General features: G+C 75.0%; 50 protein-coding genes (2 of these 50 running past the window's edge). 29 read left to right on the forward strand and 21 right to left on the reverse strand.

All coding sequences use genetic code 11. The features are described from left to right. Positions 1-185: the beginning of an acyl-CoA desaturase gene (locus tag RDI86_RS06920; RefSeq protein ID WP_034651111.1), read on the reverse strand. 925 nt of this gene lie to the left of the window's left edge; 185 of the gene's 1,110 nt are visible here — the first part of the coding sequence; its start codon is at positions 183-185; its stop codon lies off the left edge, out of view. Positions 186-338: 153 nt separating this feature from the next. After that, positions 339-1,292, reverse strand: coding sequence for a helix-turn-helix domain-containing protein (locus RDI86_RS06925; RefSeq protein ID WP_076405607.1), 954 nt, complete (start codon positions 1,290-1,292; stop codon positions 339-341). A 90-nt stretch (positions 1,293-1,382) separates the two neighbouring features. Between RDI86_RS06925 and RDI86_RS06930 the strand changes: the two genes are divergently transcribed. After that, complete coding sequence (locus RDI86_RS06930) at positions 1,383-1,805, forward strand: hypothetical protein (RefSeq protein ID WP_308821013.1); 423 nt, start codon at positions 1,383-1,385, stop codon at positions 1,803-1,805. Between the two features lie 122 nt (positions 1,806-1,927). Here RDI86_RS06930 and mqo read toward each other — a convergent pair whose 3' ends face one another. From mqo to RDI86_RS06950, 4 genes are all read right to left on the reverse strand, one after another. Then, positions 1,928-3,448: a malate dehydrogenase (quinone) gene (mqo, locus tag RDI86_RS06935; RefSeq protein WP_308821014.1), complete on the reverse strand. Its 1,521-nt coding sequence runs from the start codon at positions 3,446-3,448 to the stop codon at positions 1,928-1,930. A gap of 271 nt (positions 3,449-3,719) precedes the next feature. Next, positions 3,720-4,652, reverse strand: a complete 933-nt coding sequence (locus RDI86_RS06940) for a maleylpyruvate isomerase family mycothiol-dependent enzyme (protein WP_308821015.1) — start codon at positions 4,650-4,652, stop codon at positions 3,720-3,722. Continuing rightward, positions 4,643-5,317, reverse strand: coding sequence for a pyridoxal 5'-phosphate synthase (locus RDI86_RS06945; protein WP_251176145.1), 675 nt, complete (start codon positions 5,315-5,317; stop codon positions 4,643-4,645). The genes RDI86_RS06940 and RDI86_RS06945 overlap by 10 nt, the downstream gene beginning before the upstream one ends. Further along, positions 5,314-5,910, reverse strand: coding sequence for a TetR/AcrR family transcriptional regulator (locus RDI86_RS06950; RefSeq protein ID WP_308821016.1), 597 nt, complete (start codon positions 5,908-5,910; stop codon positions 5,314-5,316). Before RDI86_RS06950 ends, RDI86_RS06945 begins: the two co-directional genes overlap by 4 nt. A 216-nt stretch (positions 5,911-6,126) precedes the next feature. Between RDI86_RS06950 and bioB the strand changes: the two genes are divergently transcribed. Together bioB and RDI86_RS06960 are read left to right on the forward strand one after the other, a co-directional pair. Further along, positions 6,127-7,200 carry a biotin synthase BioB gene (gene bioB / locus RDI86_RS06955; protein WP_308821017.1) on the forward strand — a complete coding sequence of 358 codons (1,074 nt, stop codon included), beginning with the start codon at positions 6,127-6,129 and terminating at the stop codon, positions 7,198-7,200. 27 nt (positions 7,201-7,227) lie between these two features. Then, positions 7,228-8,640, forward strand: coding sequence for an MFS transporter (locus RDI86_RS06960; RefSeq protein ID WP_076405597.1), 1,413 nt, complete (start codon positions 7,228-7,230; stop codon positions 8,638-8,640). A 43-nt stretch (positions 8,641-8,683) separates the two neighbouring features. On the opposite strand, the gene RDI86_RS06965 is transcribed toward RDI86_RS06960, so the two are convergent. Next, positions 8,684-9,862: an aminopeptidase P family protein gene (locus RDI86_RS06965; RefSeq protein ID WP_308821018.1), complete on the reverse strand. Its 1,179-nt coding sequence runs from the start codon at positions 9,860-9,862 to the stop codon at positions 8,684-8,686. A 145-nt stretch (positions 9,863-10,007) separates the two neighbouring features. Between RDI86_RS06965 and RDI86_RS06970 the strand changes: the two genes are divergently transcribed. Beyond that, positions 10,008-10,400, forward strand: a complete 393-nt coding sequence (locus RDI86_RS06970; RefSeq protein ID WP_034654712.1) for a cupin domain-containing protein — start codon at positions 10,008-10,010, stop codon at positions 10,398-10,400. 80 nt (positions 10,401-10,480) lie between these two features. On the opposite strand, the gene RDI86_RS06975 is transcribed toward RDI86_RS06970, so the two are convergent. After that, positions 10,481-11,416: an NADP-dependent oxidoreductase gene (locus RDI86_RS06975; RefSeq protein WP_076405593.1), complete on the reverse strand. Its 936-nt coding sequence runs from the start codon at positions 11,414-11,416 to the stop codon at positions 10,481-10,483. Between the two features lie 45 nt (positions 11,417-11,461). Then, on the reverse strand, positions 11,462-11,869 hold the full coding sequence (locus RDI86_RS06980) for a VOC family protein (protein WP_034654698.1): 408 nt from the start codon (positions 11,867-11,869) through the stop codon (positions 11,462-11,464). 243 nt (positions 11,870-12,112) lie between these two features. Here RDI86_RS06980 and RDI86_RS06985 point away from each other — a divergent pair, with 243 nt between their 5' ends. Further along, on the forward strand, positions 12,113-12,994 hold the full coding sequence (locus RDI86_RS06985; RefSeq protein WP_308821020.1) for an alpha/beta fold hydrolase: 882 nt from the start codon (positions 12,113-12,115) through the stop codon (positions 12,992-12,994). Between the two features lie 19 nt (positions 12,995-13,013). Here the strand turns inward: RDI86_RS06985 and RDI86_RS06990 are convergent, their stop codons facing one another. From RDI86_RS06990 to RDI86_RS07000, 3 genes are all read right to left on the reverse strand, one after another. Then, entirely contained in the window at positions 13,014-14,231 is a 1,218-nt protein-coding gene (locus tag RDI86_RS06990; RefSeq protein ID WP_308821021.1) for an amidohydrolase, read from the reverse strand. Further along, the gene (locus tag RDI86_RS06995) at positions 14,228-15,478 is read right to left on the reverse strand and encodes a YncE family protein (protein ID WP_206153650.1); all 1,251 of its coding nucleotides are present in this window, start codon (positions 15,476-15,478) and stop codon (positions 14,228-14,230) included. The genes RDI86_RS06990 and RDI86_RS06995 overlap by 4 nt, the downstream gene beginning before the upstream one ends. Positions 15,479-15,552: 74 nt before the next feature. Beyond that, positions 15,553-18,237 carry an ATP-dependent DNA ligase gene (locus tag RDI86_RS07000; protein ID WP_308821022.1) on the reverse strand — a complete coding sequence of 895 codons (2,685 nt, stop codon included), beginning with the start codon at positions 18,235-18,237 and terminating at the stop codon, positions 15,553-15,555. 215 nt (positions 18,238-18,452) lie between these two features. On the opposite strand from RDI86_RS07000, the gene RDI86_RS07005 reads away from it, so the two are divergent. Further along, on the forward strand, positions 18,453-19,151 hold the full coding sequence (locus tag RDI86_RS07005; RefSeq protein ID WP_074809919.1) for a GTP pyrophosphokinase family protein: 699 nt from the start codon (positions 18,453-18,455) through the stop codon (positions 19,149-19,151). Positions 19,152-19,192: 41 nt separating this feature from the next. Here the strand turns inward: RDI86_RS07005 and RDI86_RS07010 are convergent, their stop codons facing one another. Further along, positions 19,193-19,495 carry a DUF1905 domain-containing protein gene (locus RDI86_RS07010; protein WP_031315545.1) on the reverse strand — a complete coding sequence of 101 codons (303 nt, stop codon included), beginning with the start codon at positions 19,493-19,495 and terminating at the stop codon, positions 19,193-19,195. A gap of 91 nt (positions 19,496-19,586) precedes the next feature. Between RDI86_RS07010 and RDI86_RS07015 the strand changes: the two genes are divergently transcribed. After that, positions 19,587-20,645: a Ku protein gene (locus RDI86_RS07015; RefSeq protein WP_061266761.1), complete on the forward strand. Its 1,059-nt coding sequence runs from the start codon at positions 19,587-19,589 to the stop codon at positions 20,643-20,645. Between the two features lie 126 nt (positions 20,646-20,771). Next, positions 20,772-21,224 (forward strand): VOC family protein, encoded by a 453-nt coding sequence (locus RDI86_RS07020; protein ID WP_308821023.1) that lies wholly within the window; start codon positions 20,772-20,774, stop codon positions 21,222-21,224. Positions 21,225-21,602: 378 nt separating this feature from the next. On the opposite strand, the gene RDI86_RS07025 is transcribed toward RDI86_RS07020, so the two are convergent. After that, entirely contained in the window at positions 21,603-22,247 is a 645-nt protein-coding gene (locus tag RDI86_RS07025) for a helix-turn-helix domain-containing protein (protein ID WP_308821024.1), read from the reverse strand. Between the two features lie 225 nt (positions 22,248-22,472). Here RDI86_RS07025 and RDI86_RS07030 point away from each other — a divergent pair, with 225 nt between their 5' ends. The 6 genes from RDI86_RS07030 to RDI86_RS07055 all read left to right on the forward strand — a co-directional run bounded on the left by RDI86_RS07030 (position 22,473) and on the right by RDI86_RS07055 (position 29,756). Then, on the forward strand, positions 22,473-24,032 hold the full coding sequence (locus RDI86_RS07030; protein ID WP_241005732.1) for an MFS transporter: 1,560 nt from the start codon (positions 22,473-22,475) through the stop codon (positions 24,030-24,032). 97 nt (positions 24,033-24,129) lie between these two features. After that, positions 24,130-26,019: a metallophosphoesterase gene (locus RDI86_RS07035; RefSeq protein WP_308821025.1), complete on the forward strand. Its 1,890-nt coding sequence runs from the start codon at positions 24,130-24,132 to the stop codon at positions 26,017-26,019. 54 nt (positions 26,020-26,073) lie between these two features. Then, a complete protein-coding gene (locus tag RDI86_RS07040) occupies positions 26,074-26,778 on the forward strand; it encodes a YceI family protein (protein WP_076405581.1) in 705 nt (234 codons plus the stop codon). A gap of 34 nt (positions 26,779-26,812) precedes the next feature. Continuing rightward, on the forward strand, positions 26,813-27,541 hold the full coding sequence (locus tag RDI86_RS07045; RefSeq protein ID WP_061266759.1) for a metal-dependent transcriptional regulator: 729 nt from the start codon (positions 26,813-26,815) through the stop codon (positions 27,539-27,541). A 115-nt stretch (positions 27,542-27,656) separates the two neighbouring features. Next, positions 27,657-28,952 carry an MFS transporter gene (locus RDI86_RS07050; protein ID WP_137281064.1) on the forward strand — a complete coding sequence of 432 codons (1,296 nt, stop codon included), beginning with the start codon at positions 27,657-27,659 and terminating at the stop codon, positions 28,950-28,952. 147 nt (positions 28,953-29,099) lie between these two features. Continuing rightward, on the forward strand, positions 29,100-29,756 hold the full coding sequence (locus RDI86_RS07055; protein WP_240696681.1) for a vitamin K epoxide reductase family protein: 657 nt from the start codon (positions 29,100-29,102) through the stop codon (positions 29,754-29,756). 33 nt (positions 29,757-29,789) lie between these two features. On the opposite strand, the gene RDI86_RS07060 is transcribed toward RDI86_RS07055, so the two are convergent. Next, positions 29,790-30,236 (reverse strand): YbjQ family protein, encoded by a 447-nt coding sequence (locus RDI86_RS07060; RefSeq protein WP_051876945.1) that lies wholly within the window; start codon positions 30,234-30,236, stop codon positions 29,790-29,792. 67 nt (positions 30,237-30,303) lie between these two features. Here RDI86_RS07060 and leuS point away from each other — a divergent pair, with 67 nt between their 5' ends. Beyond that, on the forward strand, positions 30,304-33,303 hold the full coding sequence (gene leuS / locus RDI86_RS07065) for a leucine--tRNA ligase (protein ID WP_374990522.1): 3,000 nt from the start codon (positions 30,304-30,306) through the stop codon (positions 33,301-33,303). 67 nt (positions 33,304-33,370) lie between these two features. Here leuS and RDI86_RS07070 read toward each other — a convergent pair whose 3' ends face one another. Together RDI86_RS07070 and RDI86_RS07075 are read right to left on the reverse strand one after the other, a co-directional pair. After that, on the reverse strand, positions 33,371-34,276 hold the full coding sequence (locus RDI86_RS07070) for a hypothetical protein (RefSeq protein WP_076405577.1): 906 nt from the start codon (positions 34,274-34,276) through the stop codon (positions 33,371-33,373). Positions 34,277-34,420: 144 nt separating this feature from the next. Next, complete coding sequence (locus RDI86_RS07075) at positions 34,421-36,301, reverse strand: helicase HerA-like domain-containing protein (protein ID WP_308821026.1); 1,881 nt, start codon at positions 36,299-36,301, stop codon at positions 34,421-34,423. An 84-nt stretch (positions 36,302-36,385) separates the two neighbouring features. On the opposite strand from RDI86_RS07075, the gene RDI86_RS07080 reads away from it, so the two are divergent. The 4 genes from RDI86_RS07080 (at position 36,386) to holA (ending at position 42,637) form a co-directional block, all read left to right on the forward strand. Further along, on the forward strand, positions 36,386-37,267 hold the full coding sequence (locus RDI86_RS07080; protein ID WP_308821027.1) for a DegV family protein: 882 nt from the start codon (positions 36,386-36,388) through the stop codon (positions 37,265-37,267). Positions 37,268-37,899: 632 nt separating this feature from the next. Beyond that, positions 37,900-38,715, forward strand: coding sequence for a helix-hairpin-helix domain-containing protein (locus RDI86_RS07085; RefSeq protein ID WP_308821028.1), 816 nt, complete (start codon positions 37,900-37,902; stop codon positions 38,713-38,715). After that, a complete protein-coding gene (locus RDI86_RS07090; RefSeq protein ID WP_308821029.1) occupies positions 38,712-41,429 on the forward strand; it encodes a ComEC/Rec2 family competence protein in 2,718 nt (905 codons plus the stop codon). The genes RDI86_RS07085 and RDI86_RS07090 overlap by 4 nt, the downstream gene beginning before the upstream one ends. Before the next feature lie 197 nt (positions 41,430-41,626). Further along, the gene (holA, locus tag RDI86_RS07095; protein ID WP_308821030.1) at positions 41,627-42,637 is read left to right on the forward strand and encodes a DNA polymerase III subunit delta; all 1,011 of its coding nucleotides are present in this window, start codon (positions 41,627-41,629) and stop codon (positions 42,635-42,637) included. Between the two features lie 231 nt (positions 42,638-42,868). Here the strand turns inward: holA and rpsT are convergent, their stop codons facing one another. The 3 genes from rpsT to RDI86_RS07110 form a co-directional block, all read right to left on the reverse strand. After that, positions 42,869-43,129, reverse strand: coding sequence for a 30S ribosomal protein S20 (rpsT, locus tag RDI86_RS07100; protein WP_021482133.1), 261 nt, complete (start codon positions 43,127-43,129; stop codon positions 42,869-42,871). Positions 43,130-43,368: 239 nt separating this feature from the next. Further along, on the reverse strand, positions 43,369-44,058 hold the full coding sequence (locus RDI86_RS07105; protein WP_308821031.1) for a type II toxin-antitoxin system PemK/MazF family toxin: 690 nt from the start codon (positions 44,056-44,058) through the stop codon (positions 43,369-43,371). A gap of 54 nt (positions 44,059-44,112) precedes the next feature. Continuing rightward, positions 44,113-44,691 (reverse strand): type 1 glutamine amidotransferase domain-containing protein, encoded by a 579-nt coding sequence (locus RDI86_RS07110; RefSeq protein ID WP_061266751.1) that lies wholly within the window; start codon positions 44,689-44,691, stop codon positions 44,113-44,115. A 205-nt stretch (positions 44,692-44,896) separates the two neighbouring features. Between RDI86_RS07110 and lepA the strand changes: the two genes are divergently transcribed. From lepA to RDI86_RS07125, 3 genes are all read left to right on the forward strand, one after another. Then, positions 44,897-46,789, forward strand: coding sequence for a translation elongation factor 4 (gene lepA / locus RDI86_RS07115; protein ID WP_021479819.1), 1,893 nt, complete (start codon positions 44,897-44,899; stop codon positions 46,787-46,789). Continuing rightward, positions 46,786-48,078 carry a radical SAM family heme chaperone HemW gene (gene hemW, locus RDI86_RS07120; protein ID WP_308821032.1) on the forward strand — a complete coding sequence of 431 codons (1,293 nt, stop codon included), beginning with the start codon at positions 46,786-46,788 and terminating at the stop codon, positions 48,076-48,078. Before lepA ends, hemW begins: the two co-directional genes overlap by 4 nt. A gap of 192 nt (positions 48,079-48,270) precedes the next feature. Beyond that, positions 48,271-49,377 (forward strand): hypothetical protein, encoded by a 1,107-nt coding sequence (locus RDI86_RS07125; protein ID WP_308821033.1) that lies wholly within the window; start codon positions 48,271-48,273, stop codon positions 49,375-49,377. Positions 49,378-49,489: 112 nt separating this feature from the next. On the opposite strand, the gene RDI86_RS07130 is transcribed toward RDI86_RS07125, so the two are convergent. Further along, positions 49,490-50,353, reverse strand: a complete 864-nt coding sequence (locus RDI86_RS07130; RefSeq protein ID WP_009864812.1) for a DUF3097 domain-containing protein — start codon at positions 50,351-50,353, stop codon at positions 49,490-49,492. A 155-nt stretch (positions 50,354-50,508) separates the two neighbouring features. Between RDI86_RS07130 and RDI86_RS07135 the strand changes: the two genes are divergently transcribed. The 7 genes from RDI86_RS07135 to ybeY form a co-directional block, all read left to right on the forward strand. Continuing rightward, positions 50,509-51,972, forward strand: a complete 1,464-nt coding sequence (locus tag RDI86_RS07135; RefSeq protein ID WP_251176161.1) for an MFS transporter — start codon at positions 50,509-50,511, stop codon at positions 51,970-51,972. Positions 51,973-52,051: 79 nt separating this feature from the next. Next, positions 52,052-53,068 (forward strand): heat-inducible transcriptional repressor HrcA, encoded by a 1,017-nt coding sequence (hrcA, locus tag RDI86_RS07140; RefSeq protein WP_021482687.1) that lies wholly within the window; start codon positions 52,052-52,054, stop codon positions 53,066-53,068. Positions 53,069-53,174: 106 nt separating this feature from the next. Continuing rightward, positions 53,175-54,299 (forward strand): molecular chaperone DnaJ, encoded by a 1,125-nt coding sequence (gene dnaJ / locus RDI86_RS07145; RefSeq protein ID WP_043651775.1) that lies wholly within the window; start codon positions 53,175-53,177, stop codon positions 54,297-54,299. Positions 54,300-54,312: 13 nt separating this feature from the next. Next, positions 54,313-55,125 carry a 16S rRNA (uracil(1498)-N(3))-methyltransferase gene (locus RDI86_RS07150; RefSeq protein WP_308821034.1) on the forward strand — a complete coding sequence of 271 codons (813 nt, stop codon included), beginning with the start codon at positions 54,313-54,315 and terminating at the stop codon, positions 55,123-55,125. Next, positions 55,122-55,484: an HIT domain-containing protein gene (locus RDI86_RS07155; RefSeq protein ID WP_021482946.1), complete on the forward strand. Its 363-nt coding sequence runs from the start codon at positions 55,122-55,124 to the stop codon at positions 55,482-55,484. Before RDI86_RS07150 ends, RDI86_RS07155 begins: the two co-directional genes overlap by 4 nt. Before the next feature lie 121 nt (positions 55,485-55,605). Next, on the forward strand, positions 55,606-56,694 hold the full coding sequence (locus tag RDI86_RS07160; protein ID WP_021482947.1) for a PhoH family protein: 1,089 nt from the start codon (positions 55,606-55,608) through the stop codon (positions 56,692-56,694). Next, positions 56,691-56,869 carry the 5' end (the start) of an rRNA maturation RNase YbeY gene (gene ybeY, locus RDI86_RS07165; protein WP_021482948.1) on the forward strand. Its footprint extends 274 nt past the window's final position, so 179 of the gene's 453 nt are visible here — the first part of the coding sequence; its start codon is at positions 56,691-56,693; its stop codon lies beyond the right edge, outside the window. The genes RDI86_RS07160 and ybeY overlap by 4 nt, the downstream gene beginning before the upstream one ends.

The raw sequence follows: 56,869 nt of genomic DNA on the forward strand, positions 1-56,869 counted from the left end.
ACAGCGCCGCCGAGCGCGAGCGTGAGGACCCCGAGGGTCCACAGGTAGTAGGCGTGCGTGCGGTGGAGCAGGCCCGCGTCGCGCACCGTGCGCGACAGTGCGCTGTAGGTGCTGGTGACGGCACCGGGCTCGTCGGTCCGAGGGCGGGTGGCCCGGAAGCCCGGGCGCACTGCGGCAGAGGTCATGTGTCCTCGCAGGGGTGTCGGTGTCGACTTCCCAGCCGCGGAGGTGAGCAGGTGCTCGTCGTGCAGATGACCCCACCCTACGGGACCGTAGGTTGCGCGCGCGAGGGGGCCGGGTGAAGGAGTCGCGAAGGAGCGACACCTCCTCCGGAGGGGTCAGGCGGCGAACCGGAAGGTCTGGCGGTACTCCGTCGGCGTGATCCCGACCGCCCGCCGGAAGTGGTGGCGCAGGAGCGCGGCCGACCCGAAACCGCTGCGGCGCGCGACCTCCTCCAGGTCCAGCGAGGACTCCTCGAGCAGCGACTGCGCGTGCGCGACGCGTTGCGACGTCAGCCACGCGAGCGGGGTCGTGCCGGTCTGCGCGACGAACGCGCGCGCGAAGGTGCGCTCGGAGGTGTGGGCCCGGCGGGCGAGGTCGCGCACGGTGAGCGGCTCGTCGAGGTGGTCGGTCATCCACTCCAGCAGCTCCCCGAACGAGTCCTCCTCGCACTCGGGCACCGGGCGCTCGATGAACTGGCGCTGCCCGCCGTCGCGCTGGGGCGGCACGACCATGCGCCGGGCGATGGTGTTCGCCACCCGGGCCCCGAGCTCGCGGCGCACGAGGTGCAGGCACGCGTCGATGCCCGCCGCCGTTCCGGCGCTCGTGATGAGGTTGCCGTCGTCGACGAAGAGCACGTCGGGGTCGATGTCGAGGCTCGGGTAACGACGGCGCAGCTCGTCGGCGTGCATCCAGTGCGTCGTCACCCGCCGTCCCTCGATGACGCCCGCGGCCGCGAGCACGAACACGCCCGAGCACACGCTGAGCAGCAGGGCGCCGCGGTCGGACGCGCGGCGGACGGCGTCGAGCACCGCGGGCGGGTAGTCGGTCCCGATGCGGATCGCCGGCACGACGACCAGGTCCGCGTCGTCCGTCGCGGAGAGGTCGTGGTCGGGCACGACGTGCGCGCCCACCGACGTGCGGACGGCACGGCCCGCGACCGGGCCGCACACGCGGAAGTCGAACGACGGGACACCGTCGTCGCTGCGGTCGAGGCCGAAGACCTCGCACACGACGCCGAACTCGAACGGGGCCAGGCCGTCGCACACGACGGCCGCGACGGATCGCACCATGCTCGGCACGCTACGCCGCTGGCAGGATCTTGTCGAGAGGTGTCAGTGCTGCCACTCGTGGCGCGGGTCGTGCGCCGCGAGGGTGGAGCCATGGACATCTTCTGGGGTGTGGTGGCTCTTCTCCTCGTCGTCGGCCCGACGGTCGCGGCCCTCGCGGTCCGCCGCGAGGACCCGGCCCGTCCGTGGTTCCCCGCCGGGTCCGACGGCGCGTGGCCCGGCGGCGCCGCGTGGGACGCGCGCGGGGACCGGTCGGTGCACGGCGAGCGCTGGGACCGTGACGCGCAGCGGCTGGACGCCGACCTGCGCGCCGCGGCGTCGCGCCCGGCCGAGCCGGCCGCCGTCGTCGACCCGCACGAGGTCGCGGCCGAGCTCGTGCTGCGGCGCGTCGTGCCGAACCCGGCCGTGCGCGACGGCGTGCGCGCCGCTCCTGCCGTGCCGGGCGGGCGCCCCGGGGCGAACGTGCCCGCCGCGCCGCGGCGGCCGGGGACCCGGGGCACGCCGCTCGCGCGCTGAGCCCTCGCGTGCGGAACTGCCCGGCCACGCGCCGCTCGACCGCGTGCGGCGTCTCCGGACGCACGAACGGCCCGGACCTCGTGGAGGTCCGGGCCGTTCGCGGGGGAGCGGTGTCGCTCGGGTCAGGCGCGCGAGCCGACCGCGTCGACGTCCGCGTCGCCCGTGAGCTGGTCGAGGCCCTCGAGCTCGTGCGCCTCCCACGGGGCGTGGCCGAGGCTCGGGATCATCGTCGCGAGCTCCGGGCGCCACTTGGTGAAGCGGGCGGGGAAGCAGCGCTCGAGCAGGTCGATCATCGCGGGGACGGCCGTCGAGGCACCCGGCGAGGCGCCGAGCAGGCCGGCGATCGAGCCGTCGGACGCCGCGATGACCTCGGTGCCGAACTCGAGGACGCCCTTGCCGTCCTTGTCCTTCTTGATCACCTGGACGCGCTGGCCCGCGGTGATGGTCTCCCAGTGCTTGGGGTGCGCGGTGGGCATGAAGCCCTGGAGCGCGGTGAACTTGGTCTCCGGGCTCGCGAGGAGCTGGCCCACCAGGTACTGGGTGAGGTCGAGGTTCTTCAGGCCCGCGCCGACCATCGAGCCGAGGTTGTGCAGGCGCAGCGACGTGAGGAGCCCGAGGTACTTGCCCTTCTTGAGGTACTTGGGGCTGAACCCGGCGTAGGGGCCGAACATCAGGTACGTCTTGCCGTCGACGACGCGCGTGTCCAGGTGCGGGACCGACATGGGCGGCGAGCCGACGTCGGCCTTGCCGTAGACCTTCGCCTGGTGCTGGGCGACGAGCTCCGGGTCGTCCGTGCGGAGGAACTCACCGCTGATCGGGAAGCCGCCGTAGCCCTTCGCCTCCGGGATGCCGGCCGCCTGGAGCAGCGGCAGCGCGCCGCCGCCGGCGCCCACGAACACGAACCGGGCCTCGACGGTCGAGCGGCGCTTCGGGGCGTTCCACGAGCGGTCCTTGACCGTCAGGCGCCAGCGGCCGTCCTTCGTCTTCCTGAGGTTCTTCACCTCGTGCTCGAGGTAGAGCTGCGTGCCCTCCGAGACGAGGTAGTCGACGAGCTGCTCGGTGAGGGCGCCGAAGTCGACGTCCGTCCCGCTCGTCGCGCGCGTGGCCGCGACCGGCTCGTCGCCGTCGCGCTCGGCGACCAGGAGCGGGGCCCACTCGGCGATGACCGCCGGGTCGTCCGTGAACTCGAGCTCGCTGAACAGCGGGTGGCGGCGCAGCGTCTCGAAGCGGCGACGCAGGTAGTCGACGTTCTCCGCGCCGCGCACGAAGGTCATGTGGGGGGTGCGGGAGATGAAGCTCGCGGGCTGCGGCAGCGCGCCCGTCGTGAGCAGGTGGTGCCAGAACTCGCGCGACACCTCGAACTGCTCGTTGATCTTCACCGCCTTGGTGATGTCGATCGAGCCGTCCGGCTTCTCCGGCGTGTAGTTCAGCTCGCACAGGGCGGCGTGACCCGTCCCGGCGTTGTTCCACGGGTTCGACGACTCCTGCGCCACGGCGTCCAGGCGCTCGTAGATGCGCACCTTCCAGGTGGGCTCCAAGACCTTCAGGAGTGCCCCGAGCGTGGCGCTCATGATGCCACCGCCGATGAGGGCTACGTCGATCTGGTCTGCGCTGCTTGCGGGGTTGCTCGCTCGACTCGACACATGTCGATCCTACGCTTGTGAAAGAGTGCACTAACTGTGCGGTGCGTCACGGGCGTGCGTCACACTTTCGAGGGACCTCGGTCCCGAGCCGGGCAGGTCGGACGTCGCGTACCGCGCGATCCGGCCGGGTCCGAGCCGTCTTCCCGCGAGGTAGAGCCGTGGTCTCGCGAGGTAGAGCCGTGGTCTCGCGAGGTAGAGCCGTGGTCCGCGTGCGCCAGCCGACCACGCCTCTACCTGGCGGACCAGGGCTCTACCTCGGCCGACCGGGGCTCTACCTCGCGGGGGTGGGGTTCCCCTGCGGCGGGGAGTACGGGGACGGCCAGGGGCCGATCTCGGGGAGGCTCACGGGCTCGCCCGCGAGGCGGGCGGTGGGCTCGGCGCCGGGGGCGCGGCCCGCGAGCCAGGCGGCGACGTCGGTGAGGCGGCCGTGGACGACGACGGCGCCCCGGCCGGGCGCGGACGCGGGCGCAGGCGAGGCCGCGGCCCCGGACGTGGGCTCGGCTTCGGACGCGGGCTCAGGTCCGGCAGCGACGCGGAGCCCGCCCGGTCTGACGCGAAGGGCGCCCGGTCCGACGCGGAGAGCGCCCGGTCCGACGTGGACGCCGGCGGGACCCACGACGAGGTCTCCTGGTTTCCCGTCGAGCTCGACCACGACGTCGTCCGCGAGCCGGACTCCGAGGAAGTCGAGGAGGTGCAGCCCGAGCGCGGGAGGCCAGGAGTCGAGGCCGACGCCCGCGTCGAGGTCGACCGCGTGGATCCGCACCTCGCGCCACCAGGCCACGAGCGCGTCCGCGACCGTGCCGTCGCGGTACGTCACCGGCGCGGACCACGCGGGGGACCCGGCGGCGGGCCACGCGGCGTCGAGGCGGTCGGCCAGCGCATCGAGCGCCGCGACGTGCTGCGCGACGGAGCGCAGCGCGCCCGTCCGGATGCCGTCCTCGCGCCCGGCCGCGCCGCCGTCGTACACCTCGACGAGCTCGCCGCGCGCGGCGCGCTCGGCCTGCCGCGCCATGGCCTCGCCGATGGCGGTGACGTGCGCGAGCACGTGGCTGCGCGACCACCCGGGCAGGGCCGACGGCGCGTCGAGCCCGGCGGCGTCGAGCCCGCGCGCCGCGTCGGTCACCGCGTCGAGGGCGGCGCGCGCGTCGCGCCGGACCTCCTCGACGTCGGGCGGGGTGAGGGCGGGGGCGTCGGTCAGGGCCACAGCAGCTCCTTCGTCCAGGTGGTCGGCGCGCCGGACGCCGCGGTGTACCGCAGGCGGGTCTGGCCCGCGCCCGACGACGCCCAGAACTCCACGCTCGTCGGCTCGAGCGCGTACGCGGTCCAGGCGTCGAGGACGAGCCCGGGCTCCGCCCGCACGCGGTCGAGGGCGGCGTCCCATGCCTCGCGGTAGGCGGCGCGGGACGCGAGCGGGGCGCTCTGCGACCCGGCGAGGGCGGTCGCGCGGGAGAAGTCGGACCGGTCCAGGAAGTCGGCGGCGGACGTCTCGGCGTCCAGCGGCACGACGGGTCCTCGCACGCGGACCTGCCGACCGTGCTCGCGCCAGAAGAACGTCAGGGCGGCGTTCGGGTTCTGCGCGAGCGCGACGCCCTTTGGGGAGTCGGCGCGCGTCGCGAAGACCCACCCGTCGCCGTCGACGTCCTTGAGGATGAGGGTCCGGGCGTCCACGCGGCCGCTCGCGTCGGCGGTCGAGAGGGTGGCGGCGTGCGGTGCGGGCAGCCCGGCGTCGATCGCGTCGTCGAGCCAGCGGACGAAGAGCGTGCCCGGGTCGTCGGGTGCGGCGTCGACGTCGAGACCGGGGAGGTCGGGGCCGAGGACGGGCAGGGCGCGCAGGCGCTCGCGCAGGGTCGGGCGGTCGGCGTCGGTCATGCGTCCTCCGAGGTGGTCGGGAGCGGGTCGAGCAGGGCGACGAAGCCCCGCGCGGCGGCGGACATCGCGTCCGGGTCGTCGAGGGCGCGCGCGAGGACGTACCCGCCCTGCACGACGGCGACGGCGGCGTGCGCGCGGTCGCGCGCCGCGTCGTCGGGCAGCCCGCCCTCGACGAGGACGGCGGCGGCCAGGTCGACGAGCCCGCGGAAGTAGGCGCGCACCTCAGCGGCGAGCGCGGCGTCGTCCATGACGGCCTGGTCGCTCACGAGGCGCCCGACCTTGCAGCCGGCGAGCGCGGGCCGCGGGCGTTCGAGATAGCGGACGAGGCGCTCGACGGCGGAGCCCTGCGCGCCCAGGTCGCGGCGCGCGGCGTCGAGGCCCGCGGTCGTCGTGGCGTGCACGGCCGCGGCGGCGAGGTCGTGCTTCGTGGGGAAGTGGTGGTAGAGGCTGCCCTGCCCGACGCCGCTCGCGGCGAGGACCTGGCGCGGGCTCGTCGCGCCGACGCCCTGGGCCCAGAAGAGCTCCTGCGCGGCGGCGACGAGGCGGTCCCGGTTCGAGCCGGGCGCCTCCGCGCGTGGCGTGTCGGACGGCATGGTCCGAGCCTAGCGGGCGACCATACCTACCGCTAGGTATGTCGCGGACGAGTCTCGGGGCCGACGGGGTGCGACCTGCGCCTGGGGGAGAGCGACGGTCTCGCCCCACCGGTCTTGTGGACCGTCACCAACGCGTCGTCGGGCTCCCCGGTCGGCGGAACGCGACGCTGGAGAGACCGTGCACGCGCGCGCGGCGCGCGTCGCCACGATCGACCCATGGACCACGACCTCGCCGCGTTGCTCGACGACCTCGTCTCCGCCACGACGCGCGAGGAGGCGCCCTCCGCGGACAGCCTCCTCGCCGTCCTCGCGACCGACGACGACGACCTCCTGGACGTCGTCGCCGCGGCGGCCCGGGTCCGACGCCGGTGGTTCGGCCGGCGCGTGAAGCTCGCCTACCTCGTCAACCTCAAGTCCGGGCTGTGCCCCGAGGACTGCACCTACTGCTCCCAGCGGCTCGGGTCCGCGGCGGAGATCCTGCGGTACACGTGGCTCCGGGCGCCCGAGGCGCTCGGTGCGGCGCGCGCGGGCATCGACGCCGGGGCGTCGCGCGTGTGCCTCGTGGCGAGCGGGCGCGGCCCCACGGAGCGCGACGTGACCCGCGTCTGCGGGGTCGTCTCCCGGATCGTCGAGGAGCACCCTGGCGTCGAGGTCTGCGCGTGCCTCGGGCTGCTGTCCGACGGCCAGGCCGAGCGCCTGCGCGACGCGGGCGCCCACGCCTACAACCACAACCTCAACGCGTCGCAGGACGCCTACCCCGAGATCTGCACGACCCACGACCACGCGGACCGCGTCGCGACCGTCCGGCGCGTCCAGGGCGCCGGGCTGTCGGCCTGCTCGGGGCTCATCGCGGGGGCGGGGGAGACCCCCGAGCAGCTCGTCGACGTGCTCCTGGAGCTGCGGGCGCTCGACCCGGACTCCGTCCCGGTCAACTTCCTCGTGCCCTTCGAGGGGACCCCGCTCGCGGGCCGGCACGAGCTCACGCCGCAACGGTGCCTGCGGATCCTCGCCGCCGCGCGGTTCGCGCTGCCCCGGGCCGAGCTGCGCCTGGGCGCCGGGCGGGAGCTCCATCTGCGAGCACTTCAGCCGCTCGCCCTGCACGTGGCCAGCTCGCTCTTCCTCGGCGACTACCTCACGGCGGAGGGGCAGGACGCCGCCGCGGACCTCGCGATGATCGCCGATGCCGGCCTCGAGGTCGAGGAGGTGCCCGGACCCGCCGGGCGGACGGCGTCGTCGCGCGTCGTTCCGCGCCGCCGCGGGGCGGGGACGGACGTCGCTCCCAACGCCTGATCGCCGCGACCGTCGTAGCGTGAGGGCGTGAGGGTGCAGCAGCGGGTGCTGGTGGTCGCGGTCCTCGCGTCGTTCGTGTCGTTCCTGGACGGCTCGGTGGTCAACGTCGCGCTGCCCGCGATCTCCGCCGAGCTCACCACCGGGCCCGTCACGGGTCTCGCGCTGCAGCAGTGGGTCGTCGACGCCTACATGATCACGCTCGGCGCGCTCATCCTCCTGGCGGGGTCGCTGTCGGACGTCCACGGGCGCCGCCGCATCATGGCGATCGGGCTCGTCGGGTTCGCCGTGACGTCGGTCGCGTGCGCGCTCGCGCCCGACGGCCTCGTCCTCGTCGTCGCGCGCGGCCTCCAGGGCGTCGCGGGCGCCCTGCTCGTGCCCAGCTCGCTCGCCATGATCATCTCCACGTTCGACGGCGAGCGGCAGGCCCGCGCGATCGGCTCCTGGACCGCGTGGACCAGCACCGCGTCGCTCGTCGGGCCGCTGCTCGGCGGCGTCCTCATCGACGCGATCTCGTGGCGCTGGGTCTTCTGGATCAACGTGCTCCCCGTCGCCGTCACGCTGTGGCTGCTGCGCGGCGTCCCCCGGTCCGCGGCGGAGGAGCCGGACGCCGCGGCGGGCCCGGGCGGACGACGGCGCATCGACACGCTCGGGGCGACGCTCGCCGCCGTCGGGCTCGCGGGGACGGTGTTCGCGCTCATCGAGCAGGGCCGCTTCGGGTGGGCGAGCCCCGTGGTGTGGGGACCGTTCGCCGTGGGGGTCGTGTGCCTCGCCGCGTTCGTGGGGTGGGAGCGCCGCGCCCCGGACCCGATGCTGCCGCCGCGCCTGTTCCGGGTGCGCAACTTCGCGTGGGGCAACCTCGCGACCGCGGCGATCTACGGCGCGCTGTACTTCGGCGGGTTCGTCGTCACGCTCTTCCTCCAGCAGGTCGGCGGGTACAGCGCGACCGCCGCCGGGCTCGCCCAGCTCCCCGTCACGCTCGTGCTCCTCGCCCTGTCGACGCGGTTCGGGGCGCTCGCGGGCCGCTACGGCCCGCGCCTGTTCATGACGCTCGGCCCGATCGTCGGCGGGGCCGGCTACCTGCTCCTGCTCACGACGACCGACGACGCCGTGTACGTCACCCAGGTCCTGCCGGGCCTCGTGCTCTTCGGCCTGGGCCTCGCGATGACGGTCGCGCCGCTGACGTCGGCGATCCTCGGCTCGATCCCGGCGGCCGACGCCGGCATCGGCTCCGCGGTGAACAACGCGGTGTCGCGCGTCGCGGGGCTCGTCGTCATCGCGTTCGCGGGGGTGATCGTCGGCGGCGTGCTCGACCTCGACGGCTTCCACCGCTCGCTCCTCGTCACGGCGGGTCTGCTCGTCCTCGGCGGCGTGCTCAGCTGGGTCGGCATCCGCAACGACCGTGTGCGCGCCACCGGCGCCGGAGGGGCCCAGAGCGGCTGAGGCGGAGTGCCGGCTCGAGGTGCCGCGCCCGCCGTGCCGACGGCTAGCGCACCGTCTGCAGGTCGTGGGTCGAGGTGTTGAGGCGGCGTGCGCCGTCGGGCACGTCCGGCGGGAACGCGACGACGATGTCCTCGATCCGGACGCCGAAGCGGCCGGGCAGGTACACGCCCGGCTCGACGGAGAAGCACATGCCGGGCTCGATCGGGCGGTCCTCGCCCTCCACCATGTACGGCGGCTCGTGCGTCGTCGTGCCGATGCCGTGGCCGGTGCGGTGCACGAACCGCTCGCCGTAGCCCGCGTCGACGATGACGGCGCGCGCGGCGCGGTCGACGTCCTGGCACGTCGCGCCCGGGCGCACCGCGTCGACCCCGGCCTGCTGCGCGCGCCGGACGACGTCGTAGACCTCGCGCTGCTGGCCCGCGAGGGCGTCGTCCGTGCCGCCCGCGACCAGCACCGTCCGCGAGGTGTCCGACCCGTACCCGTCGCGCAGCCCGCCGAAGTCGAGCACGACGAGGTCGCCGGGCTCGATGACGCGGTCGCCCGCGTCGTGGTGCGGGTCGGCGCCGTTCGGGCCGGAGCACACGAGCGTGAAGTCGACCTGCTCGTGCCCGTGCTCGCGCAGGAACCGGTCGAGGTCGGCCGCGACGTCCCGCTCGCGCCGGCCCGCGAACGCGACGCCCAGGACGTCCGCGAACGCGGCGTCGGCGGCCGCACCCGCCGCGGCGAGGCGCTCCACCTCCGCGGCGTCCTTGACGGCCCGCAGCGTCGGGACGGCGTCGGAGAACGCGGTGAGGCGGACGCCGGGCAGCGCGCGCTGTAGCCCGAGCACGTGCAGCGCCCACGTGGCGTCCGAGACGGCGTAGGTGCCGTCCGCGGCGAGGAGCCGCGCCGCGGCGTCGTGCTCGTCGTCGCCGTCGCGCCACGTCACGACGTCCAGGCCGTCCGCGCCCGGGGCGGAGGCCAGGTCGCCCCGCTCCAGCAGCGGCACGACGACGGACGCGCCGCCGGTCGTCCCGGTCCCCTCGGCGGGGATCGTGAGCAGCGTCAGCCGCTCCGTCTCCGGCGGCGCGTACCCGGTGAAGTACGCGAGGTCGGGGCCGGGCGAGACGAGCAGCCCCGTGAGACCGGCGTCGCGCGCGTGCGCGGCGGCGCGCTCGCGACGCGCGGCGTAGACCTCGGGACCGAACGCGGCCCCCGGACGTGCGGCATCGGTGCTGGACATGAGCCCAGCGTGGCACCGCTCGACGCCGAGATCGACCCGAGCGGCCCGGCGTCGGTCCTCCGCGGTCCGCTCGGGCTGCCGGGTCCGTCCCGGTCGTCGCGGGTTGGGCGGTCCGGCTCGGGTCCGGGAGTGGCAGGCTGTTCGCATGACCGACGTGCGCAACCTCCTCGCCGCCCTCGACACGTTCGACGGGCACTGGCAGCCGCACCGCGTGGCGAGCCTCAACGACGCCGACGTCAAGGTGGTGAAGGTGCTGGGCGAGTTCGTCTGGCACACCCACCCCGAGACCGACGAGCTGTTCCTCGTGCTCGACGGCGAGCTGACGATCGACCTGCGCGACGGCGGCGTCGAGCGCGCGGTCGTGCTGGGCCCGCACGACCTGTTCGTGGTGCCGCGGGGCGTCGAGCACCGGCCGCGTGCCGCCGTCGAGACCTCCGCGGTGCTCGTCGAGCGGCAGGGGACGGTCAACACGGGCGACGCGGGCGGCGACCTCACGTCGCCGCTGCGGGAGCTGCCGGGCGAACCGCCCACCGCCTGACGGCCCGCCCGACCGGCCCGGACGTGCCGGACCGGCCCGCGGCGGGTCGATCGGGCGCCGCCGGGGCCGGTCTCGGAGGGTCAGACCCGCACGACGACCTTGCCGCGCACGTGCCCGGACTGGCTCGCGCGGTGCGCGTCGGCGGCGTCGGCGAGGTCGAAGACCTCCGCGACCTCCGGGCGCAGCAGGCCCTCGTCGCCGAGCCGAGCGAGCTCGGCGAGGTCGGCCGCGTCGGGGCGCACCCACACGTAGTGCCCGCCCAGCTCGTCGCGTGCTCGCGCGTCCGTGATCGAGGCGACCGTGCCGCCGTCGCGCAGCACCTGCGGGACCGAGTCGAGCGCGTCGCCGCCCACGTAGTCGAGGACGACGTCCACGCCCTCGGGCGCGAGCGCGCGGACCCGCTCCGCGAGCCCGTCGCCGTACGTCACCGGCTCCGCGCCGAGCGAGCGCAGGAAGTCGTGGTTGCGCTCCGACGCCGTCCCGAGGACGCGCGCCCCGAGCGCCTTCGCGATCTGGACGGCGAACGACCCGACGCCGCCGGCGGCGGCGTGCACGAGCACCGTCTGGCCCGCGGCGAGCCCGGTGCGTCGGATGGTCTGGTACGCCGTCAGCCCCGCGAGGGGCACCGCCGCCGCCTCCTCGAACGACCACGCCGCCGGCTTGCGCGCGAGCGTCCGGACGGGCGCCGCGACGAGCTCGGCGAACGTGCCGCCCGAGACCTCGCCGCCCACGACGTCCTTGCGCACGTACCCGTACACCTCGTCGCCGACCTGGAGCTCGGGGGTGTCCAGGCCCACGCGCTCGACCACGCCCGCGACGTCCCAGCCCGGGACGACAGGGAACGCGACATCCATGATCTGGTCGAGGTACCCCTCGCGGACCTTCCAGTCCACCGGGTTCACGCTCGCGGCGCGCACGCGCACGAGGACGGAGTCGGGGCCGACCTTGGGGGTCGGGAGGTCGGTCGTCTCGAGGACGTCGGGGCCGCCGTAGCGGGAGTAGGTGATGGCTCGCATACGGGCGGCAACCCCGCGGGCGCCCGACGGATTCCCGCGGTGCGGTCAGCCCTCGAACGCGGTGGGGTCCATGTGAAGGACCTCCCACTGGTGCCCGTCGAGGTCGGCGAAGCTCCGCGAGTACATGAAGCCGCCCTCCTCCTGGGGGTCCTTGACCGCCGTAGCACCGGCGGCGAACGCGGCGTCGGCGAGCCGGTCGACCTCGGCGCGGGAGCCGACGCTCAGGGCGTTGATGACCTCGGTCGTGGCGGTCGCGTCGGCGATCGCCTTGTTGGTGAACCGCTGCGCGAACTCCGCGGTGAGGAGCATCACGTAGATCGTGTCGCTGAGCACGATCGAGGACGCGTTCTCGTCCGTGAACTGCTCGTTCACCGTGTACCCCAGCGCGGTGTAGAACGCCTTGGCGGCGTCGAGGTCCTGGACGGGCAGGTTGACGAAGATCTGGGTGCTCATGGGGTCCTCCGGTGTCGCGGGCGCCTGGCCCGAGGGGTGTCGCGGGATAGACGCACCCGAGCCCGGAAACTCATCGACGGGGGAGGCCAGAGGGTCTGTCGCCCGGCGCCCGGGAACGGTAGCGTCCGACGGAGGGCTCCGCGCACGGTTCTCGAAGGACAGGTCGGCGGGGTGCCGGCCGGGGGGACGCGACGTGGCGTCCCCGCTCTTCTCCACCGCCACCGAGCCCGAGAGGAACCCGCCATGACCGACACCGACCGCACGGAGCACCCTGCCGAGAACCTCGCCGAGGCGTCTGCCGCCGCGCCTCCTGCCCGGCGCCCCGACACCGTCGTGCTCGTGCACGGCCTCTGGATGACCCCCCGGAGCTGGGAGGGGTGGGTCACGCACTACGAGCAGCAGGGACTCACCGTCCTGGCGCCCGGCTACCCCGGTTTCGAGATCGAGGTCGAGGGGCTCCGGGAGAACCCGCAGCTCATCGCCGACCTCACCGTCCCGGAGACCCTGGACCACCTGGCCTCCGTCGTCGAGGCGCTCGACACGCCGCCGATCATCATGGGCCACTCGTTCGGGGGCACCCTCACCCAGCTCCTGCTCGCGCGGGGTCTCGGCGCCGCGGGCGTCGTGATCGACTCGGCGCCCACCGAGGGCGTGCGCGTCACCCCGGTGTCCCAGGCGCGCTCCCTCTTCCCGGCGCTGCGCAACCCCGCGAACCGGCACCGCGCCGTCGGCTTCACGCCCGAGGAGTTCCACTACGCGTTCACGAACACGCTCAGCGAGGAGGCGTCGCGCGCGGTCTGGGAGCGGTACGCGATCCCCGCCCCCGGCCACTGGGTGTGGGAGTACGGCCTCGTCGCCAACTTCAAGCCCGGGCACCAGGACACGTGGGTCGACTACTCGGCGGACCGGGCGCCCCTGCTCTTCGTCGCGGGGGAGCAGGACCACGTCATGCCGCCGGCCGTGAACCGTTCGAACGCCAAGCACTGGGAGGCCTCGCCCGCGCTCACGGAGTACTACGAGTTCGCGGGTCGCGACCACTGGACGTGCGGGGCACCAGGGTGGGAGGCGGTCGCGGACCACGCGCTCGACTGGGCCCTGGCGCACGCGAGGGCGCCGCGCGCCTGACGGCTCGGGGCCCGCGACGTCAGACGAGCACGTCGCCGTCGCGGGCCACGACCCGGCCGCCCGCGACGACGAGCGCGCGGCGCGGGGCGCGCACGACGGCGTCGGGCACGTTCTCCGCGTCGACGAGCACCACGTCCGCGGGCGCGCCGACGACGAGGTCGTGGACGTCGCGGCCGACGAAGCGCGCGGCGTCGGACGTCGCGACGCGCGCCGCGGTGACGAGCTCCTCGTCGTACCGGAAGCGCGAGAGGCGGGCGAGCTGGGTCGTCAGCGCGAGGAGGTCGCCCGTCCCGTACGGGGACCACAGGTCGCGGATGCCGTCCGTGCCGAGCCCGACGGCGACGCCCGCCGCGCGCAGCGCGTGCACGGGCAGGGGAACGGCGCCGATCGGCGCCACCGTGGTCATGGTGATGCCGGCCTCGCCCATCGCGGCGACGAGGTCCGCCTGGCGCGACGCCGGGACGTCGCCGACCGCGAAGCCGTGCGCCACGTTGACCTTGCCCTGGAGGCCGGCGCGCAGGGTGCGGTCGATCATGAGCTCGACCTGGAACGCGCCGAGGTCGCCGCCGTCGTGGAGGTGCACGTCGATCCCGACGCCGCGGCGCTCGGCGATCGCGAACAGCCCGTCGAGCTGGCCGACGGGGTCGCGGTCGATCGACGCCGGGTCGAGGCCGCCGACGTGCTCGGCGCCCGCGGCGGCGGCCGCGTCGAGCAGGTCGAGCACCCCGGGGCGGCGCAGCACGCCGTCCTGCGGGAACGCGACGATCTCGGCGTGCACGGCGCCGTCCAGCGCGGCGAGCGCCTCGCGCACGACCTCGATGCCGCGCAGCCCCAGGCCGAGGTCGACGTCGACGTGGGTGCGGATCGCCGTCGTGCCGTGCCGCACGAACTCGCGCAGCACCGTGAGCGTCACGTCGACGCCCGGGATGCCGAGCTCGTCGCGGTGCGCGCGCTCGTGCGCGATGCGGCCCTGCGTCGTCGCCTCGCCGCCGTAGCTCACCCAGGGCCGGCCCCACCAGCTCTTGTCGACGTGCGCGTGGGCGTTGACGAGGCCCGGGAGCGCGAGCAGGCCGCGGCCGTCGACCACGCCGGCCTCCGGCGCCGTGCCGGCTGCCGGGTCGTGCGGCGTCACCGCGGCGATGCGGCCGTCCGCGACGTGCAGGTCGACCGGCTCGCCGCCCCAGGGGCGGACGTCGCGCAGGACGGTGACGGTCTCGGGGGTGCGGGCGGTGGTCATGCGGCGGGTCCTTCCGGCAGCGGGACGACCACCTGGGGCCGTCCGGGGATCTGGATCTCGTACGTGTCGAGCGTGCCGAGGTCGACGACGGTCGCGCCGTCCCACGCCTCGGCCTGCGTGTACCCGCCGGCGAGCACGGCGCTCGGGCGCCCCGTCGCGGGGTCGGTCCACGTCGTCACGGTCTCGTGGCGGCGCGTGAGCGAGGTGACCTGCTCCGCGCCGGTCGCCGGGTCGAGCACCGTCACGTTCGGCCCGCCCGTGGCGTTGCCGAACGGGCCGTTGCCCACGACGACGACGCGGCCGTCGGGCGCGCGGGCGACGCCGTGCTGGTGGCTGTCCGCCGCCGAGGCGACGGTCGTCGTCGTGCCGGTGGCCGGGTCGAGGCGGACCAGCACGCGGCCCTGGTAGGGCAGCAGGAGCGAGCCGTCGTCGTCGAGCACCGCGTAGTGCGGCTTCTCGAACGACGCGAGGCCGCCGTCCGTGCCGAACGGCGCGACCTCGATCCGCCGGGCCTCGAACGTCGTGGTGTCGACGACGTGCACGGAGAACGTGTCGTGGTCGACGGTGTAGACCTCGCTGCCGTCGGCGGCGACGAGCACGTCGAACGGTCGCAGCCCCACGGGGGTGCTCGCGACGACCTCGCGCGACGCGACGTCGATCGTCTCGAGCGTCGACGAGTCGCCGCGGTGGACGGCGACGTGGACGCGGGCGCCGTCGGGCGAGACGGCGATGCCCATGCCGCCGCGGCGGTACTCGCCGAACGCGACGCGCGCGGGCGCGTCCCGGTAGGGGAGGAGGTCGACCCGCTCGCGCGTCGCGAGGTTCACGACGGCGACGCCCTGGGCCGTCGAGACGTAGGCGCGCATCGTCGGGGCGTGCACCGCGACGCCCCACGGCGCGGCCCCCACCTCGATGCGGTCGACGACGGCGCTGCCCTCCCGGATCGTCGGGTCGACGACCGCGAGCCCGTCGGACTCCGCCTCGGTCGCGAGCAGGAAGCGCGGGGTCTCGACGGCGGGGACGGCGTCGGGTGCGGGGGTCGTCGGGCCGTCCGCGGGCGTCGTCGCGGGAGTCTGCGGCGAGGCGGCCGGGCTCGGCGGTGCAGCGGGCGCGGCGTCGTCGCCCGCCCCGCCGGGCGTGCACGCGGCGAGGACGGCGACGCCGAGCGCCGCGGCCCACGCCACCACGCGGCGCGGCCGACGGTTCCCGGGCCGGTCGGTGCGACGCGGGACGGGAGGGGCAGCCATGGCCAAATGGTATACCAATCGCGCCGAGCGCTCCGCGAGCGCGATGCGGCGACCGACCGAGGGCCCCGGCCGGGTCAGCCCTCGAACGTCGCGGGCGCCTCCAGCACGACGTCGTCCGGCGACTTGTCCCGGCGCCATCCCTTCCACACGGGGTGGCGCAGCTTGCCGAACGGGACGTCGTCCCCGTCGCCCTCCCCGGCGCCCGTCCACTCGGCGTAGACGACCTCCGCGACCCGCCGCGGGGACACCCAGTGCGCGTCGCGCGCGTCCTCGCGCGGCACGCCCACCGCGGGCGGCGTCGTGCGACCGATCCGGTCGAGCTCGGCGACCAGGTCGCGCCGCTCGGCGTCCGTGAAGCCCGACCCGACCCGGCCCACGTAGACGAGGCGGCCGTCGTTTGGCACGGCGAGCAGCAGGGACCCGACGAGGTGCGTCCGCTCGCCGTGGCCCGGCCGCCACCCGACCACGACGACCTCCTGCGACTGCGCGTGCTTGAGCTTCAGCCACAGCGCCGAGCGGCGGCCCGACGAGTACGTCCCGTCGCGCCGCTTCGCGACCACGCCCTCGAGCCCCAGCCGCCTCGACGTCTCCATCGCGGCCTCCAGGTCCCCGTCGAACACGGGCGGCACGTGCACCGGGGCGACGGCGTCGCGCAGCACGTCCTCCAGCACCTCGCGCCGCTCGTCGTACGGGCGCTTCGCGAGCGACCGCCCGCCGGTCTCCAGGACGTCGAACACCATGAGGTCGACCGTGACCCGCCGTCTCGCCGCGGCGACGTCCCCCGGCTTGGCGATGTTCGCGCGCTGCTGGAGACGCCGGAAGCTCGGCCGCCCCCGCGCGTCGAGCGCGACGATCTCCCCGTCCAGGACCACCGGCAGCGCCTCGGCCGGGACCTGCTCCGCGAGCGCCTGCAGCTCCGGGTACGTCACCGACATGTCCTTGCCCGAGCGGCTCACGAGCCGCACGCGACCCTCGGACACGTGCGCGAGCGTCCGGAACCCGTCCCACTTCATCTCGAACGCCCACGCGTCGCCGTCGTGCAGGTCGCCCGCCGACGCGGGCGACGCGAGCATCGGCCGCCAGTCCGTCCGAGCCGGCCGCGGCTCCGGCGTGTCGTCGTGGTCGGGCGAGGACGCGCCCCGAGCCGACCGCGAAGCCGGGGGTGGGGAGGAGGTGCCGGGTCGTGGCGGGTCTGGCGGGACCGGCGAGGGACGAGCCGCGGATGGTAGACCCGGCGCCTCCTCCCCACCCCCGGCGCCCCGACCCCGCGCGCTCTCGCCCGGACGGCTCGGCCTCGGCGCCATGAGGTGGATCAGCCAGTTGTCCTCGTCGCGGCCGTCGCGGCCGCCCGTGTGGATGAGCGCGAGGCGGCGCGTGCCGTGCTGCTCGCCGTGGAGCGTGACGATGACCTCCTCGCCGTCGCGCCACTTCTCGAGCTCGTACGTGCCGGCGTCCCAGATGGTCACCTCGCCGGCGCCGTACTCGCCCTTCGGGATCGTGCCCTCGAACGAGCCGTAGGCGAGCGGGTGGTCCTCGGTCTGGACGGCGAGGTGGTTCTTCTTCGGGTCGGTCGGCTCGCCGCGCGGGAGCGCCCAGCTCACGAGGACGCCGTCGTGCTCCAGCCGGAAGTCCCAGTGCAGGCGGCGGGCGTGGTGCTCCTGGATGACGAAGCTGTTGCCCGCGCTCGGCGGCGGCGCCTCGTCCGGGACGGGCTCGGGCGTGCGCCCGGCGTCGCGCATGGAGCGGTACCGGTGCAGGCGGTCGGGCCGCTCGTCGTCCGTCCCGCCGTCCGCGGTCCCGCTGCCCGACGCCGCACCCCCCTTGCGCTCGAACGTCGCCATGCGCGCGGGCGTGGGCTCGAGCGCGGAGAGGTGTCCCTGCGTGAGCGCGGCGAGCGGGTCGCCCAGGGTGCGCACGCGCTCGACGACCTCGTCGAGGTCCAGGTGGCGCAGGTCCGGGTCGTCGAGCTCCTCCCAGGTGCGGGGCGCGGCGACGGTGGGGTGCTCCCGCCCGCGCAGCGAGTAGGGCGCGATCGTCGTCTTGTTGCCGTTGTTCTGGCTCCAGTCCACGAGCACCTTGCCGCCGCGCAGCGACTTCTTCATGTCGCTCACGACGAGGTCGGGGTGCTCGGCCTCCAGGTAGCGGGCGAGCTCGTGCGCGACGGCGGAGACGGCCGCCGCGTCCTGCTTGCCGTCGAGCGCGGCGTACAGGTGGATGCCCTTGGACCCGCTCGTCACGGGCAGGGGTTCGAGGCCCATGCCCTGGAGGATCTGCCGCGCCTGGCGTGCGACCTCCGCGCACTCGGCCAGCCCGGCCCCCGGGCCGGGGTCGAGGTCGAGGACGAGGCGGTCGGGGTCGAGGTGCGCCCCGGTGCGGCCGAACTGCCACTGCGGCACGTGGAGCTCGAGCGACGCCGTCTGGCCGAGCCACGTGAGGGTCGCGAGGTCGTTCACCAGCACGTAGTCGTTGGCGCTGCTCTTGTGCTGGATGCGCCGCGTGCGCACCCAGGACGGGACGCCCTGGCCCGCGTTCTTCTGGAAGAACACCTGGCCGTCGACGCCGTCGGGCCACCGCTTGCGCGTCGCGGGCCGGTTGGCGCAGTGGGGGAGCATGACGTCGGCGACGGCCGCGAGGTACGCGAGGACGTCGGCCTTCGTCGTGCCGGTGGCGGGGTAGAGGACCTTGTCCAGGTTGGTGAGCCGCAGGCGGTGACCACCGACGTTCACCGTCTCGCCCGCCCGGCTGGATGTGGTGGCCATGGGCCCATCGTGGCGCGGGCCCGACGGCGTCGCCCGCCGTGGCGGGAACTTCTCGGCGCCCTCGACCGTGGACACTGGGTGGGGCTGTCCGACCGGCCGGGGAGCCCGCCCCGGGTCGATGCCGGACCGAGAGGATCACCGTGACGCACCTGACGACCGACGACGTACCGCTCCCCGCGGAGATCGGTCCCCGCGTCCGCGAGTTCCGTCGCCTGATGATGAACTACAAGTTCGGCATCGACGAGGTGATGACGAAGATCACCGTGCTCCGCGACGAGTTCCGGCACGTGCACGACGACAACCCGATCGAGCACCTGGGCTCGCGCCTGAAGTCGCTCGAGTCGATCGTCGCGAAGGCGCGGCGCAAGGGGATCCCGCTCACCCCGGAGGGCGTGCGGGAGAACATGTTCGACGTCGCGGGCGTCCGGGTCACGTGCGCGTTCGTCTCCGACATCTACCGCGTGCGCGACCTGCTCGTGGGCCAGCGCGACCTCACGGTCCTGGAGGAGCGCGACTACATCGCGCACCCGAAGGGCAACGGCTACAAGAGCCTGCACCTCATCGTCCAGGTGCCGGTGTTCCTCTCCGACCGCGTCGAGGACGTCGTCGTCGAGATCCAGCTCCGCACGATCGCCATGGACTTCTGGGCGAGCCTGGAGCACAAGATCTACTACAAGTACCAGCGGGACGTGCCTCAGCACCTGACGGACGCGCTCAAGCTCGCGGCGGACGTCGCCGCGACCCTCGACACGACGATGGAGCGCATCCACGACGAGGTCCGCAGCCTCGACGGCGTGCCGGAGCCGGTCGAGAACACCGACGAGCTCGCCACGCCGCGCGAGGTGATGGAGAGCTTCATGCGGACGGCGCAGGTCGCCGACGAGGCGTTCCACGAACGCCGCCACGACGGCTGAGGCGACGCTCCCGCGCGGGCCGCGCGACGACGTCGGGCCGCTCAGACCAGCGTCTCGACGCCGATCCGCACCCGGTCGCCGACGTCAACGCCCTCGGCGCGGCGGACCGCGGCCTTGATCGGCACGACGAACGTCTTGCGCTGCGCGTCGGGGAACACCGACGTGGACCAGCGCTGCGCCCCGAGCGTCACCTCGACCTTGACCGAGCCGAACCCCGCGGGCGGCAGCGGCAGCTCCGCGATCTCGTCGCTCACGTCCTCCGGGAGCGCGGCGAACACCCAGCTGTCGGTGCGCGCCTCCCACCGCCACAGCTCGGCCTCGAACTCGAACCTCGTCCCCGCCACCCGTCCATGGTGCCGCGGGCCACCCACACGCGGGTGCCGACGTCGCGCCGTATCCCTCGCGGGCGGGCGCCGGTGACGCCACCATGGACGGATGAGGGCCATCTGGAAGGGCGCCATCACGTTCGGCCTCGTCAACGTGCCGGTCAAGGTGTACTCCGCGACGGAGGACCACGACGTGCCGCTGCACCAGGTCCACGACAAGGACGGCGGCCGCATCCGCTACCGGCGCGTGTGCGAGATCGACGGCGAGGTCGTGCCGTACGAGCACATCGACAAGGCGTACGACGACGGCGAGCGCACCGTCGTGCTGACGAGCGAGGACTTCGCCGCGCTCCCCGCCGAGCGCAGCCGCGAGATCGAGGTCGTGGAGTTCGTGCCGAGCGAGCAGATCGACCCGCTCCTGCTCGACCGCAGCTACTACCTGGAGCCCGACTCGAAGTCCAACAAGGCGTACGTGCTCATGCGGCGCACGCTCGAGGAGACCGACCGGACGGCGATCGTGAAGTTCGCGCTCCGCCAGCGCACGCGGCTCGCGGCGCTGCGCGTGCGGGACGACGTGCTCGTGCTCCAGACGCTGCTGTGGGCCGACGAGGTGCGCGAGGCCGCGTTCCCCTCGCTCGACGACGAGGCGAGGGTGACCGACAAGGAGCTCGCCATGTCGGCGCAGCTCGTCGCGAGCTTCGAGGCGGACTTCACGCCGGAGGAGTACGAGGACGACTACCAGGCGCAGCTCCGCCAGCTCATCGAGGCCAAGCTCGAGCAGGGCGACGCGCTCGACACCGCCGAGACCTTCGGCGAGCAGCCGGAGGAGAGCGAGGGCGCGGAGGTCATCGACCTCATGGAGGCGCTGCGCAAGTCGGTCGCGTCGTCCAAGAGCTCGCGCGCGAGCGGGGGGAAGGCCTCAGGTTCAGGCTCAGGTTCACGGTCCGGGTCGGGCTCCGGGTCGACCGGGAAGTCCGGCTCCGGCCGCGCGAGCTCGTCGTCGGGCAAGGGGTCGAGCGGTTCCCGGTCGACGAGCGCGAGCAAGAGCTCGGGCACGAAGGAGAAGGCGGCGTCGAAGCCGGCCGCGAAGAAGAGCACGAGCCGCGCCGCCTCCACCAAGGAGAAGTCCACCACCTCGAAGACGACCCGGAAGAAGGCGTCCGCCTAGCACCGGGCGGCGGGCGGGCGCGCACCGCGCGATCCCGGGCGGGTGCGATGAGTTCCGCGCTCGGCGCCCGTCGGAACGGGTGGGCGGTCGACCGGCCGCCCGCGAGGCCCTGCGAAGGAGACGACGATGCGTGCGATCGTGCCGAGCCTGTGGTTCGACGGCAACCTCGTGGAGGCCATCACGTTCTACTCGAGCGTCTTCCCCGACGCGAAGGTCGGCGACGTGTTCCGCCAGCCCGACGGCACCGCCGTGTCGGCGGACTTCGAGCTCGCCGGCCAGCGGTTCGACGCCATCAACGGCGGGCCGCAGTTCCCCTTCACCGAGGCGGTGTCGTTCGTCGTCGAGTGCGAGTCCCAGGACGAGGTCGACGAGTACTGGGCGGCGCTCGCCGACGGCGGCCAGGAGTCGCAGTGCGGCTGGCTCAAGGACCGGTTCGGGCTGTCGTGGCAGGTCGTGCCGCTCGAGTTCCTCGCGATGCTGCAGGACCCCGACCCGGCGCGCGTGCAGCGCGTCGTGGACGTGATGATGACGCAGTCCAAGCTCGACCTGGTGCCGTTGCGCGCCGCCTACGAGGGCTGAGCCGGCGCGGAGAGGCCGAACCCGCCAGGTCCAGGCGGTGACGTGCCTGTACCCGAGCGCCTGCTCGCGCGGGACCGACGAGCATCTCGGCGAGGGCGAGGAAGTGACGAACGATCCCGTGCTGTCCGTGCTCGAGGACGAGCGACGTCGCCTCGGTGTGGTGCACGCCGGAAGGGTTGGACACAGCGATCACGACGTTCGCGTCGGCGACGATCGCTCGTCCCAGCCCGCCCGGACGTCGTCGAGGTAGTCGGCCGCCGCGTAGTGCTCCGAGACCGTCGTGAGCGCCGCCACCGCCCGGCGATGCTCGGCCTCGGCGACGTCGTCCTCGTGCTCGAGGGTTTGGGCGTCGGGGCTCCGAGGTGCTCGTCGGCACGGTCAGGATCTCTGGCGTTGCGCCGCTCCGTCCGGGCGTCGCAGCGCGACGAGCTCGCCGATGAGGCCGAGGAGGTCGTCCACGTCGTCGCCGGGGCGGGGGCCGCGGAAGGCGAGGTCCTCGTCCGCCGTGCCGTCGCCGTCGTCCCCCTCGTCGCCGCCCGTGACGCGGCCGAGCACGTCGCTGCTCAGCGCGGCGTGCGCGTAGAGGCCGTCGCTGAGCAGGACGATCGCGTGGGCGACGACGGGGTCGCCGACCTCGTCGAGCACGGCGCGGGTCCACGCGTCGTGCGCGCCGTCGAGCGCAGCACGGGCGCGCGGGTACGACCCCTGCGCGAGCCGGGACACGGCGAGGTAGACGAGCTCGAACTCCGTGTCGACGAGCGTCGAGGTGCGGATGAGGTAGTCGACGGCCCCCGCGGGGGCGGCGCGCATGGCCTCCACGTCGGCGGCGGTGAGCTCCCGGAGGTGCTCGGTGAGGCCATCGGCGAGCGCGTCCTTGGAGCCGAAGTGGTAGAGCAGCCCGCCCTTGGACACCCCGGCGCGCTCGGCGACCGCCTCGAGCGTGGCGGCGCGCTCGCCCTGCTCGACGAGCAGGGACGCGAACGCCCGCAGGACCTTGGCGCGAGCAGCGGGGGGCGGCGGCATGGCACCGAGGGTAGTCGGCCCGTGCGGACCCGCAGGCCGGTGAGCCGCGAGCCCGCGGCCGGTGCGGGGGCGCCGGTCGGGGGAGGCGCCGCGGTGCGCAGCGTCACAGTCGAGGGCGGGATGACGGTGGCCCGCCCCGTCGTTACTATACCGTCTGGACGGTCTGGAAGTTCGGCGCCACCGCGTCGCCCCGGCCGCCCGGAAGACGTGGAAGGACCCCTCGCCGTGACGACCCCCGTGACGACGACCCCGACCGGGACCACCGCCCAGCACGAGCCCGCGACGCGTGGACCCGCGCGCGGCGCCGCCGGCCGCTGGTTCGCGCTCGCCGTGCTCATGCTCCCGGTGCTGCTCGTGTCGGTCGACAACACCGTGCTCAGCTTCGCGCTGCCCCAGATCTCCGAGTCGCTGCGCCCCACCGGGACGCAGCTGCTGTGGATCATCGACATCTACCCGCTCGTGCTCGCCGGTCTGCTCGTGCCGATGGGCTCGTTCGCCGACCGCGTCGGCCGCCGTCGGCTGCTCCTCACCGGTGCGGTGGGCTTCGCCGCCGTCTCCGTGGTCGCGGCCTACGCGCCCAGCGCCGGAGCGCTCGTCGCGTCGCGCGCCGCGCTCGGCTTCTTCGGCGCCATGCTCATGCCGTCGACGCTCTCGATCCTGCGCAACGTCTTCACCGACCGCGAGGAGCGCCGGCTCGCCATCGCCGTCTGGGCCGCCGGGTTCGCGGCCGGGTCCGCGCTCGGGCCGATCGTCGGCGGCTTCCTCCTCGAGCACTTCTGGTGGGGCTCGGTCTTCCTCCTCGCCGTCCCGGTGCTCGTGCTGCTGCTCGCGCTCGCGCCGTTCTTCGTGCCCGAGTCGCGCGACCCCGCGCCGGGCCGGATCGACGTCCTGTCGATCGTGCTCGTCATGGCGACCATGACCCCGGTCGTCTACGGCATCAAGACCTTCGCGAAGTCCGGCCCGAGCGTGGTCGCGCTCGCGAGCGTCGCCGTCGGGCTCGCCGCGGGCGTGCTGTTCGTGCGCCGTCAGCTCCACCGGTCCAACCCCATGATCGACGTGCGCCTCTTCACGCGCGGTGCCTTCAGCGGCGCGGTGCTCGTCAACCTGCTGTCCGTGTTCTCGCTCGTCGGCTTCCTGTTCTTCGTGTCGCAGGACGTCCAGCTCGTGCTCGGGCTCGGCCCGATGCAGGCCGGCGTCGCGCTCCTGCCGGGGCTGGTCGTCATGATCGTCGCCGGGCTCGGCGTTGTCCGGGTGGTGCGGCGCGTGCGCCCGGCGCACGTCGTCGCCGTCGCGCTGCTGTTCTCCGCGACGGGCTACGCGATCGTCGCCGCGGGCGCCGGGCAGAGCACGCTCGCGCTGCTCATGGTGGCGTTCGTCGTGCTCTCGCTCGGCGTGGGCGCGGCCGAGACCGTCTCGAACGACCTCATCGTGTCGTCCGTCCCCGCCGCGAAGGCGGGTGCCGCGTCCGCGATCTCCGAGACCGCGTACGAGGTGGGCGCCGTGCTCGGCACGGCGGTCCTGGGGAGCATCCTCACGGCGTCGTACCACGCGAACGTCGTCGTCCCGCAGGGCGTCCCCGCGGCCGACGCCGTCGCCGCGGCCGAGACGCTCGGCGGCGCGACCCAGGTCGCCTCGACCCTGCCCGCCGGGCAGGCGCAGGCGCTGCTCGACTCCGCGCACGCCGCGTTCGGCAGCGGCGTCGGCACGACGTCGCTCATCGGCGTGGTGCTCATGCTCGTCGCCGCGGGCGTGGCGCTCGTCACGCTGCGGGGCGCGAAGTCCTGACGGCGCGCCGCCTCGCGCGCCCCGCCGCACCCTCGCGGCGGGGCGCGCGGCGCTCGCGGTTGGCGACGAGAGCCGCGATCCGGGAGGCTGGGCGGTGATGAGCCGTCCGCACCGCACCCCGCCCCGCTGGGTCCGCTGGACCCTCGGCATCCTGCTCGCCCTCGTGCCGTGCGTCGTGTGGGGGGTCACGACGGCGACGGCCGAGCGCAGCCTCGGCCCGCACGAGGCGCTGTACGAGGTCACGACGAACGGCCTCGTCACCGTCGACCTCGGCCCGCTCGGGACGATCCAGATCGACTCGCCGCTGCCGCTCGGCCTGGGCGCCGACGTCACGGTCGAGGAGATCCCTGCCGACCTCACGGCCGTCGGGCAGGCAGACACGCTGGAGGGCCTGTCCCAGGACCTCGAGGACTACCTCCGCTTCTTCGGCGGCCCGCAGGAGACGATCGGCTCCGTCGCGCGCGCCCTCGTCGTCGACGCGCTGCGCCGCACGGGGTTCGCGATCCTCGTCGTCGCGGCCGTCGGTGCGGGTCTCTACCTCCTGCTCGGCCCGCCGCGCCGGCGCGAGCTCAGCGAGCGGGTCGCGCCGCGCACGTACGAGATCACGGCGGGCGTCGTGCTCGTCTCGCTCGTCGGGGCGTCGCTCGTCGCGAGCGACCCGGGCACGACGGCCGGGCCGTCCCAGCGCGCGTCCGCCGTGTTCGACGGGACCCCCCTCGAGGGCGCGCGCATCACCGGCCGGCTCGCGGGCGTCGTCGACACCTACGGCGCGATGCTCATCGACCTCTACCGCGAGAACGAGGACTTCTACGCGCGCGCGGACGCCCACCTCGTCGCGGCCTGGGACCGGCGCGACCGGATCCAGCGCCTCACCGCGCCGCGTCCCGCCGCGGCGGGCACGTCCGACGACCGAGCCTCCGACGAGCCGTCCGACGGCGCGTCCTCCGACGCGACGGGCGACGCCCCGGACGCGACGGAGGGGACGACGTCGGGCACGGACGACGGGACCGACGCGGGAGCCGACGAGCCCGGCGCGCCCGACGACGGCTCCGACAGCGAGACCGACACCGAGTCGGGCGACGGGCCGACGCCGCGGCCCGCCCCCGCGGCGGAGGAGGACCTCGTCACGCTCCTCGTGGTGAGCGACCTGCACTGCAACACCGGCATGGCCCCGCTCATCCGGACCGCGGTGGAGCGGTCGGGGGCGTCGGTCGTCCTCAACGCCGGCGACACCACGATGAACGGCACGGCCGTCGAGTCGTTCTGCGTCGACTCGTTCGCCTCCGCGGTGCCGAAGGGCGTGACGATGGTCGTCGCCGACGGCAACCACGACAGCGTCGAGACCTCGGCGCAGGAGCGCGCGAACGGCCAGACCGTCCTGGACGGCAAGGTCGTCGAGGTCGAGGGGATCCGCATCCTCGGCGACCGCGACCCGCTCGAGACGCGGCTCGGGCTCGGCAGCCAGCCGCCCCGCGAGGAGACGCCGGAGGAGTACGCGGCCCGGCTGACCGAGGTCGCGTGCGCCGAGCAGGAGGGCGGCGACCCGATCGACCTCCTCCTCATCCACACGCCCCGCATGGGGAACGAGGCGATCGACTCCGGCTGCGTCCCGAACCAGGTCTCCGGGCACATGCACACCCGGTCCGGTCCGGAGCGGACGGGCGGGGGCGTCCGGTACGTGAGCGGGAGCACCGCGGGCGCGGTCAAGGACCAGCTCCGCATCGGCCCGCTCAAGGGCACCGCGGAGATGACGGTGCTGCGCTTCGACCCCGAGCGGCGGCGCATCGTCGACTGGCAGCTCGTGCAGATCGGGACGGACGAGTCCGCGAAGGTCTGGCCGCGGATCGCGTGGCCCACGCCGTCGGGCGAGCCGGTCGTCGGGGAGCCCGACGAGGACGGCACCGAGGTCGGCACCGAGAGCGACGTGCCCGACGGCGACGCGCCCGTCGACGCCCCGGCCGGGGGTGAACCCGCGGGCGAGGGCTGAGCCGTTGCGCGTCGGTGCTCGCCGCGCGCTGCGCGGCACGGCAGGATGGGGCGTATGAGCAGGTCGACGCGCTGGATCGTCGTGTCGGTGGTCCTCGCGCTCGTCGTGGTGCTCCTCGCCCCGTTCGTGTACTCGGAGGTGCAGGAGGGCCGCACCCCGCCCCCGCTGGGTCTGCAGTCGCCGGGGGAGGAGACGGCGTCCGCGGCCCCGGCCGCGCCCGGGCCCTTCGACGTGGACGGCGAGTGGGTCGTCGCGCCGGGCTCCGAGGCGGGCTTCCGCGCGGACGTCCTCGACGTCCCGGCGGACGAGGCGGTGCTCCTCGGCACCACGCCGGACGTCACCGGCACGCTGCGCGTCGCGGACGGGGAGCTGCAGACCGCGACGGTGACCGTCGCGACGACCGCGCTCCGCACCGGGTCGTCCGTCGCGGACCGCCAGCTCCAGCAGGCGCTCGAGACGGACCTGTACCCGACCACGCTCTTCTCGCTCACCTCGCCGCTCGACGTGAGCGAGCTCGCGGCCACCGACGAGACGGTCCGGCTCCAGGCCGCGGGGGCGCTGACGATCCGCGACGAGACCCAGGCCGTGACGGTCGCGCTCGACGTGCAGCGGTCGGGCCAGGGGGTGCTCGCGACCGGGGCGATCGGCGTGCGCTTCTCCGACTTCGGCATCGCGGTGCCGCCCGACGCGCCCGTGCAGGTGCGCGACGAGGGGACGGTCGAGGTGCGGCTCGAGCTCGTCCGGTCCGCGACCCCCTGAGCCCCCGCCGGACGCCGTGACCTAGGGTGGTCGGGTGGACCACCCGACCGACCTGACGCCCGTCGCCCAGGACTACCTCAAGGTCGTCTGGGCCGCTCAGGAGTGGGCGGACGAGCGCGTGACGACGAAGCTCCTCGCCGAGCGCATCGGCGTCGGGGCCTCGACCGTCTCCGAGACGGTCCGGCGGCTCAGCGCCCAGGGTCTGCTCGAGCACGCGCCGTACGGCGCGATCACGCTCACCGAGCGCGGCCGCAGCCTCGCGCTCGCGATGGTGCGCCGCCACCGGCTCCTCGAGACGTACCTCGTGTCCGAGCTCGGCTACGGGTGGGACGAGGTCCACGACGAGGCGGAGGTGCTCGAGCACGCGGTCTCCGACCTGCTCATCGAGCGCATCGACGCGCGCCTCGGGCACCCCACGCGCGACCCGCACGGCGACCCGATCCCCGGCGCCGACGGGACCGTCGTCCGCCCGCCCGCGGTCCCGCTCGCGGAGCTCGTCGTCGGCGACCGCGGCACGGTGGTGCGGATCTCCGACGCCGACCCCGACGTGCTGCGCTACCTCGCCGAGATCGGCGTCGGCCTCGACACGGGCGTCGAGGTCCGCGAGCGCCGCGAGTACGCGGGCATCCTCTCGGTCGTCTGGTCGCCGCCGGCGGAGGGCGTCGAGCCGGTGCCGGAAGGTCGCCCGGCGGCGCCCGCCCAGCTCGGTCTGCGCGCGGCGGACCACGTGTGGGTCGTGCGCGCCGAGCCCGTCTCCGCCTAGACTGGTCACCTGCCCTTCTTCTCGTCGCCGATGTCGCCGACCGGGCTCGAATCGATTCGACAACTCCGCTCCGAGCCGCTCGCCCGACCATCCCGACCGACGCACGAGGACACCCATGACCGACGCCACCCCGTCCGCACCGCCGTCGGACGCCCCTGAGCCGCGCGACGCCGGCCGCTTGCGCGACGCCGGCCGCCTGCGCGGCGCCGGGCCCGCGCTGCTCGCGCTCGCGATGGGCGGCTTCACCATCGGGACGACCGAGTTCGCGACCATGGGGCTCCTGTCCGACATCGCGACCGACCTCGGCACGTCCATCCCGACCGCCGGCCACGCGATCACGGCCTACGCCGTCGGGGTCGTCGTCGGTGCGCCGCTGCTCACCGTCGCCGCGGCACGCGTGCCGCGCAAGACGCTCCTCCTCGCGCTCATGGCGTTCTACACGCTCGGGAACCTCTTCTCCGCCACGGCGGGGAGCATCGAGACCCTCGTCGCCGGGCGCTTCCTCGCCGGGCTGCCGCACGGCGCGTTCTTCGGCGTCGGGGCGGCGGTGGGCGCGGCCGTCGCGGGTCCTGGCCGCCGGGGCCGCGCCGTCGCGACGATGATGGCGGGCCTGACGATCGCGAACGTCGTCGGTGTCCCTCTCTCCACGTTCGCCGGGCAGCAGCTCGGCTGGCGGGCCGCGTTCGTCGTGGTCGGGGCGCTCGGGCTCGTGACGCTCCTGGCGCTGTGGCGGCTGATCCCCGCCGGGGCGGGCAACGAGGACACGAGCGTGCGGCGCGAGCTCGGCGCCCTGCGCAACGGCCCGCTGTGGACGGGGTTCGTCGGCGCCGCGATCGGGTTCGGCGGCATGTTCGCCGTGTACTCCTACGTCGAGCCGACCGTCACGCGCGTCACCGGGCTCGCGTCCGGCGCGGTGCCGCTCGTGCTCGCGATCTTCGGCGTCGGCATGACGGTCGGGACGGTGCTCGGCGGCCGGCTCGCCGACCGCTCGGTGATGCGCACCGTGTACCTCGGGTTCGTGTCGACCGGGGCGATGCTCGCCCTCTTCGCGCTCACCGGGCAGCACCCCGTCCCGGCCGTGCTGTCGCTGTTCCTCCTCGGCGTCACGTCGCAGATCCTCGGCCTGTCGCTCCAGACGCGGCTCATGGACCTGTCGCCGTCGGCGCCGTCGCTCGGTGCGGCGCTGTGCCACTCCGCGCTCAACGTCGGCAACGCCAACGGGGCGTTCCTCGGCGGGCTCGTCATCGCCGCCGGCTGGGGCTACCTCGCGCCCGCCTGGACGGGCGTCGTGCTCACCGTGGCCGGCCTCACCATCATCCTCGTCGCCGGTCGCCGCCCCGCGGGCGTCGTGGTCGCCACGCTGCCCGACGACGCGCACGCGCCGTCGGCGGCCGTCGCGCCGCCGCGGTAGCCCGCCGACCGACCGAGGTGGCGCCCGTGCGGTGGTCCGGTGTCTCCCAGCCAGGTCCCAGCGGGGCGCGGTAGGTTGTGCCGTGCGCGCACCGCCGTGCGCGCCGTCACGTCCGGCGGGAGCCGGTGACCCACGAGGAGCGTCCCCGTGAGCAAGAGCGCCACCGCCGGTGCGAACGTGTCCGCCGGGCCCGACGACGAGCTGCTGCCCGCGTCCGGCCCCCGCCCGATCAGGCCGCGCACGATGGGCTGGCTGCTCGTCGTGCTGGGCGCGATCGGCCTCGCCGGCTCGGCGGCGCTCGCGATCGAGAAGTACCTCAAGCTCGCCGACCCGGGTCACGTCGCCTCGTGCAGCGTCAACGCCCTGCTCGACTGCGGCGACGCGATGGACTCGTGGCAGGGCGCGCTCCTGGGCTTCCCCAACCCATTGCTCGGGATCGCGGCGTTCCCCGTGGTGATCACCACGGGCGTGGTCCTGCTGGCGGGCGCCCGCCTGCCGCGCTGGTACTGGCTCGCGCTCCTCGGCGGGACGACGCTCGGCATGGGCCTGATCGTCTTCCTCATGTGGACGACGATGTACGCGATCTCCGCGATGTGCCCCTACTGCATGGTCGTGTGGTTCGCCATGATCCCGCTGTTCTGGTACCAGGTGGTCCACGCCGTGCAGGAGGGCTACCTGCCCGCGGGCGAGGGCGTGCGCCGCACCCTCGTCCGCAACCGGAACCTGTTCCTGGCGATCGCCTACGTCGCGCTCGTCGCGTGGATCGTGCTGGTCAAGGGCCCGATCATCGTCTCGCTGTTCTGACCGGCGCCGCCGCGCCGGTGGTGCCGTGTCGCGTCAGCGCCAGGCCGGCTGGTCCGGCGCGGCGTCCTGCGGGTAGCCGTGGCCGCCCGGCTGCGGGGGAGCGGACGGCCCACCCTGGGCCTGGTGGGCGGACTGCGCCGTCGCGCCGGGCTGGCCCGCGGCGAGCGGGCTGACGACGACGGCCGTGCCGTACGCGCACACCTCCGAGAACGACGCCGCGATCTCGCCGGTGTCGAAGCGCATCCCGACGACGGCGTTGGCCCCGCGGCGCTGCGCCTCCTGCACCATGCGGTGCATGACCTCCTGGCGCGACTCGTAGACGAGCTGCGTGTACTCCTTGACCTCCCCGCCCCCGATCGAGCGGAAGGACGCGACGAAGTTCGCCCCGAGGTTGGCGCTGCGCACGGTCATGCCCATGACCTCGCCGAGCACCGCGTCGATGCGGTAGCCGGGCACGTCGTTGGTCGTCACGATGATCACGCCGCACATCCTCGCACGGGGCGGACGGCCGCCGTCGGGCCGTGCGACGGCCGGTAAACTCGGCCGGGTGACCACGCCTGACACGACCTCGATCCCGCACGCCCCGGACGCCCCCGCCGCGGGCGGCCCCGCCCACCGCTACACGCCGGCGCTCGCGGAGCAGATCGAGCTCAAGTGGCAGGAGCTCTGGGAGCAGCGCGGCACGTTCTGGGCCGCGAACCCCACGGGCGACCTGACGGACGGCGAGGGCGACGGCCCCGAGGGCGCGAGCCCGTACTTCATCATGGACATGTTCCCGTACCCGTCGGGCGCGGGCCTGCACGTGGGGCACCCCCTCGGGTACATCGCGACGGACGTCGTGGGCCGGTTCCGGCGCATGCGCGGCGAGAACGTGCTGCACGCCCTCGGCTACGACGCGTTCGGCCTGCCCGCCGAGCAGTACGCGGTGCAGACGGGGCAGCACCCGCGCGTGACCACCGAGGCGAACATCGCCAACATGCGTCGGCAGCTGCGACGCCTCGGGCTCGCGCACGACTCGCGCCGCACGTTCGCGACGATCGACCCCGAGTACGTGCGCTGGACGCAGTGGATCTTCCTGCAGATCTTCGACTCCTGGTACGACCCCGAGGCCCTGCGCCCCGACGGTGGTCGTGGCCGCGCGCGCCGCATCGCCGAGCTCGAGGCCGAGCTCGCGTCCGGTGCCCGGCCGGTGCCGGGCGGCGTCGAGGGCGTCGAGGAGGGGGCCGACTGGGCGACCCTCACGCCCCAGCAGCGCCGCGCCGTCGTCGACGCGCAGCGCCTCGCGTACGTGGACGAGTCGCCCGTGAACTGGGCCCCCGGCCTGGGCACGGTCCTCGCGAACGAGGAGGTCACCGCCGACGGCCGCTCGGAGCGCGGGAACTTCCCCGTGTTCCAGCGCAGCCTGCGCCAGTGGAAGATGCGCATCACCGCGTACGCCGACCGCCTCGCGGACGACCTGGACCTCATCGACTGGCCCGAGAAGGTCACGGCGATGCAGCGCAACTGGATCGGTCGCAGCGAGGGCGCGCTCGTGCGGTTCGCCGTGCTCGGCACGCCCGACGGGGCGAACGACGCTGCGGCGGAGTCCGGCGCGGAGGTCGAGGTCTTCACGACGCGCCCGGACACGCTGTTCGGCGCGACGTTCATGGTCGTCTCGCCCGAGCACCCGCTGCTCGACGAGGTCCCGGCGCACTGGCCGGACGGCACGTCGAGCGCGTGGACGGGCGGGCACCGCTCGCCGGTCGAGGCCGTCGCGGCGTACCGCCGCGAGGCCGCCGCGAAGACCGCTGTCGAGCGCCAGGCCGACGCCGGCAAGAAGACGGGCGTGTTCACGGGGCACCTCGCGGTGAACCCCGTGAACGGCCAGGCGATCCCGGTCTTCACCGCCGACTACGTGCTCATGGGCTACGGCACGGGCGCGATCATGGCCGTCCCCGGTGGCGACGAGCGTGACTTCGCGTTCGCCGAGGCGTTCGGGCTGCCGGTCGTGCGCACGGTCGAGCCAGCGGACGGGCTGCCGGAGGACTTCACGGGCCCGTACACGGGCGACGGCGTGGTCGTCGGCTCGGCGAACGACGAGATCTCGCTCGATGGGCTCGACGTGCCCGAGGCGAAGCGCCGCATCACCGAGTGGCTCGTGGGCAAGGGCATCGGCGAGGGCACGACGACGTACCGCCTGCGCGACTGGCTGTTCAGCCGCCAGCGCTACTGGGGCGAGCCGTTCCCCATCGTCTGGGACGAGAACGACCAGCCCGTCGCGATCCCCGACGCTCTGCTGCCCGTCGACCTGCCGGACGTCCCCGACTACGCGCCCCGCACGTTCGACGCGGACGACGCCGACTCGTCGCCCGAGGCGCCGCTGGGCCGCAACGACGAGTGGGTCAACGTCACGCTCGACCTTGGCGACGGGCCGAAGCAGTACCGCCGCGACACGAACACGATGCCCAACTGGGCCGGGTCGTGCTGGTACTACCTGCGCTACCTCGACCCGCAGTGGGACGGCGGCGACCAGGACACGGTCGTCGACCCCGAGCTCGAGCGCTACTGGATGGGCCCGGAGCACAACCCGAGCGCGGGCCGCGCCGGGGGCGTGGACCTGTACGTCGGCGGTGTCGAGCACGCCGTGCTGCACCTGCTCTACGCGCGGTTCTGGCACAAGGTCCTCTACGACCTGGGCCACGTGTCGAGCGTCGAGCCGTTCCACAAGCTGTTCAACCAGGGCTACGTCCAGGCGTACGCCTTCACCGACGCGCGCGGCCAGTACGTGCCCGCCACCGAGGTCACGGAGGAGCCCGCGCCCGACGGCTCGGGCGAGGTCGTGTACCGCTGGAACGGCGAGGTCGTGCAGCGCGAGTACGGGAAGATGGGCAAGTCGCTCAAGAACGTCGTCACGCCCGACGAGATGTACGCCGAGTACGGCGCCGACACGTTCCGCGTGTACGAGATGTCGATGGGCCCGCTCGACCTGTCGCGCCCGTGGGAGACGCGCGCCGTCGTCGGGTCGCAGCGGTTCCTGCAGCGCCTGTGGCGCAACGTCGTCTCCGAGGAGACGGGCGAGGTGACGGTCGTCGACGAGCCGGCGTCGCCCGAGACGCTGCGCGCCGTGCACCGGGCGATCGCCGACGTCCGCGTCGAGATGGAGCACATGCGCCCCAACACGGCCATCGCGAAGCTCATCACGCTGAACAACCACCTCACGTCGCTCGACCGCGTGCCGCGCGAGGCCGTCGAGCCGCTCGTGCTCATGACCGCGCCCGTCGCGCCGCACATCGCGGAGGAGCTGTGGGAGCGCCTGGGCCACGAGCGCTCGCTCGCGCACGAGCCCTTCCCGACGGCGGACGAGCGCTACCTCGTCGAGGACACCGTGACGTGCATCGTGCAGGTCAAGGGCAAGGTCCGCGGCCGGCTCGAGGTGCCGCCGTCGATCTCGGAGGAGGACCTCACGGCCGCCGCGCTCGCCGAGCCGAACGTCGTGCGCGCGATCGACGGCGCCGAGGTCCGCAAGGTGATCGTCCGCGCCCCGAAGCTGGTCAACATCGTCGTCTGACGACCCGACTCGCTGAGTGCATGAAATCGTCGCGTGCCGGGCGCTCGGACGCGACGATTTCATGCACTCACGGGTAGCCCGGTGCCAGACGGCGTCGTCGCGCCTCGCGGACCCGGCGCACCAGGCGCTCGGGGAAGCGGAGCACGTCGTCGGCCGTCGCCGTGACGATGATCCAGCCGGCGTCCTCGAGCCGCTGGCGCCGCTCGACGTCCCGTCGCCACGTCGCGGGGTCGGTCCGGTGCACGTCGCCGTCGTACTCGATCGCGATGCGCAGCCGCGGGTAGGAGAGGTCGGGGAGAGCGAGGAAGCGGCCGGCGTCGTCGCGTGCCGGGACGTTCACGTGCGGGCACGGCAGACCGGCCTGGACCAGGAGGAGCCGGGTGCGCGTCTCCATGCTGGAGTCCGTCCCCGGCCGGACGAGGTCGATCGCCTCACGGCACCGCGCGATGCCGCGCATCTTGAACGTCGCGTCCGTCAGTCTCCGGAGCTCTCGGACGGTCGTCGCCGGGGCGTCCCGCCGCGTCATCGCGTCCGCGAGCACGACGACGTCGTCCGGCGGCAGGGTGTGCGCGAGGTGGAGCCAGGTCTGGGCCGCGGACGTGACGAGGAGCCCGTGGGCGGTGGTCAGGGTCAGGGCGGACTGACCGCAGTAGTGCGCGACGACGTTCGACCGCTGGGGGCGCTGCCGTCGCTGCGGCGCGACGACGTGGACGCGGTCGTCGTCGGTCAGGCGCCAGGGAACCTCGACACCGAGCAGACGCAGCGCGGTGACGTGGCTGAACGCGGTGCCTGCCGGGAGGACGCGGGCCGCGGCGGTGCAGAGGTCGACGACGGACCTGAGGCTTCCGCGCGGGACGCGCACCCCGGCGAACGGAGCCTCGAACGAAGGGCTGCGCAGCGACGCCGGTGTCATGCCGAACGTCTGCGCCGTGCGCGTGCGGAAGGGGCCGGACGGGCTGGAGACGGTCACCATGCGCACCGAGCGTGCCCGCGCCGCCGCGGAGAGGAAACCGGCGCGCGCGAAGCTGTGGACAGCCCCGCCGTGAGTGCATGAAACAGTCGCGCTGAACCGGTTGCGGCGCGACTGTTTCATGCACTCAGCGGGAGGGGTGGGGGGTCAGCGGCGGCGGGTGCCGAAGATGGTGCGGGTGAGCTCGCGCCCGAGCTGGGTGCCCGCCGAGCGGAGGAACGAGTCGAGCGGGCTCGACGACCGCGACCGGGAGGACCCGGACGAGCGCGAGGGCCCCGTCGCGGCCTCGCGCTCGAGCTTCGCCCGCATCTTCTCCAGCTCGGCCTGCTCCTTCTTCGCCGCACGCTCGGCCTCCTGGGCGGCCTGCTTCGCCGCCTTCTCCTGCGCGGCGGCCTCGGCCTCGGCCGCGTCGGCGGCGGCGCGTGCCGCCGCCTGCTCCTGGACGCGCACCTGGAGGAGCTCGAACGCGGACTCGGCGTCGACGGCGGTGCCGTACCGGGCCGTCGCGGGCGAGGCCGCCACGATGCCGTCGAGCACGGACGCCGGGGCGGGGTCCATCGACGACTGCGGCGCACGGACCCGTGTCCACGCCACCGGGGCGGGCGCGCCCTTCTCGGTGAGCACCGTGACGACGGCCTCGCCCGTCCCGAGCGACTGCAGCAGCCGTTCGAGGTCGTACGGCGACGTGGGGTAGGTGCGCACCGCCGCTCGCAGGGCCGCGGCGTCGTCCGGCGTGAAAGCGCGCAACGCGTGCTGGACGCGGTTCCCGAGCTGCGCGAGCACGTCGGCGGGGACGTCCTTCGGGCTCTGCGTCACGAAGAACACGCCGACGCCCTTGGACCGCACGAGGCGCACCGTCTGCACGACCTGCTGGAGGAACTCCTTCGACGCGCCGGTGAACAGCAGGTGCGCCTCGTCGAAGAAGAACACGAGCCGCGGCTTCTCGACGTCGCCCACCTCGGGCAGCTCCTGGAAGAGGTCGGCGAGCAGCCACATGAGGAAGGTCGAGAACAGCGCCGGACGGTCCTGCACCGCGGGGAGCTCGAGCGCCGAGACGACGCCCCGCCCGTCGGGCGTCGTGCGCAGCAGCTCCGACGTCGCGAACGCCGGCTCGCCGAAGAACACGTCCGCGCCCTGCGCCTGGAGCGCGACGATCTCGCGCAGGATCACGCCGGCCGTCGCGCCCGACACGCCGCCGATGCCCCGGAGCTCGGCCTTGCCCTCGTCGGACGTCAGGTACGCGATGGTGGCCCGGAGGTCCTTGAGGTCCAGCAGCGCGAGGCCCTGCGCGTCGGCCCAGTGGAAGATGAGCCCGAGGCTCGACTCCTGCGTCTCGTTGAGGCCGAGCACCTTGGCGAGCAGGAGCGGGCCGAAGTCCGCGACCGTCGTCCGGATCGGCACCCCGGTGCCGAGGCCGCCGAGCGAGTACACCTCGACGGGGTACGCCGTCGGGCTCCACTCCTGGCCGATCGACGCCGCGCGCTCCACGATCTTCGCGGACGACGTGCCCGGCACGGCGAGCCCCGACAGGTCGCCCTTGACGTCGGCGAGGAACACGGGGACGCCCGCCGCCGACAGGCCCTCCGCCATGCCCTGGAGCGTCTTCGTCTTGCCGGTGCCCGTCGCGCCCGCGACGAGCCCGTGCCGGTTGAGCATCGAGAGCGCGAACCCCACCTGGACGTCCGCGCGGGGGGCCGGGTCGCCGCCCTCCGCGCCCTCCAGCAGCGCGCCGAGCGGGAGCGTGCCGCCGGCGTACGCGTAGCCCGCCGCGACCTGCGCGGCGTACCCGCCCGCGGGGGGCGCCGCGTCCGGGGCGGGGTCGGTCGGCTCCGGCAGGGGCGGTGCGTCCGTCGCCGCCGTGCCGGCCGGGGAGGCCTCGCCCGAGGGAGCCCCGGCGGCCGCCTCGGCGGCTTCGAGCGCCGCCCGGGCCGCCGCGGCGCGCGCCTCGGCCGCCTCCGCGGCGGCCTGCGCGGCGGCGGCGCGCAGGGCGGCGAGCTCGGACGGGGACGGTGGGGCGTCGTCGGCCATGCTCGGATCGTAGGGTCGGGCCCGCGGGGGCGCAGCCGGGCCGGGATGCGCAGGGCGGCGAGCACGCCGTAAGGTGGCGCGGCCATGACCGACCACCGCGTGCACGTCGTCACCGACTCCACGGCCTCCCTGCCCCCCGGGCCCGACGAGCGGCTGCGCACCGTCCCCCTGCACGTGATCGTCGACGACGAGTCGCACCTGGAGGGCGTCGGCCTCACCGCCGAGGACGTCGCGGCGCACCTCCAGGCGGGCCACCGGGTGACCACCTCGCAGCCGACGCCGCGCGCGTTCGGCGAGGCGTATGCCGCGGCGGCCGCGGCCGGCGCACGCGAGATCGTCTCCGTCCACCTCTCGGCGCAGCTGTCGGGCACGGTGCACGCGGCGGCGCTCGCAGCCGCAGACGCCCCCGTCCCCGTGCGGGTCGTGGACTCGCGGACCGTCGCGATGGGGCTCGGCTTCGCCGCGCGCGAGGCGGCGGCGGCCGCAGCGGCCGGGGCGGGGTCGGACGTCGTCGCGCGGCGGGCGATCGAGGTCGCCGACGCGAGCCGTGCCGTCTTCCTCGTCGACTCGCTCGACCACCTGCGCCGCGGCGGCCGTCTCAGCGCGGCCTCGGCCGCGCTCGGGACGGTGCTCGGTGTCCGCCCGCTGCTGGCGGTGCGTGACGGCAGGATCGACGTCGTGCAGAAGGTCCGGACCCGGTCCGCCGCCGTCGAGCGGCTCACGACGGTCGCCGTGGAGTCCGCGGGTCGCCGCGCGCGGCCCGCGCTCGCGGTCCACCACGTCGGGGACGACGACGGCGCCGACCGGCTCGCCGTGGCGCTCACCGAGCGCACCGGCCTGGACGTCGTCGTGACGCCGGTGAGCGCGGTGCTCGGGGCACACGTCGGCCCGGGCGTGCTCGCCGTCGTGGTCGCGGACCTCGCCGACCGCGGCTCCGGGGTGGGAGACCTCTCGGCGACGATCTGAGGTCCCGACGCCGGGGCCCCCGATGCGTGGCCGTGCACAGCCGCGCACCTCGTCGTGTCCTCCACAGGCCGGGCAGCGGCGTCGGCAGGGCGCGCCGACCGCGCCCTAGCGTCCACGGCGTGAGCACACCTCGGCACGAGCCCCGCCAGCACGCCCGCCCCGGCCGCGACCCCGGGAGCGACGGCGCCGTCGTCCGGCAACGCCTGCGGGCGGTCGCCGGCTCCGGGCGGCCTTCCCTCGCCTGGCACCCGGCGACCGCCGCGCTGCCCCGGGTCGAGCCGCCGCGCGCAACACCGACGCGAGGCGAGCGGTGGTCGTGGGAGCCGCGCGAGGCGGTGGACGCCCCTGCGCCGGACATCCCTGCGGCCGACGTCGTCCCGTCCTGGCACCGGCGTCCTGGAGCGCCGGGCGACCCCGGGTCGTCCGGCGCCGACGGCTGGCTGCCGTCGCGGCCGGAGCCGGAGGAGCGTGCGCCGTCCGTGCCGTCCGTGCCGTCCGTTCCGTCTCTGCCGTCCCCGCCGTCCGGGGTGCCGGAGGCTGGCGAGGCCGTCGGTCCCGCCGCCCCCCGGGAGACGGCGCGGTCCGACGACGAGGCGCCCGACGCCACCGTGGACGGAGAGGCGGACGGAGAGGTGGATGGCCTGCGGCGGCGCGCGGCGCAGACGGCGGCGAGCGCGTACACGGCCGCGCACGGGCACCCGACGGCCCACTCCGGGTTCGGCGACCTCGCCGAGGAGGGCGGCAGGCGGTGGGCGCTGCGGCCGCGGACCGCGGTCACCGCGCTCGTCATCGTGCTGCTCGTCGCGGTCGGCGTCGCCGTGCTGCGGGCGCCGGCCGGGGGCGTCGAGCCCGTGGCGCGCGTGGACGCCCCCGCCGCGGCGGCGGCCGGTGACGGCGCCCCGGCCGGTTCGGACGCGTCGCCCGCCGCGGCGGGTGGTGCCGCCGCCGACGGCGAGGCGGAGGTCGCTCCCGGTCCTGGCGCAGCAGCGGCGGGGACGCCGGACGGGGTCGTCGTGCACGTCGTCGGGCAGGTGGCGGCGCCGGGCCTGGTGACCGTCGCGACGGACGCCCGCGTCGCCGACGCGCTCGACGCGGCCGGGGGAGCGACGCCCGACGCCGACCTCGCCGCGCTCAACCTCGCGCGCACCGTGACCGACGGCGAGCAGATCCACGTCCCCCGCCCCGGGGAGGCGGTCGCCGCACCACCGCCCGCCTCCCCGGGGGCAGCCGCCACCGGTGGCGGGGGCGCGGGTGGCGCGGTCGTCGACCTCAACGCCGCCGACGCCGCCGCCCTCGACACGCTGCCCGGCATCGGCCCCGTGCTCGCCGAGCGCATCGTCGCGTGGCGCGACGAGAACGGACCGTTCACGGCCGTCGACGAGCTCGGCGAGGTCAGCGGCATCGGCCCCGCGGTGCTCGAGGACGTGCGCGGCCTCGTCCGCGTGTGACCGACCTCCGGCTCGTCCCCGCGGCGCTCGCGGCGTGGGGCACCGCGTTCGTCGCCGTCGGTGCGTCGGCAACGGACACGCTGCACGGGGCGCGTGCCACGGCCGTCGTGCTGTGCTGCGTGCTCGTCGCCGGCCTCGTCGCGCTGCGTCGTGGGGCGACTTTCCCCGCGATGTCCGACGCAGGCGTCGGTGCGGGTCTCGTCACCGTGCCCCCCGGCCCGGCGACCGGTGCGGGCCCACGTCGGTCGGGCGGACCGCGGCTCGGCGCACCCGTCCGGCCACGGGACGGTCGGCCGGTCGGGCCGCGGGCCGGGTCGTCGGTCGGCGTGCGCGTGCTCGGGCAGGTGGCGCTCGTCCTCGCGTGCGTGGCCGCCGTCCTCCTCTCGGGCGGGGTCCAGCTCGCCGCGCGGGCTCCGCTCGCCTCGCTGGCCCACGAGCGCGCGACGGCGACCCTCGCCGGGACGGTGCGCTCCGCCGTCGAGCCGCGGACCGACCCGTGGTCGGGGTCGGCCGACCGGCACGAGGTGCGCGTGACGGTCGACCAGGTCACCGCACGCGGCGCGACCGTCCCGGCGGCGGGGCCCGTCGTCGTGTCGGGAAGCGGTGACGGGTGGACCGACCTTGCGTACGGGGCGGCCGTCGTGGTCACCGGCCGGCTCGACGTGCAGGGGGACCGGACCTTCCTGCGCACGGACGGCGCGCCACGCGTCGTCGACGACCCAGGGCGGTTCCTCCAGGGCGCGCACGCCATGCGGCAGAGCCTGCTCGACGTGACGGACGGGCTCAGCCCGCAGGCTCGCGGGCTCGTGCCGGGGGTGGCCGTGGGAGACACCTCGCGGCTGGACCCCGAGCTCGACGAGGCGATGCGCACCACGTCGCTGACGCACGTCACGGCCGTGTCCGGCGGCCACTTCGTCATCGTCGTCGCGTGCGTCGCGGCGCTGTGCGTCGTGCTGCGCGCGCCGCGAGCCGTCCGCGTCGTCGTCACGGGCGCGGCGATGGTCGGGTTCGTCGCGCTGGTCCACCCGGAGCCGAGCGTGCTGCGGGCGGCGGCGATGGGGGTGGTCGGCGTGCTCGGCATCGTGCTCGGGCGACCGTCCCGCGCGGTGGCGGCGCTCGGGGTCGCGGTGGTCGTGCTCCTGGTCGTCGACCCGTGGCTGGCGCGGTCGTACGGCTTCGTCCTCTCCGTCGCCGCGACGGCCGGGCTGGCCCTGCTCACGGCGCCGATCGCCCGCCGGCTGGCACCGTGGTGCGGACGGACCGCTGCGCACGTCCTCGCCGCCCCGGTGGCAGCGCAGGCGGCGTGCGCCCCGATCGTCGTCCTGCTCGACCCGAGCGTGAGCACGTGGTCCGTCCCGGCGAACCTCCTGGCCGCACCGGCGCTCGGTCCGGCGACGGTGCTCGGCGTCCTCGCGACGCTCGTCGCGCCGTGGTGGCCCGGTGCCGCGACCGCGATCGCCTGGACGGCGGGGCTCTTCACGGGCTGGATCGCGGGCGTCGCCCAGGTCTTCGCGGCCGCGCCCGGCGCGCGGGTGCCTTGGCCGGGAGGGTTCGGAGGAGCCGCGCTGCTCGCCGCGCTGACTGCCCTCGGGCTCGCCGTGGTCCTCCGCTCGCGCGCACTGCAGGACGCGGGGGAGCGCCGCACGCTGCGTCGCGCGACGTCGCCGTCCCTGCGGGTGCGCCTCGCCGGGGAGTGGCGTCGCGCCACCCGGTCGTCACGCCTCGGCGCCGGGCCGTTCGGACGGGCCGACGGCGCGCACCCCGCCCCCGCTCCGCGGGCGAGAGCCCGGTCCCGTGCGCGCCTCGCGGCCGTGGTCGTCGTGGTCCTGGCGGTGCCCGTCCTGCTCGTCGTGGTGCTCCGGCCGCTCGGTGTGACCGCGGGGCCGGTCCCCGCGGACTGGGCGGTCGTGGCGTGCGACGTCGGGCAGGGCGACGCGCTCGTCGTGCGCTCGGGCCCGCGCGCCGCGGTGGTCGTCGACGTCGGCCCCGCGGGCCCCGCGGCGGGGTCGTGCCTCGACGACCTCGGGGTCGAGCGGGTCGACCTGCTCGTCCTCAGCCACTTCCACGCGGACCACGTCGGCGGCCTGGAGGCGGTGCTCCGCGGCCGGGAGGTCGAGCGCGCGCTCGTGAGCCCGACGGCGGAGCCCGCGGCGCAGGCCGAGCGCGTGCTCGGGGACCTCGCGGACGCGGGCGTCCCGGTACAGGTCGCGCGGCCCGGGGAGACAGGCGCGGCGGGCTCAGTCGGCGCTGCGGGCGCTGGGGGCACCGCGGGCGTTGCGGGTGCCGGGGGATCCGGCGAGAGTGTCGGCGACGGCGCCTCGTGGGAGGTGCTGCAGGCCGGACCGGGTGACGCGAACGACGCGAGCGTGGCGCTCCTCGTCCGGGCGGCGGGACTGGACGTCGTCGCGCTGGGCGACCTGGAGGACGCGGGGCAGGCGGCGCTCGCGCGGACCCTGGGCGAGCGGGGCACGGGACCGGTCGACGTCGTCAAGGTCGCGCACCACGGCTCGGCCACCCAGTCCGACCGGCTCGCGCAGGTCCTGGCACCGACGGTGGCGCTCGTCAGCTCGGGCGAGAACACCTACGGCCACCCCACCGACCGGGCGCTCGACCTCTACCGCGGGGTGGGCGCGACGGTGCTCCGGACCGACGCGTGCGGCACCGTGGCGCTCGTCGTGCGCGACGACGTCCTCTCCGCCGCGGGATGCGGGTGACCGCGCCCGAGCGTGCCCCCCGCACGGGCACCCGGGCACCCGAGCGGCCGAGCACCCGGTGCCCCAGTGGCAGGGCGCCCCTGACGCCCGGGTGTCGTCGGTGCGGCGTCGCCGGAACTCCGGCGAGAGTCGCGGACCGCAGCCTCGGGGCGCGTCGGCCGGCACCGCCGGTGGGCGGCTCGTGGCAGGCTTGGGCCATGCCCGCGCCGACCCGCACCGCCCGTCCGTCCGCCGGCCCGTCCCTCGCGTGGGACGACGTCCGGCTCGCGCCCGTGGTGCTCGTCCAGGGGCCCGAGTCGCTCCTCGCGGAGCGTGCCGTCGACGCGATCGTCGACCTGGCGCGCGAGCGCGACCCCGAGGTCGAGAAGGTGACGATCGAGGCCGCGACGTACCAGGCCGGGATGCTCACGGTGGCGGCGAGCCCGTCGCTGTTCGGCGAGGCGAAGGTGGTCGTCGTCGAGGGCGCCGAGTCCGCGACGGACGCGCTCGTCGCCGACGTCGTGGACTACGTGCCGGTCGCCGACCCGGCGACGACGGTCGTCGTCGTGCACGGGGGCGGCGTGCGCGGCAAGCGCATGCTCGACGTGATCAAGGGCAGCGGCGCCCCGGTCGTCGCGGTCGAGGCGATCAAGAAGGACTCCGACAAGGTGGCGTTCGTCAACGCCGAGTTCCGCAGGGCGCGTCGACGCATCGACGCGTCGGGCGTGCGGGCTCTCGTCGAGGCACTCGGCAACGACCTACGGGAGCTGGCGGCCGCCTGCAGCCAGCTCGTCACGGACACCGACGGCACCGTGAGCGAGGCCGTGGTGGACCGGTACTACGGCGGCCGGGTCGAGGCGACCGGGTTCCGGGTCGCGGACGCCGCGGTCGCCGGGAACGCGGGGGAGGCCGTGGCGCTCCTGCGGCACGCGCTCGCGACGGGCGCGGACCCGGTGCCGCTCGTCGCGGCCCTGGCGATGAAGCTCCGCGCCCTCGCGAAGGTCGGCGCGATGCGTGGCCGTGGCGGGGTGGCGGCCAAGGACCTGGGGCTCGCGCCCTGGCAGGTCGACCGCGCGCGCCGCGAGCTCGCGGGCTGGACCCCGGAGGGGCTCGCGACCGCGATCAGCGCCGTCGCGCAGGCCGACGCCGAGGTCAAGGGCGCGGGGCGTGACCCGGTGTTCGCCGTCGAGCGGGCCGTGCTGACGATCGCGCGGGCCCACGGCCGCTGACCGAGCAGCGAGCCCGCCCGGCTCCGGGCTCGGGTCCCCGGCTCCGCACGGTGGCGTCGGCCGCGGGCTCCGACCGGGGCCCGGTCCCGCGCGGTGTCGACGGCCAGGACGAGGCGCGCGACACCGGACGCACGAGGGGCGCCGACCCGTGCGGGTCGGCGCCCCTCGTGGGAAACCTGTGCGAGCGTCGCGACGATCAGCGTGTCACGACACCGCGGGCGAACCGTGCGCTCAGAGAGCGTTGACGGACTTCGCGATGGCCGACTTGCGGTTCGCGGCCTGGTTCGCGTGGATGACGCCCTTCGAGACGGCCTTGTCGAGCTTGCGCGACGCCGCCTGGAGCGCGGTGGTCGCCGCCTCCTTGTCGCCCGCGGCGACGGCCTCGCGCACGCGGCGCACGTACGTCTTGAGCTCGGACTTGACTGCCTTGTTGCGCAGACGAGCCTTCTCGTTCGTGCGGATGCGCTTGATCTGGGACTTGATGTTGGCCACGTGTGGACTTTCTGGTTCTGTTCGCCGGAGCGAGCGGATAGGTCGTAGAGGGCGACTCCAGCTCCGGGACTGGGGTGGGGAACCCGTGGAGAGGTGCTGGAGCTGTGCCCGCCGACCTGGGCGGACACGCAGCCATCAAGAATACCAGCGGTCCGGTCGTGACCCTAATCGTCGCGCGCGGCCGGAGTGCGACCTCGCCCGAGGCGTCGAGGCCGGCGCGAGGAGCCGGGACCACCGCCTCAGCGGTGCCGCGAGATCCCCTCGACCACGCGGTCGAAGACGTCGCGCCCGACGACGGCACCCTCGCGGCGCACCGCGGCCGGGTCGACGCGCACCACGCGGTCCAGCCGGACCTCGCTGTCGCGTCCCTTCGCGTCCCACGGGCCCGACCCGATGTCGAGCCAGTACCGCCCCCAGCGCGCCTCGTCCCGGGCGTCGCGCGAGTGGTCCTTGCTCGTGAGCATCACGCCGAGGAGCCACGCGCCGTCCGACCCGACGAGCAGCACGGGCCGGTCCTTGCCCTGCGAGTGGTCCTCCTCGAACGGGACCCACGTCCAGACGATCTCGCCGGGGTCCGGGTCGCCGTCGGGCCGCGGCGCGTACTGTGCCCGCACCGCACCCTCGAAGTCGCCCGGGTACGCCCCGGCGGCGGCGCCCCGACCGCCCGTCGTCCCGGCCGGGCCCGGCAGCCCGCCCGCTGCGGGCCGGGGCCGAGGACCGGGTGCAGCACCGGGACGCGGGCCGGGCCGCGGCGACGGCGTGCGGTCGGCGGGGCCGCGGCCCGACGGCGTCCGCTCGCGCCCCGGGGCCCGCGTCGCCGCGGTGCCCTGGCGCGCGCCGCCCTGCCCCGCGCCCTGCGAGCGCGTGAGCCCGGAGACGACGGCGCGCGCCGCGTCGGTCAGAAGTCCCAGCCATCGGTTGCGTGCCACGCGCGCACCCTACCGGGCGGACGCGCGTCCGCCCGGCTGCCAGAACGGTGCACGTCACCCGGCCAGGACGGCGTCCACCTCGCGCAGGAAGTCGTCGAGGTCGCCGGGGTCGCGCGACGTGACGAGCGTGTACCCCTCGTCGTCGCGCACGACGGACCGGTCGACCCAGGCGCCGCCCGCGTTGAGCACGTCCGTCTCGAGCGACGCGTAGCTCGTGAGGGTCTTGCCCTCGACGGCGGCCGCCTCGACGAGCGCCCACGGGCCGTGGCAGATCGCCGCGACCGGCTTTCCGGCGGCGGTGAACGCGCGCACGAGGCTCACGGCGTCGTCCTGGAGGCGCAGCGCGTCGGCGTTGATCGTCCCGCCCGGCACGAGCAGCAGGTCGTACCCGGCGGGGTCGGCGTCGGCGAGCGTGAGGTTCGGGGTCACGGTGCGGCCGGGGTCCTTGTCCCCCACGAGGGTCTGCACGTCGTCGGCGGACGTGGCCGCGACGTCGACCTCCACCCCCTCGCCGCGCAGGTGCTCGAGCGGGACCACGAGCTCGTCCTGCTCGACGCCGTAGTTGGTCACGATCGCGAGCACGCGGCGACCGCCGGTGCGGTCGGAGGTGCGGTGCTCGGTGTCCTGGGCCATGAGCGTTCCTCTCGTCGCCGGTCGGCCCGGTGCGGCCGGCCGGTCCTCCACGCTAGGTCGGCTCGCGGTGCCCCGCAGGGCGGGCGGGTGCCCGACGCCGGACGTGGGACAATGGTCGTTCCCGCCCGCCCGAGAGCGACCGTCGGCGCGCCGCCCCCGAGCGCGCGGCCCCGACCCGCACGCCACTCCCAGGAGCGCACCCGCGTTGTCCCCGATCCCCAGTGCCCAGCTGAGCACCCGCATCCAGCCCGCGGCCACGCCGCCCGAGCTGATCCGGAACTTCTGCATCATCGCGCACATCGACCACGGCAAGTCGACCCTGGCCGACCGCATGCTGCAGCTCACCGGTGTCGTCGAGCCGCGCGCCATGCGTGCGCAGTACCTCGACCGCATGGACATCGAGCGCGAGCGCGGCATCACGATCAAGTCGCAGGCGGTCCGCATGCCGTGGGCCGTCGTGGCGGACGGCGTGGAGACGCCGCACGCGCTCAACATGATCGACACCCCGGGGCACGTCGACTTCACGTACGAGGTCTCGCGGTCGCTCGCGGCGTGCGAGGGGGCGGTGCTGCTCGTCGACGCGGCGCAGGGCATCGAGGCGCAGACCCTCGCGAACCTGTACCTCGCGATGGAGAACGAGCTCGAGATCATCCCCGTGCTCAACAAGATCGACCTCCCGGCGGCCCAGCCCGAGAAGTACGCGGAGGAGCTCGCGAACCTCGTGGGCGGCGACCCGGACGACGTGCTCAAGGTCTCCGGCAAGACGGGCGCCGGCGTCGAGGCGCTGCTCGACCGCATCGTCGAGCGCGTGCCCGCGCCGGTCGGCGACGCCGACGCCCCCGCGCGCGCCATGATCTTCGACTCGGTCTACGACACCTACCGCGGCGTCGTGACGTACGTGCGCGTCGTCGACGGCAACCTCAACCCGCGCGAGCGCATCGTCATGATGTCGACGCGCGCGACGCACGAGCTGCTCGAGATCGGCGTCATCTCGCCGGAGCCGATCGTCACGAAGGGCCTCGGCGTCGGCGAGGTCGGCTACCTCATCACGGGCGTGAAGGACGTGCGCCAGTCGAAGGTCGGCGACACGGTGACGAACGCGGCCAAGCCCGCCGCGGACGCGCTCGGCGGCTACTCGGACCCGAAGCCCATGGTCTTCTCGGGCCTGTACCCGATCGACGGGACCGACTACCCGGTCCTGCGCGACGCGCTCGACAAGCTCAAGCTCAACGACGCCGCGCTCAACTACGAGCCGGAGACGTCGGTCGCGCTCGGATTCGGCTTCCGCGTCGGGTTCCTCGGCCTGCTGCACCTGGAGATCGTGCGCGAGCGCCTCGAGCGCGAGTTCGACCTCGACCTCATCTCGACCGCGCCGAACGTCGTCTACGACGTGACGCTCGAGGACGGGACGCTCGTCAACGTGACGAACCCGTCGGAGTTCCCGGGCGGCAAGATCAAGCAGGTCAGCGAGCCGGTCGTGCGCGCGACGATCCTCGCGCCGAGCGAGTTCGTGGGCACCGTGATGGGGCTGTGCAACGACCGCCGCGGCCAGATGCTCGGCATGGACTACCTGTCCGAGGACCGCGTCGAGCTGCGCTTCACGCTCCCGCTCGCCGAGATCGTGTTCGACTTCTTCGACCAGCTCAAGTCCCGCACGCGCGGCTACGCCTCGCTCGACTACGAGCCGTCGGGGGACCAGGTCGCCGACCTCGTCAAGGTCGACATCCTGCTCCAGGGCGAGCAGGTGGACGCGTTCAGCGCGATCGTGCACAAGGACAAGGCGTACGACTACGGCGTCATGATGACGGCGAAGCTCAAGGAGATCATCCCGCGCCAGCAGTTCGAGGTGCCGATCCAGGCGGCCGTCGGTGCGCGCGTCATCGCGCGCGAGACGGTGCGCGCGATGCGCAAGGACGTCCTCGCGAAGTGCTACGGCGGTGACATCAGCCGCAAGCGCAAGCTGCTCGAGAAGCAGAAGGAGGGCAAGAAGCGCATGAAGAACATCGGGTCGGTCGAGGTCCCGAAGGACGCCTTCATCGCCGCGCTCTCCTCCGACGCCGCGGGCGGCAAGGACGCCAAGGACAAGTCGAAGAAGTGAGCCCGGCGCTGCCCGAGGGCGAGCCGGTCCCGCCCGACGGCTCGCTGCCCTCCTGGGTCGCGAGCGGCGCGGGCGGCACCGTGCCCGCGACCCGCGGGTTCGGGGTCTACCTGCACGTCCCGTTCTGCTCGGTGCGGTGCGGGTACTGCGACTTCAACACGTACACGGCGTCCGAGCTCGGCGGGGGCGCGAGCCAGGCCTCGTACGCGAGCACGGCGCTTCGCGAGATCGACCTCGCCGCGCGCGTGCTGCACGACGCCGGGCTGCCCGAGCGGCCCGTGTCGACCGTCTTCGTCGGCGGCGGCACGCCCACGCTCCTGCCTGCCGGGGACCTCGTCCGCCTGCTCGGTGGCGTGCGCGACGCGTGGGGGCTCGCCCCCGACGCCGAGGTGACGACGGAGGCGAACCCGGACTCGGTGACGCCCGAGTCGCTCGCCGAGCTCGCGGCCGCCGGGTTCACGCGCGTGTCGTTCGGCATGCAGTCCGCCGTGCCGCACGTGCTCGCGACGCTCGAGCGCACGCACGACCCGCGCCGCATCCCGGACGTCGTGCGCTGGGCGCGCGACGCCGGCCTCCAGGTCTCGCTCGACCTCATCTACGGCACGCCGGGGGAGAGCCTCGACGACTGGCGAGCGAGCCTCGAGGCTGCGCTCGCGACCGGCGTCGACCACGTGTCCGCGTACGCGCTCGTCGTGGAGGCGGGGACGAAGATGGCCGCCCAGGTGCGGCGCGGGGAGGTCGCGCTCCCGAGCGAGGACGACCAGGCCACGAAGTACGAGCTCGCCGACGAGCTGCTCACGGCGGCCGGCCTCACCTGGTACGAGGTGAGCAACTGGGCCCGTACCGACGCCGACCGCTGCCGCCACAACCTCGCGTACTGGCGCGGCGACGACTGGTGGGGGATCGGGCCCGGTGCGCACTCCTACGTCGCGGCGACCGGCGCCGCGCCTGCAGGGGCGTCGCCCGAGGACGCCCGCGTCGGCGTGCGGTGGTGGAACGTCAAGCACCCGCGCCGGTACGCGGCGCTGCTCGAGGCGGGCACGAGCCCCGCGGCGGGGCGCGAGCTCCTCACGCGCACGGAGGGCCGGCTCGAGCAGGCGATGCTCGGCGTGCGGCTGCGCGAGGGTCTCGACCTCGCGGTCCTCTCCCCGGCGGGACGCCACGCCGTCGCCGGGCTCGTCGCGAACGGGCTGCTCGACGGCCGCGCAGCGGTCGCCGGTCGTGCCGTGCTCACCCTGCGGGGGCGGCTGCTCGCGGACACGGTCGTCCGGACGATCACGGACGAGTGACGTCGGCCCGGGTCCACCGCGACCCGGGCGCGCCCCGCGGGGACGAGGCCCCTCGGCGGCACCATCCTGCCGCCGCCGTGCGACGGCCGCGGTGCTCGCCGCGCGGTCCGGGCCGGGAACCGCCAAGGTGGACCCAGCACGTCGACGGAGCGTGCAGCCCGCAGCACGTGACGACGAGGAACGAGGTGCACGATGACCGACCCCACGAACCCGGGCGGCGAGCCGCCCCGCGACGACGAGCACACCCCCGCCGACGGCGCGGGCGGCCCGCGACCGGACGCCACGCCACCGTCCGGTCCCGGACCCGACCGGCCCGACGCCGCCCCGTCCGGCGGCGACGTCCCGCCCGCCTCGCCGTACGGCCCGGGCGGGGGAGCGCCGCACGACCCGGCCGCACCGCCGTCGGGCCCGCCCGCGTACGGGGCACCGGGTGCCTACGGCGCGCCGACCGGTGCGCCGGACGGCGCGGCCGGGGGACCGGCGACGCCCCCGCCGGGCGCGTACCCGCCCCCGTCCGGTGCGTACCCGCCGCCCGCCGGCGGATACCCGCCCCCCGCCGGGGGGTACCCGCCGCCGCCCGGGTCGTACCCGGGCGCCGCCGGAGGGTACGGGGGCCAGTCCGGCTACTCGGGCCCGGCGTTCGGCGTCGGCGACGCGATCTCCTACGGGTGGCGCCGCGTCACGTCGAACCTGGGGCCGTGGATCCTCGTCGCGCTGATCTTCCTCGCCGTCAACATCGCGTGGAGCTGGATCACGGGCGGGTTCGACCAGTTCCAGGACCAGTTCGACTACTCCGACACGAACTTCGCCGCGCTGAGCGGAATCACGTTCACCAGTGTCGTGCTGGGGCTCGTCGGCACCGTCATCGGCTACCTCATCACCGCGTTCTTCACGCGCGGCGCGCTCGACGAGGCGGACGGGCGCCGGCCGGACGTCGCGGCGTTCTTCCGCATCGGCAACGTCGTCAACGTGCTCCTCGCTGCTCTGATCGTCGGCGTCCTGTCGTACATCGGGCTGTTCCTGTGCGTCCTGCCCGGCCTCGCGGTGCTGCTGTTCTCGGCGTTCGTGTACTACGTCGCGCTCGACCAGGGCGTCGACGCGATCACGGCGATCCGCACGAGCTTCTCGCTCGTCGCGAAGAACTTCGGGCAGGTGTTCCTGCTCCTGCTCGCCCTCGTCGGGATCAACATCCTCGGCGCGATCCCGTGCGGGCTCGGGCTCTTCGTGACGATCCCGCTGAGCTACGTCGCCGTCGGCTACGCCTACCGCCGTCTCACGGGCGGCGTGCCGGCCGCCTGAGACCCGGCCGACGCTGTCGCCGCGCCCTGGTACCGCCCGTCGGTACCGGGGCGCGGTGCGTCTCGAGCGCGGTACCTCACGCGCGGGGTGCGTCCCGCGCGCCCGCGACCGGTCAGGGCGCGGTGACGAAGTCGATGAGCTCCTCGACGCGCCCGAGCAGCGACGGCTCCAGGTCGGCGTACGTGCGCACCGTGCCGAGGATGCGCTGCCACGCGCGGCCGACGTCCTCCGCGCTCTCCGCCGGCCAGCCGAGCTCGCGCAGGATCCCGCGCTTCCACTCGGTGCCGCGCTCGATCACGGGCCACCGCTCGAGGCCGATCCGGGCCGGCTTCACCGCCTGCCAGACGTCGACGTACGGGTGCCCGAGCACGAGCACCGTGCCCGCGGGCGACCGCCGCAGCGCCTCGTCGGCGATCCGCCGCTCCTTGCTGCCGGGCACGAGGTGGTCCACGAGCACGCCCACGCGACGCTGCGGCGTCGGGCCGAAGTCCGCGAGCGCCGCCGCGAGGTCGTCGACGCCGTGCAGCGGCTCGACGACGACCCCCTCCACGCGCAGGTCGTCGCCCCACACCTTCTCGACGAGCTCGGCGTCGTGCTTGCCCTCGACCCAGATGCGGCTCCCGCGCGCGACGCGCGCCCGCTGCCCGACGACGGCCCGCGAGCCCGAGGCCGTGCGCGTCGGCGCGGCGGGGGCGCGGGAGGTGACGGGCGGGGTGAGCTCGACGGGCGCGCCGTCGACCCAGAACCCCGGCCCGAGCGGGAACGTGCGGGTCCGGCCCGCGCGGTCCTCGAGCACGACGACGTGCATCCCGCCCGACTTCTCGACCCGGACGACGGCCCCGACCCACCCGGTCTGCACCTCCTCGACGACGAGGCCGCGCTCCGCGGGCTGCGGGCGCGACACGGGCCGCGGGCGGTGGTGGGTGGGGGCGGGCGTGCCGCCGAGGACGTCGGAGCCGTAGCGGTCGAAGGACACGGCGTCACCCTAGGCCAGCGTCCGCCGCTCACCACCGAGATCGCCCCGTGCGTCGCGGGATCGGCCTCCCGCGGGGAGGTCCCGGGCGCCCGGCCCGGCCGCGCACGGCGGCTCCCGGCGCGCGCGCCCCCGGGGCGGGGTGGTACCACGGACCGATGAGCCAGCAGCGCGCGGAGCCGGACCCGAACCGCTGGCGCGTGCTGCCGGTCTGCCTCGCGGTGGGCTTCATCACGACGCTCGACGTATCGATCGTCAACGTGGCCCTGCCGTCGATCGAGTCGTCGCTCGACGCGGGCCCGACCCAGCTCCAGCTCGTCGTCGCCGGCTACACGCTCGCGTTCGGTCTCGCGCTGGTGCCCGCCGGGCGCCTGGGCGACGCGGGCGCACGACGACCGCTCTTCATCGCGGGCCTCCTGGGCTTCGCGCTCATGAGCCTCGCGTCCGGGCTCGCGCCGACCGACACGTGGCTCGGCGTCGCGCGCCTGCTCCAGGGCGTGAGCGCGGGCGTCCTCAACCCGCAGGTCGTCGGCCTCATCCAGCAGCAGTTCCGCGGGTACGAGCGCGGGCGCGCGTTCGGCATGTTCGGCGCGACCATCGGCGTCTCGACGGCGCTCGGGCCCCTGCTGGGCGGGCTCATCATCGCCGCGGCGGGCCCGGAGACGGGGTGGCGGTGGGTGTTCCTCGTGAACATCCCCGTCGTCGCCGTGCTCCTGCCCTTCGCGTGGCGCCTCGTGCCCGGGCCACCGCGCACCGGCTCGGGCGCGGCGCGCGGGCCGCGCCGGCTCGACCTCGTCGGGCTGGGTCTGCTCGGCGCCGCGACCCTCGGCGTGATGATGCCGTTCGTCACGACGACGGGCCGCGGCGACGACGCGTCGCGCTGGTGGTGGCTCGTGCCGGCCGCGGCCGCCGTGGCGGCCGCCGTCGGGTGGGAGCGGCGCTACCAGCGGCGCACGGGCGAGGCCGTGCTCGACCCCCAGGTCGTGGGGCTCGGGTCCTTCCGCAACGGCGCGCTGCTCGGCCTCGCGTACTTCGCCGGGTTCACGGGCATCTTCCTCGTCGTCACGCTCTACCTCCAGGACGAGCTGGGGTACACGCCGCTCCAGGCGGGGCTCGTCGGCACGCCGTTCGCGGTCGCGTCGGGCGTGTCGGCGTGGTTCTCGGGCCGCTGGGTCGCGCGCTGGGGCCGCGAGCTCGTCGTCGGCGGCGTCGTGCTCGTGCTCGTGGGGGTGGTCGCGGCGGAGGTCGTCGTGCGCACGCTCGGGGACGACCCGGGCGCCGTCGGCCCGGCGCTCGCGGTCGCGCTGCTCGTCGCGGGCGCGGGCAGCGGCACGGTCATCGCGCCGAACCAGACGCTCACGCTGTCCGAGGTGCCGGTGAGCCGGGCCGGGGTGGCGGGCAGCATGCTGCAGCTCGGTCAGCGCATCGGGTCGGCCGTCGGGATCTCCGTGGTCCTGTCCGTCTACTACGGCGGGCTCGCGAGCGGCGACTCGGCCGCGGACGCGACCGGGCGCGCGCTCCTGGTGACGATCGGCCTCGTCGCGGTCGCGCTCGTCGTCGGCCTCCTCGACCTGCGTTCGCGACGAGCGGAGGACCGCCGGACGGGCCGCGCGGACGCGTAGGATTGGCACTCGGAGGTCGAGAGTGCCGACGCCCGCACGCCCGCCCGGGCGGCGACGGTGCGGCACGCGGGAGGTGGACGTGAGCGAGGAGCGCCGGCTCGAGGTGCTGCGGGCCATCGTCGAGGACTACGTCCTCACGCGCGAGCCCGTGGGGTCGCGCGTGCTCACCGAGCGCCACAGCCTCGGCGTCTCGCCCGCCACGATCCGCAACGACATGGCGGCCCTCGAGGACGCCGGGTACATCGCGCAGCCGCACACGTCCGCGGGCCGGATCCCGACGGACAAGGGCTACCGGCTCTTCGTGGACCGCCTCTCGGGCGTCAAGCCGCTGTCCGCGCCGGAGAAGCGCGCCATCGAGACCTTCCTGTCCGAGGGCGTGGACCTCGACGACGTCATCGCGCGCGCCGGGCGCCTTCTCGCCCAGCTCACCGGCCAGGTCGCCGTCGTGCAGTACCCCTCGCTGAGCCGGTCGGGCCTGCGCCACCTCGAGCTCGTGCCCGTCGGCGAGTCGCGCCTCCTGGTCGTCATCATCACGGACACGGGCCGCGTCGAGCAGCGCACGCTCGAGGTCGCGAGCCTGCCGGACGAGGGGACCCTCGTCGAGGTGCGCGCACGGCTCAACGCCGCGGCCGCGGGCAAGCGCCTCACGGACCTCGCGCCCGGTCTCGCCGCCGTGACCGAGAGCTTCCACCCCGACGACGCCCCGCTCGTCCGCGCGGTGGGCGACCTCGTCGCCCAGACGCTCGCGGAGGAGAGCGAGGAGCGCCTCGTCCTCGCGGGCACGGCCAACCTCGCGCGCGCGGGCATGCGGTTCGAGCACGCGCTGCGCCCCGTCCTCGAGGCGCTCGAGGAGCAGGTCGTCCTGCTCGGGCTGCTCACCGAGATGGCCGCCGAGTCGGGCGTGAGCGTCCGGATCGGTCGCGAGACCCAGCTCGAGGGCCTCGCGGAGACCTCCGTCGTGACGACCGGTTACGGTAACGACGGTGACACGGTCGCGCTCGTCGGCTCGATCGGGCCGACCCGCATGGACTACCCCGGCACCATCGCGGCGGTGCGCGCGGTCGCGCGCTACCTGTCACGGGTGCTCGGCACGTGAGCCCCGCGGTCTCCCCGCCCGCGGCGGGCCCGCTCGACGACCACCCCCGACCCCTCCCGACCGGCCGCGCGCCGGCCTCACGACCCGCACCAGCAGAGAGTGACGTGTGAGCGACTACTACGAGATCCTCGGCGTGGCCCGTGACGCCAGCCAGGACCAGATCAAGAAGGCGTACCGCAAGCTCGCGCGCGAGCTGCACCCGGACGTCGCGGGCGAGGAGGCGGGCGACCGCTTCAAGGACGTCGCGCGCGCCTACGAGGTGCTGTCCAACCCGGAGAAGCGCCAGCAGTACGACCTCGGCGTCGACCCCAGCGCCCCCGGCGGCGGGGGCGGCGGCCCCATGGGCGGCGGGTTCGGCTTCCAGGACATCTTCGAGACGTTCTTCGGCGGCGCCCAGGCGCAGCAGGGCCCGATCCCGCGCGCCCGCCGCGGCCAGGACGCGCTCGTGCGGCTCGACATCGACCTCTCCGAGGCGACGTTCGGCGCGCAGCGCGAGCTCCAGGTCGACACGGCGGTCGTGTGCGGCACGTGCGGCGGCACCTGCTGCCGTCCGGGCACCTCGCCCCGCACGTGCGAGGTGTGCCACGGCCGCGGCACGGTCCAGCGCGTCGCGCGCTCGTTCCTCGGCCAGGTCATGACGAGCGCGCCGTGCGCCGCTTGCCAGGGCTTCGGCACCGTCATCCCGGAGCCGTGCGCGGAGTGCTCGGGCGAGGGCCGCGTGCGCAGCCGCCGCAGCATCACGGTCAACGTCCCGGCGGGCGTCGACACGGGCACGCGCATCAAGCTCACCGCGCAGGGCGAGGTCGGCCCGGCCGGCGGCCCCGCGGGCGACCTGTACGTCGAGATCCGCGAGCGCAACCACGACACGTTCGTGCGCCGCGGCGACGACCTGCACTGCACCCTCCAGGTGCCCATGACGGCGGCCGCCCTCGGCACCGTGCTCGAGCTGGAGACGCTCGACGGGCTCCAGGAGATCGACCTGCGCCCCGGCACGCAGCCGAACCAGATCGTCACGCTGAAGAACCTCGGCGTCGGGCACCTGCACGGCAGCGGTCGCGGCGACCTCAACGTGCACATCGAGGTCCAGGTGCCGACGGCCCTCGACCCCGAGCAGGAGCAGCTCCTGCGCTCGCTCGCCGCGCTGCGCGGCGAGGAGCGGCCCGAGCCCCGGCTCGCCGCCGCGCACCCGGGCGTGTTCTCGCGCCTGCGCGACAAGCTCTCCGGCCGCTGAGCGGGGCGCGGGCATGAGTGCTCCGGTGTTCCTCGCCGAGACGGGGACCGACGGCGTCGCGCCCGGCGACCGCTACGTGCTCGACGGCGCGGAGGGCCGGCACGCGGGCGTCGTGCAGCGGCGCGGCGCAGGGGAGCGCGTCGACGTCGTCGACGGCGACGGGCTCCGGCTGCGGTGCGTCGTCGAGCACGCCGAGTCGGGCCGCGTGACGCTCCTCGTGCAGGAGGTGGACCGCGAGCCGGCACCGGACGTCGTCGTGACGCTCGTCCAGGCGCTCGCCAAGGGTGACCGCGACGAGATGGCGATCGAGGCGGCGACGGAGATCGGCGTCGACGTGGTCGTGCCGTGGCAGGCGGAGCGCTCCGTCGTCGTGTGGCGCGGCGAGCGCGCGGCGAAGTCCCGCGCCCGGTGGCTCGCGACGGTCCGCACGGCGACCAAGCAGGCCCGGCGCGCGCGCCTGCCTCGCGTCGAGGTCGCGCTCGACTCGGGCGGCCTCGCGGCGCGGGTCGTCGACGTCGTCGCGGCGGGCGGTCGGGCGATCGTCCTGCACGAGGAGGCGACGACGCCGCTCGCCGACGTCGGGCTGCCCGCCGGTCCGGCCACGGACGGCGCGCCCGTGCCCGAGGTGCTCGTCGTCGTCGGCCCGGAGGGCGGGATCTCCGACCGCGAGCTCGCCGACCTCACGGAGGCCGGCGCGGTCGCGGCGCGGCTGGGGCCCCACGTGCTGCGCACGTCGACCGCCGGACCGGTGGCCGTGGCGCTGCTCGCCGAGCGGCTCGGCCGCTGGGGCGTGGCCGGGACGCGTGGTCTAGCCTCGGGGTCATGACGAGCACCGACCTGCGCACCGACCCGGACTGCCTCTTCTGCCGCATCGTCGCGGGGGAGGTGCCGGCCGACGTCGTGGCGACCAGCGAGCGCTCGATCGCGTTCCGCGACATCGACCCGCAGGCGCCCGTGCACGTGCTCGTGGTCCCGCGTGACCACCACGGCGACATCGCCCAGCTCGCGGCGGCGGACCCGGAGCTGCTGGGCGACGTCGTCGCGCTGGCGGACGAGGTGGCGGGCGACCTAGCCGACGGCCAGTTCCGGCTCATCTTCAACTCGGGGCCGCGCGCCGGCCAGAGCGTGTTCCACGTGCACGGCCACGTCATCGCAGGCGCCGAGCTCGGTTGGTCGCCCGCCTGAGCCCTGCGCGAAAGCGCGTGTGACGCCCGGCCGCGCTCGGTACGATGGAAGCGATCTGCGGGGCGGTGGCCGTCCCGGACCCACTGCCCGACCGAAGGAGCGCAGCGGCGCAAGCCGGCTCATGACCTCTCTGTCCCGAGAACCCGACCCCTCGTCGCACCGGGTCGAGCACCGCATCGTCATCCCGAACCACGTGCCGATGGTGGCGCTCCTCGGTAGCCGCGACTCCGTGCTCCGGGCCGTCGAGGAGGGGTTCCCCGCCGTCGACGTGCACGTGCGGGGCAACGAGATCGCGGTCGCCGGCCCTCCGGGGGAGGTCGCGCTCGCCGCGCGCCTGCTCGACGAGCTCGTCGAGGTCGTCGAGGCAGGCACGCAGCTCACGGCCGACGTCGTCACGCGGTCCATCGCGATGCTCACCGCCGCGACGGCGTCGCGCCCGGCCGAGGTGCTGACGCTCAACATCCTGTCGAGCCGCGGCCGCACGATCCGGCCCAAGACCGTGGGGCAGAAGCGCTACGTCGAGGCGATCGACGCGAACACCATCACGTTCGGGATCGGCCCCGCGGGCACCGGCAAGACGTACCTCGCGATGGCGAAGGCCGTGCAGGCGCTGCAGTCGAAGCAGGTCAACCGCATCATCCTCACGCGCCCGGCCGTCGAGGCGGGGGAGCGGCTCGGGTTCCTGCCCGGCTCGCTGACGGAGAAGATCGACCCGTACCTGCGCCCGCTGTACGACGCGCTGCACGACATGATCGACCCGGACTCGATCCCCAAGCTCATCGAGGCCGGGACGATCGAGGTCGCCCCGCTCGCGTTCATGCGCGGGCGCAGCCTCAACGACTCGTTCATCATCCTCGACGAGGCGCAGAACACGACCACCGAGCAGATGAAGATGTTCCTCACGCGCCTCGGCTTCGGGTCGCGCATGGTCATCACGGGCGACGCGACGCAGGTCGACCTGCCGGGCGGCACCCAGTCCGGCCTGCGCGTCATCGAGGACGTCCTCACCGGCGTGGACGACGTCGAGTTCTGCCGGCTCACGTCGTCCGACGTGGTGCGGCACCGGCTGGTGAGCGACATCATCGACGCGTACGCGCGGTGGGACCTGGCGAGCGGCGGGGGCTCGGGGAGCTCCGGGTCGCGCCGCCGCGACGACGACCGCCGCGGACGCCCCGCGGCACGAGAACGACGGACGAGGGACGACGCGTGAGCATCGAGGTCAACAACGAGACCGAGGCCGAGGTCGACGAGGCCGAGTTCGCGGCGCTGGCACGGTACGTGCTCGACGCGATGCGCGTGCACCCGCAGAGCGAGCTGTCGATCCTCTTCGTCGACACGGACGTGATGAGCGAGCTGCACGTGCGCTGGATGGACGAGCCCGGCCC

Source organism: Cellulosimicrobium sp. XJ-DQ-B-000 (genome assembly GCF_031119065.1).
Lineage (GTDB): Bacteria > Actinomycetota > Actinomycetes > Actinomycetales > Cellulomonadaceae > Cellulosimicrobium > Cellulosimicrobium funkei.

Coding starts and splice junctions, on each gene's coding strand:
- RDI86_RS06925 (WP_076405607.1), bottom strand. CDS start 1,292: ATGGTGCGATCCGTCGCGGCCGTCGTGTGCGACGGCCTGGCCCCGTTC.
- RDI86_RS06930 (WP_308821013.1), top strand. CDS start 1,383: ATGGACATCTTCTGGGGTGTGGTGGCTCTTCTCCTCGTCGTCGGCCCG.
- RDI86_RS06945 (WP_251176145.1), bottom strand. CDS start 5,317: ATGACCGACGCCGACCGCCCGACCCTGCGCGAGCGCCTGCGCGCCCTG.
- RDI86_RS06950 (WP_308821016.1), bottom strand. CDS start 5,910: ATGCCGTCCGACACGCCACGCGCGGAGGCGCCCGGCTCGAACCGGGAC.
- bioB (WP_308821017.1), top strand. CDS start 6,127: ATGGACCACGACCTCGCCGCGTTGCTCGACGACCTCGTCTCCGCCACG.
- RDI86_RS06965 (WP_308821018.1), bottom strand. CDS start 9,862: ATGTCCAGCACCGATGCCGCACGTCCGGGGGCCGCGTTCGGTCCCGAG.
- RDI86_RS06970 (WP_034654712.1), top strand. CDS start 10,008: ATGACCGACGTGCGCAACCTCCTCGCCGCCCTCGACACGTTCGACGGG.
- RDI86_RS06975 (WP_076405593.1), bottom strand. CDS start 11,416: ATGCGAGCCATCACCTACTCCCGCTACGGCGGCCCCGACGTCCTCGAG.
- RDI86_RS06980 (WP_034654698.1), bottom strand. CDS start 11,869: ATGAGCACCCAGATCTTCGTCAACCTGCCCGTCCAGGACCTCGACGCC.
- RDI86_RS06985 (WP_308821020.1), top strand. CDS start 12,113: ATGACCGACACCGACCGCACGGAGCACCCTGCCGAGAACCTCGCCGAG.
- RDI86_RS06990 (WP_308821021.1), bottom strand. CDS start 14,231: ATGACCACCGCCCGCACCCCCGAGACCGTCACCGTCCTGCGCGACGTC.
- RDI86_RS06995 (WP_206153650.1), bottom strand. CDS start 15,478: ATGGCTGCCCCTCCCGTCCCGCGTCGCACCGACCGGCCCGGGAACCGT.
- RDI86_RS07000 (WP_308821022.1), bottom strand. CDS start 18,237: ATGGCCACCACATCCAGCCGGGCGGGCGAGACGGTGAACGTCGGTGGT.
- RDI86_RS07005 (WP_074809919.1), top strand. CDS start 18,453: ATGATGAACTACAAGTTCGGCATCGACGAGGTGATGACGAAGATCACC.
- RDI86_RS07015 (WP_061266761.1), top strand. CDS start 19,587: ATGAGGGCCATCTGGAAGGGCGCCATCACGTTCGGCCTCGTCAACGTG.
- RDI86_RS07020 (WP_308821023.1), top strand. CDS start 20,772: ATGCGTGCGATCGTGCCGAGCCTGTGGTTCGACGGCAACCTCGTGGAG.
- RDI86_RS07025 (WP_308821024.1), bottom strand. CDS start 22,247: ATGCCGCCGCCCCCCGCTGCTCGCGCCAAGGTCCTGCGGGCGTTCGCG.
- RDI86_RS07035 (WP_308821025.1), top strand. CDS start 24,130: ATGAGCCGTCCGCACCGCACCCCGCCCCGCTGGGTCCGCTGGACCCTC.
- RDI86_RS07040 (WP_076405581.1), top strand. CDS start 26,074: ATGAGCAGGTCGACGCGCTGGATCGTCGTGTCGGTGGTCCTCGCGCTC.
- RDI86_RS07050 (WP_137281064.1), top strand. CDS start 27,657: ATGACCGACGCCACCCCGTCCGCACCGCCGTCGGACGCCCCTGAGCCG.
- RDI86_RS07070 (WP_076405577.1), bottom strand. CDS start 34,276: ATGGTGACCGTCTCCAGCCCGTCCGGCCCCTTCCGCACGCGCACGGCG.
- RDI86_RS07075 (WP_308821026.1), bottom strand. CDS start 36,301: ATGGCCGACGACGCCCCACCGTCCCCGTCCGAGCTCGCCGCCCTGCGC.
- RDI86_RS07080 (WP_308821027.1), top strand. CDS start 36,386: ATGACCGACCACCGCGTGCACGTCGTCACCGACTCCACGGCCTCCCTG.
- holA (WP_308821030.1), top strand. CDS start 41,627: ATGCCCGCGCCGACCCGCACCGCCCGTCCGTCCGCCGGCCCGTCCCTC.
- RDI86_RS07110 (WP_061266751.1), bottom strand. CDS start 44,691: ATGGCCCAGGACACCGAGCACCGCACCTCCGACCGCACCGGCGGTCGC.
- RDI86_RS07125 (WP_308821033.1), top strand. CDS start 48,271: ATGACCGACCCCACGAACCCGGGCGGCGAGCCGCCCCGCGACGACGAG.
- RDI86_RS07135 (WP_251176161.1), top strand. CDS start 50,509: ATGAGCCAGCAGCGCGCGGAGCCGGACCCGAACCGCTGGCGCGTGCTG.
- RDI86_RS07150 (WP_308821034.1), top strand. CDS start 54,313: ATGAGTGCTCCGGTGTTCCTCGCCGAGACGGGGACCGACGGCGTCGCG.
- RDI86_RS07155 (WP_021482946.1), top strand. CDS start 55,122: ATGACGAGCACCGACCTGCGCACCGACCCGGACTGCCTCTTCTGCCGC.
- RDI86_RS07160 (WP_021482947.1), top strand. CDS start 55,606: ATGACCTCTCTGTCCCGAGAACCCGACCCCTCGTCGCACCGGGTCGAG.